56 protein-coding genes, 1 tRNA gene and 9 pseudogenes are annotated in these 54,915 nt (G+C 69.1%); 30 read left to right on the top strand and 36 right to left on the bottom strand.

The features are described from left to right. Positions 1–128 precede the first annotated feature (128 nt). Positions 129–434, bottom strand: coding sequence for a hypothetical protein (locus tag ACF08M_RS13380; RefSeq protein ID WP_392185367.1), 306 nt, complete (start codon positions 432–434; stop codon positions 129–131). A gap of 837 nt (positions 435–1,271) precedes the next feature. Here ACF08M_RS13380 and ACF08M_RS13375 point away from each other — a divergent pair. The 5 genes from ACF08M_RS13375 (at position 1,272) to ACF08M_RS13355 (ending at position 5,441) form a co-directional block, all read left to right on the top strand. Beyond that, positions 1,272–3,221, top strand: a complete 1,950-nt coding sequence (locus ACF08M_RS13375; RefSeq protein ID WP_392185366.1) for an ATP-binding protein — start codon at positions 1,272–1,274, stop codon at positions 3,219–3,221. 7 nt (positions 3,222–3,228) lie between these two features. Continuing rightward, a complete protein-coding gene (locus tag ACF08M_RS13370; RefSeq protein ID WP_392185365.1) occupies positions 3,229–3,663 on the top strand; it encodes a roadblock/LC7 domain-containing protein in 435 nt (144 codons plus the stop codon). 2 nt (positions 3,664–3,665) lie between these two features. After that, entirely contained in the window at positions 3,666–4,037 is a 372-nt protein-coding gene (locus ACF08M_RS13365) for a DUF742 domain-containing protein (RefSeq protein ID WP_392185364.1), read from the top strand. Positions 4,038–4,296: 259 nt separating this feature from the next. Further along, on the top strand, positions 4,297–4,857 hold the full coding sequence (locus tag ACF08M_RS13360) for an ATP/GTP-binding protein (RefSeq protein ID WP_392185526.1): 561 nt from the start codon (positions 4,297–4,299) through the stop codon (positions 4,855–4,857). Next, complete coding sequence (locus ACF08M_RS13355; RefSeq protein ID WP_392185363.1) at positions 4,854–5,441, top strand: GAF domain-containing protein; 588 nt, start codon at positions 4,854–4,856, stop codon at positions 5,439–5,441. Before ACF08M_RS13360 ends, ACF08M_RS13355 begins: the two co-directional genes overlap by 4 nt. A 6-nt stretch (positions 5,442–5,447) precedes the next feature. Here the strand turns inward: ACF08M_RS13355 and ACF08M_RS13350 are convergent, their stop codons facing one another. Continuing rightward, the gene (locus ACF08M_RS13350; RefSeq protein ID WP_392185362.1) at positions 5,448–5,666 is read right to left on the bottom strand and encodes a hypothetical protein; all 219 of its coding nucleotides are present in this window, start codon (positions 5,664–5,666) and stop codon (positions 5,448–5,450) included. Between the two features lie 167 nt (positions 5,667–5,833). On the opposite strand from ACF08M_RS13350, the pseudogene ACF08M_RS13345 reads away from it, so the two are divergent. Further along, positions 5,834–6,034: pseudogene (locus ACF08M_RS13345) on the top strand (M1 family aminopeptidase); the annotation flags it as partial. A gap of 244 nt (positions 6,035–6,278) precedes the next feature. Here the strand turns inward: ACF08M_RS13345 and ACF08M_RS13340 are convergent. Continuing rightward, positions 6,279–7,181: a transketolase family protein gene (locus ACF08M_RS13340; protein ID WP_392185361.1), complete on the bottom strand. Its 903-nt coding sequence runs from the start codon at positions 7,179–7,181 to the stop codon at positions 6,279–6,281. Between the two features lie 56 nt (positions 7,182–7,237). Beyond that, complete coding sequence (locus tag ACF08M_RS13335; protein ID WP_392185360.1) at positions 7,238–7,939, bottom strand: transketolase; 702 nt, start codon at positions 7,937–7,939, stop codon at positions 7,238–7,240. A gap of 127 nt (positions 7,940–8,066) precedes the next feature. On the opposite strand from ACF08M_RS13335, the gene ACF08M_RS13330 reads away from it, so the two are divergent. Next, positions 8,067–8,140: transfer RNA gene (locus ACF08M_RS13330), tRNA-Pro, on the top strand. A gap of 111 nt (positions 8,141–8,251) precedes the next feature. Here ACF08M_RS13330 and ACF08M_RS13325 read toward each other — a convergent pair. From ACF08M_RS13325 to istA, 10 genes and pseudogenes are all read right to left on the bottom strand, one after another. Beyond that, positions 8,252–9,469 carry a tyrosine-type recombinase/integrase gene (locus tag ACF08M_RS13325; protein ID WP_392185525.1) on the bottom strand — a complete coding sequence of 406 codons (1,218 nt, stop codon included), beginning with the start codon at positions 9,467–9,469 and terminating at the stop codon, positions 8,252–8,254. After that, positions 9,469–9,876: a helix-turn-helix domain-containing protein gene (locus ACF08M_RS13320; protein ID WP_392185359.1), complete on the bottom strand. Its 408-nt coding sequence runs from the start codon at positions 9,874–9,876 to the stop codon at positions 9,469–9,471. Before ACF08M_RS13320 ends, ACF08M_RS13325 begins: the two co-directional genes overlap by 1 nt. Positions 9,877–10,600: 724 nt before the next feature. After that, positions 10,601–11,191 carry an HIRAN domain-containing protein gene (locus ACF08M_RS13315; RefSeq protein ID WP_392185358.1) on the bottom strand — a complete coding sequence of 197 codons (591 nt, stop codon included), beginning with the start codon at positions 11,189–11,191 and terminating at the stop codon, positions 10,601–10,603. Continuing rightward, positions 11,188–11,574: a hypothetical protein gene (locus ACF08M_RS13310; RefSeq protein WP_392185357.1), complete on the bottom strand. Its 387-nt coding sequence runs from the start codon at positions 11,572–11,574 to the stop codon at positions 11,188–11,190. The genes ACF08M_RS13315 and ACF08M_RS13310 overlap by 4 nt, the downstream gene beginning before the upstream one ends. Before the next feature lie 756 nt (positions 11,575–12,330). Beyond that, positions 12,331–12,768: pseudogene (locus ACF08M_RS13305) on the bottom strand (ATP-binding protein); the annotation flags it as partial. Between the two features lie 77 nt (positions 12,769–12,845). Then, a complete protein-coding gene (locus tag ACF08M_RS13300; RefSeq protein ID WP_392185356.1) occupies positions 12,846–13,295 on the bottom strand; it encodes a DUF6262 family protein in 450 nt (149 codons plus the stop codon). After that, the gene (locus ACF08M_RS13295; RefSeq protein WP_392185355.1) at positions 13,292–15,448 is read right to left on the bottom strand and encodes a tyrosine-type recombinase/integrase; all 2,157 of its coding nucleotides are present in this window, start codon (positions 15,446–15,448) and stop codon (positions 13,292–13,294) included. Before ACF08M_RS13295 ends, ACF08M_RS13300 begins: the two co-directional genes overlap by 4 nt. Further along, positions 15,438–16,625, bottom strand: coding sequence for a tyrosine-type recombinase/integrase (locus tag ACF08M_RS13290; protein WP_392185354.1), 1,188 nt, complete (start codon positions 16,623–16,625; stop codon positions 15,438–15,440). The genes ACF08M_RS13295 and ACF08M_RS13290 overlap by 11 nt, the downstream gene beginning before the upstream one ends. Positions 16,626–16,744: 119 nt before the next feature. Beyond that, positions 16,745–17,077 (bottom strand): annotated as a pseudogene (locus ACF08M_RS13285) (ATP-binding protein); the annotation flags it as partial. Beyond that, positions 17,074–18,492, bottom strand: a complete 1,419-nt coding sequence (istA, locus tag ACF08M_RS13280) for an IS21 family transposase (RefSeq protein ID WP_392185353.1) — start codon at positions 18,490–18,492, stop codon at positions 17,074–17,076. The pseudogene ACF08M_RS13285 and the gene istA, both read right to left, overlap by 4 nt. Positions 18,493–18,602: 110 nt before the next feature. On the opposite strand from istA, the gene ACF08M_RS13275 reads away from it, so the two are divergent. Both ACF08M_RS13275 and ACF08M_RS13270 read left to right on the top strand, forming a co-directional pair. After that, positions 18,603–19,454: a PP2C family protein-serine/threonine phosphatase gene (locus ACF08M_RS13275; RefSeq protein WP_392185352.1), complete on the top strand. Its 852-nt coding sequence runs from the start codon at positions 18,603–18,605 to the stop codon at positions 19,452–19,454. A 228-nt stretch (positions 19,455–19,682) separates the two neighbouring features. After that, on the top strand, positions 19,683–19,874 hold the full coding sequence (locus ACF08M_RS13270) for an ANTAR domain-containing protein (protein WP_392185351.1): 192 nt from the start codon (positions 19,683–19,685) through the stop codon (positions 19,872–19,874). Between the two features lie 347 nt (positions 19,875–20,221). Here the strand turns inward: ACF08M_RS13270 and ACF08M_RS13265 are convergent. Further along, positions 20,222–20,411 (bottom strand): annotated as a pseudogene (locus ACF08M_RS13265) (transposase); the annotation flags it as partial. Positions 20,412–20,500: 89 nt separating this feature from the next. On the opposite strand from ACF08M_RS13265, the gene ACF08M_RS13260 reads away from it, so the two are divergent. Further along, entirely contained in the window at positions 20,501–21,697 is a 1,197-nt protein-coding gene (locus ACF08M_RS13260; RefSeq protein ID WP_392185350.1) for an IS110 family transposase, read from the top strand. An 81-nt stretch (positions 21,698–21,778) separates the two neighbouring features. Here the strand turns inward: ACF08M_RS13260 and ACF08M_RS13255 are convergent, their stop codons facing one another. After that, entirely contained in the window at positions 21,779–23,398 is a 1,620-nt protein-coding gene (locus tag ACF08M_RS13255; protein WP_392185349.1) for an FAD-dependent oxidoreductase, read from the bottom strand. A gap of 66 nt (positions 23,399–23,464) precedes the next feature. Between ACF08M_RS13255 and ACF08M_RS13250 the strand changes: the two genes are divergently transcribed. The 3 genes and pseudogenes from ACF08M_RS13250 to ACF08M_RS13240 all read left to right on the top strand — a co-directional run bounded on the left by ACF08M_RS13250 (position 23,465) and on the right by ACF08M_RS13240 (position 24,709). Next, the gene (locus ACF08M_RS13250) at positions 23,465–24,031 is read left to right on the top strand and encodes a helix-turn-helix domain-containing protein (protein ID WP_392185348.1); all 567 of its coding nucleotides are present in this window, start codon (positions 23,465–23,467) and stop codon (positions 24,029–24,031) included. A gap of 77 nt (positions 24,032–24,108) precedes the next feature. Continuing rightward, positions 24,109–24,261: pseudogene (locus tag ACF08M_RS13245) on the top strand (Tn3 family transposase); the annotation flags it as partial. 22 nt (positions 24,262–24,283) lie between these two features. Continuing rightward, entirely contained in the window at positions 24,284–24,709 is a 426-nt protein-coding gene (locus tag ACF08M_RS13240) for a Tn3 family transposase (protein WP_392185524.1), read from the top strand. 198 nt (positions 24,710–24,907) lie between these two features. Here ACF08M_RS13240 and ACF08M_RS13235 read toward each other — a convergent pair. After that, a pseudogene (locus ACF08M_RS13235) lies at positions 24,908–25,351 on the bottom strand (helix-turn-helix domain-containing protein); the annotation flags it as partial. Between the two features lie 239 nt (positions 25,352–25,590). On the opposite strand from ACF08M_RS13235, the gene ACF08M_RS13230 reads away from it, so the two are divergent. Further along, positions 25,591–25,971: a helix-turn-helix transcriptional regulator gene (locus ACF08M_RS13230; protein WP_392185347.1), complete on the top strand. Its 381-nt coding sequence runs from the start codon at positions 25,591–25,593 to the stop codon at positions 25,969–25,971. After that, complete coding sequence (locus ACF08M_RS13225) at positions 25,968–26,243, top strand: hypothetical protein (RefSeq protein ID WP_392185346.1); 276 nt, start codon at positions 25,968–25,970, stop codon at positions 26,241–26,243. Before ACF08M_RS13230 ends, ACF08M_RS13225 begins: the two co-directional genes overlap by 4 nt. Positions 26,244–26,322: 79 nt before the next feature. Here the strand turns inward: ACF08M_RS13225 and ACF08M_RS13220 are convergent, their stop codons facing one another. Then, the gene (locus ACF08M_RS13220) at positions 26,323–27,186 is read right to left on the bottom strand and encodes a LysR family transcriptional regulator (protein ID WP_392185345.1); all 864 of its coding nucleotides are present in this window, start codon (positions 27,184–27,186) and stop codon (positions 26,323–26,325) included. A gap of 222 nt (positions 27,187–27,408) precedes the next feature. Here ACF08M_RS13220 and ACF08M_RS13215 point away from each other — a divergent pair, with 222 nt between their 5' ends. Further along, the gene (locus ACF08M_RS13215; protein ID WP_392185523.1) at positions 27,409–28,299 is read left to right on the top strand and encodes an aldo/keto reductase family oxidoreductase; all 891 of its coding nucleotides are present in this window, start codon (positions 27,409–27,411) and stop codon (positions 28,297–28,299) included. On the opposite strand, the gene ACF08M_RS13210 is transcribed toward ACF08M_RS13215, so the two are convergent. Further along, entirely contained in the window at positions 28,296–28,715 is a 420-nt protein-coding gene (locus ACF08M_RS13210; protein WP_392185344.1) for an ATP-binding protein, read from the bottom strand. The two genes, ACF08M_RS13215 and ACF08M_RS13210, sit on opposite strands and share 4 nt — an antisense overlap. 315 nt (positions 28,716–29,030) lie before the next feature. Here ACF08M_RS13210 and ACF08M_RS13205 point away from each other — a divergent pair. Then, positions 29,031–29,826: pseudogene (locus ACF08M_RS13205) on the top strand (transposase); the annotation flags it as partial. Positions 29,827–29,883: 57 nt separating this feature from the next. On the opposite strand, the gene ACF08M_RS13200 reads toward ACF08M_RS13205, so the two are convergent. Then, positions 29,884–30,390, bottom strand: coding sequence for a hypothetical protein (locus ACF08M_RS13200; RefSeq protein WP_392185343.1), 507 nt, complete (start codon positions 30,388–30,390; stop codon positions 29,884–29,886). Between the two features lie 168 nt (positions 30,391–30,558). Next, positions 30,559–30,687, bottom strand: a complete 129-nt coding sequence (locus tag ACF08M_RS13195; RefSeq protein WP_392185342.1) for a hypothetical protein — start codon at positions 30,685–30,687, stop codon at positions 30,559–30,561. 137 nt (positions 30,688–30,824) lie between these two features. On the opposite strand from ACF08M_RS13195, the gene ACF08M_RS13190 reads away from it, so the two are divergent. Further along, positions 30,825–32,939 (top strand): hypothetical protein, encoded by a 2,115-nt coding sequence (locus tag ACF08M_RS13190; protein ID WP_392185341.1) that lies wholly within the window; start codon positions 30,825–30,827, stop codon positions 32,937–32,939. Positions 32,940–33,394: 455 nt separating this feature from the next. Here ACF08M_RS13190 and ACF08M_RS13185 read toward each other — a convergent pair whose 3' ends face one another. Next, complete coding sequence (locus ACF08M_RS13185) at positions 33,395–33,850, bottom strand: transposase (RefSeq protein ID WP_392185340.1); 456 nt, start codon at positions 33,848–33,850, stop codon at positions 33,395–33,397. 107 nt (positions 33,851–33,957) lie between these two features. Here ACF08M_RS13185 and ACF08M_RS13180 point away from each other — a divergent pair. Continuing rightward, positions 33,958–34,527, top strand: a pseudogene (locus ACF08M_RS13180) (transposase); the annotation flags it as partial. Positions 34,528–34,676: 149 nt separating this feature from the next. Here the strand turns inward: ACF08M_RS13180 and ACF08M_RS13175 are convergent. Together ACF08M_RS13175 and ACF08M_RS13170 are read right to left on the bottom strand one after the other, a co-directional pair. Continuing rightward, positions 34,677–35,948, bottom strand: a complete 1,272-nt coding sequence (locus ACF08M_RS13175; RefSeq protein ID WP_392185339.1) for a sensor histidine kinase — start codon at positions 35,946–35,948, stop codon at positions 34,677–34,679. Beyond that, positions 35,939–36,601, bottom strand: coding sequence for a response regulator transcription factor (locus ACF08M_RS13170; protein ID WP_392185338.1), 663 nt, complete (start codon positions 36,599–36,601; stop codon positions 35,939–35,941). The genes ACF08M_RS13175 and ACF08M_RS13170 overlap by 10 nt, the downstream gene beginning before the upstream one ends. Before the next feature lie 137 nt (positions 36,602–36,738). Between ACF08M_RS13170 and ACF08M_RS13165 the strand changes: the two genes are divergently transcribed. The 4 genes from ACF08M_RS13165 to ACF08M_RS13150 are packed head-to-tail and all read left to right on the top strand — an operon-like array spanning position 36,739 to position 40,473. After that, positions 36,739–37,998, top strand: coding sequence for an ABC transporter permease (locus ACF08M_RS13165; protein ID WP_392185337.1), 1,260 nt, complete (start codon positions 36,739–36,741; stop codon positions 37,996–37,998). Positions 37,999–38,040: 42 nt separating this feature from the next. Next, positions 38,041–39,450, top strand: coding sequence for an ABC transporter permease (locus ACF08M_RS13160; protein WP_392185336.1), 1,410 nt, complete (start codon positions 38,041–38,043; stop codon positions 39,448–39,450). A 2-nt stretch (positions 39,451–39,452) separates the two neighbouring features. After that, a complete protein-coding gene (locus tag ACF08M_RS13155) occupies positions 39,453–40,160 on the top strand; it encodes an ABC transporter ATP-binding protein (protein WP_392185335.1) in 708 nt (235 codons plus the stop codon). Between the two features lies 1 nt (position 40,161). Then, a complete protein-coding gene (locus ACF08M_RS13150; RefSeq protein ID WP_392185334.1) occupies positions 40,162–40,473 on the top strand; it encodes a hypothetical protein in 312 nt (103 codons plus the stop codon). A gap of 161 nt (positions 40,474–40,634) precedes the next feature. On the opposite strand, the gene ACF08M_RS13145 is transcribed toward ACF08M_RS13150, so the two are convergent. From ACF08M_RS13145 to ACF08M_RS13135, 3 genes are all read right to left on the bottom strand, one after another. Next, on the bottom strand, positions 40,635–40,787 hold the full coding sequence (locus tag ACF08M_RS13145; protein ID WP_392185333.1) for a hypothetical protein: 153 nt from the start codon (positions 40,785–40,787) through the stop codon (positions 40,635–40,637). Positions 40,788–40,816: 29 nt separating this feature from the next. After that, on the bottom strand, positions 40,817–41,071 hold the full coding sequence (locus ACF08M_RS13140) for an XRE family transcriptional regulator (protein ID WP_392185522.1): 255 nt from the start codon (positions 41,069–41,071) through the stop codon (positions 40,817–40,819). Between the two features lie 165 nt (positions 41,072–41,236). Continuing rightward, complete coding sequence (locus ACF08M_RS13135; RefSeq protein ID WP_392185332.1) at positions 41,237–41,809, bottom strand: TetR/AcrR family transcriptional regulator; 573 nt, start codon at positions 41,807–41,809, stop codon at positions 41,237–41,239. A gap of 83 nt (positions 41,810–41,892) precedes the next feature. Here ACF08M_RS13135 and ACF08M_RS13130 point away from each other — a divergent pair, with 83 nt between their 5' ends. From ACF08M_RS13130 to ACF08M_RS13120, 3 genes and pseudogenes are all read left to right on the top strand, one after another. Further along, positions 41,893–42,843 carry an NADP-dependent oxidoreductase gene (locus ACF08M_RS13130; protein WP_392185331.1) on the top strand — a complete coding sequence of 317 codons (951 nt, stop codon included), beginning with the start codon at positions 41,893–41,895 and terminating at the stop codon, positions 42,841–42,843. Between the two features lie 139 nt (positions 42,844–42,982). Beyond that, the gene (locus ACF08M_RS13125; protein WP_392185330.1) at positions 42,983–43,156 is read left to right on the top strand and encodes a hypothetical protein; all 174 of its coding nucleotides are present in this window, start codon (positions 42,983–42,985) and stop codon (positions 43,154–43,156) included. Between the two features lie 57 nt (positions 43,157–43,213). Beyond that, positions 43,214–43,654: pseudogene (locus tag ACF08M_RS13120) on the top strand (hypothetical protein); the annotation flags it as partial. Here ACF08M_RS13120 and ACF08M_RS13115 read toward each other — a convergent pair. Further along, positions 43,639–43,812, bottom strand: a complete 174-nt coding sequence (locus ACF08M_RS13115; protein ID WP_392185329.1) for a hypothetical protein — start codon at positions 43,810–43,812, stop codon at positions 43,639–43,641. The pseudogene ACF08M_RS13120 and the gene ACF08M_RS13115 overlap by 16 nt on opposite strands. On the opposite strand from ACF08M_RS13115, the gene ACF08M_RS13110 reads away from it, so the two are divergent. Continuing rightward, positions 43,793–44,014: a hypothetical protein gene (locus ACF08M_RS13110; RefSeq protein ID WP_392185328.1), complete on the top strand. Its 222-nt coding sequence runs from the start codon at positions 43,793–43,795 to the stop codon at positions 44,012–44,014. The two genes, ACF08M_RS13115 and ACF08M_RS13110, sit on opposite strands and share 20 nt — an antisense overlap. A gap of 427 nt (positions 44,015–44,441) precedes the next feature. On the opposite strand, the gene ACF08M_RS13105 is transcribed toward ACF08M_RS13110, so the two are convergent. Then, the gene (locus tag ACF08M_RS13105) at positions 44,442–45,863 is read right to left on the bottom strand and encodes a hypothetical protein (protein ID WP_392185327.1); all 1,422 of its coding nucleotides are present in this window, start codon (positions 45,861–45,863) and stop codon (positions 44,442–44,444) included. A 275-nt stretch (positions 45,864–46,138) separates the two neighbouring features. Here ACF08M_RS13105 and ACF08M_RS13100 point away from each other — a divergent pair, with 275 nt between their 5' ends. Beyond that, the gene (locus tag ACF08M_RS13100) at positions 46,139–46,819 is read left to right on the top strand and encodes a response regulator transcription factor (RefSeq protein WP_392185326.1); all 681 of its coding nucleotides are present in this window, start codon (positions 46,139–46,141) and stop codon (positions 46,817–46,819) included. After that, on the top strand, positions 46,806–48,281 hold the full coding sequence (locus ACF08M_RS13095) for a sensor histidine kinase (RefSeq protein WP_392185325.1): 1,476 nt from the start codon (positions 46,806–46,808) through the stop codon (positions 48,279–48,281). Before ACF08M_RS13100 ends, ACF08M_RS13095 begins: the two co-directional genes overlap by 14 nt. Before the next feature lie 215 nt (positions 48,282–48,496). Here ACF08M_RS13095 and ACF08M_RS13090 read toward each other — a convergent pair whose 3' ends face one another. Next, a complete protein-coding gene (locus tag ACF08M_RS13090) occupies positions 48,497–49,039 on the bottom strand; it encodes a winged helix-turn-helix domain-containing protein (RefSeq protein WP_392185324.1) in 543 nt (180 codons plus the stop codon). Here ACF08M_RS13090 and ACF08M_RS13085 point away from each other — a divergent pair. Next, positions 49,038–49,406, top strand: a complete 369-nt coding sequence (locus ACF08M_RS13085) for a transposase (RefSeq protein ID WP_392185323.1) — start codon at positions 49,038–49,040, stop codon at positions 49,404–49,406. The two genes, ACF08M_RS13090 and ACF08M_RS13085, sit on opposite strands and share 2 nt — an antisense overlap. 83 nt (positions 49,407–49,489) lie before the next feature. On the opposite strand, the gene ACF08M_RS13080 is transcribed toward ACF08M_RS13085, so the two are convergent. The 6 genes from ACF08M_RS13080 to ACF08M_RS13055 all read right to left on the bottom strand — a co-directional run bounded on the left by ACF08M_RS13080 (position 49,490) and on the right by ACF08M_RS13055 (position 54,566). Next, entirely contained in the window at positions 49,490–49,828 is a 339-nt protein-coding gene (locus ACF08M_RS13080) for a hypothetical protein (protein WP_392185322.1), read from the bottom strand. Positions 49,829–50,143: 315 nt separating this feature from the next. Further along, positions 50,144–51,058 (bottom strand): alpha/beta fold hydrolase, encoded by a 915-nt coding sequence (locus ACF08M_RS13075; RefSeq protein ID WP_392185321.1) that lies wholly within the window; start codon positions 51,056–51,058, stop codon positions 50,144–50,146. 141 nt (positions 51,059–51,199) lie between these two features. Then, positions 51,200–51,868 (bottom strand): response regulator, encoded by a 669-nt coding sequence (locus tag ACF08M_RS13070; RefSeq protein ID WP_392185320.1) that lies wholly within the window; start codon positions 51,866–51,868, stop codon positions 51,200–51,202. Further along, on the bottom strand, positions 51,865–53,031 hold the full coding sequence (locus ACF08M_RS13065) for a sensor histidine kinase (protein ID WP_392185319.1): 1,167 nt from the start codon (positions 53,029–53,031) through the stop codon (positions 51,865–51,867). The genes ACF08M_RS13070 and ACF08M_RS13065 overlap by 4 nt, the downstream gene beginning before the upstream one ends. Then, a complete protein-coding gene (locus tag ACF08M_RS13060; RefSeq protein ID WP_392185318.1) occupies positions 53,028–53,861 on the bottom strand; it encodes a CPBP family intramembrane glutamic endopeptidase in 834 nt (277 codons plus the stop codon). Before ACF08M_RS13060 ends, ACF08M_RS13065 begins: the two co-directional genes overlap by 4 nt. A 270-nt stretch (positions 53,862–54,131) precedes the next feature. After that, entirely contained in the window at positions 54,132–54,566 is a 435-nt protein-coding gene (locus tag ACF08M_RS13055; protein ID WP_392185317.1) for a hypothetical protein, read from the bottom strand. Between the last annotated feature and the right edge of the window lie 349 nt (positions 54,567–54,915).

Genomic DNA, 54,915 nt, shown 5'->3' with positions numbered 1-54,915 from the left:
TTTGTCGAGGCCGTAGCAGACGCCGACACTGTCGGCGTGGTACCCGCGCACCTCGCACCGGTCCGCCTCCAGTTCATCGGCGACGTCAGGGTCCCCAGGTCTCGGGGCGTTCCGGCAGGCGGCTCGGGTCACACGGGCCCGTGCCCCGGGGCGGAGTCGATGGCCGCCTGTACCGCTTCCAGCAGCGCGGCCAGGCCACGGGCCTGCTCCCATTCCGCGGCCGTGTACCTCCAGATGTGGCACCCGCCAGAGTATTCCGGCCGGCCGTGCCCGATCTCCACAACCCGCTTCCCCCTCCGGTCGGGGCCGGTGACGCGTACGTACATGTGCCGTATGTGGAAGCGGATCGTGTGGTCACGGCCGAAGATCTCCAGTATCCGACCGTCGAACGAGTAGCACTCTCTGCCGACCGTGGTCATGATCTCGTCGTCCATGGCGGAACCCTATGCACGGTGATCAGCCGGTGCCAGGCCCCTGTCGCACACCACTTCCCTCACCGCCCCCGCCACCGCGCCCATGCGGCGTCTGCGAAGGTCCGCGTCACGCGTCCAACGGGGGCCTGCCGTCCGCCGGCCGGATGCGGAGCACCGTGTCGAGCACCGGACCGTGGTCCTGGAAGACGGTTCTGCCACGCATCTCCAGAAACCGGGCGCGCACCAGGCGGCCGCAACGACGCGACCACCGTCGGCCGCTAGCGCCGAACACCGCCCGATCGAACGGGAGTTGGTCCACCAGAAGGCGGGGCTTCTCGCCCGGCTCGGTCACCGGTGCCCGGTGTTCGGGTCCTGGAACTCGACCGTCACCGGGGTCACCGGCATCACCGACTTCCTGGAGCCGCCGTTGCCTCCCGAGCCGGTGCGAACGGTGCCATGACCGACACGAGTTGCCGCGCCTGTATCCAGCGGGGCCCAGTGCCGCGACAGGCCATATTCGTCCCGTCGCGACGCCCGGCATGCATGCTCGCCACGGGGGTGTCGAACATGTCTTCATGCGCCCAGGGGCTCGCCGCCGTAGGCCGTTCGAGTGTCGGCCGATCAGGTGTCAATGTGGCGTAATCGGTCTCTCGTACGAAACCTCATACCAGAGCGGGACGGATGGCGGGCAAGTTCGACAACTGCCCGTCGCACACAGGTGAGGGACGACTACCGTGTGTGTCCGGCGATCAACGGTGGGCTCATGTCTTTCGAGCCCGCCCGACCGAGCCTGACCGACCACCGTAGGTGCCACCGCATGAACGCCGATTCCCGGTGCGCCGCGTCCCGAGGACACTGATGTCTCAACTTCGCGCACCCGAAGTGCGACCGGAACGCCGAGAGGGCGGGCGGCACGGCCGACCGGGTGCCCGTTCCCACTCGGCCACGGCCAGACCGCGTGCCGCCCAGCCGTCCCCCGAGGCGCGTATACGCCCTCAGATCCTGCGCACCGCGGTGCTGCCGGTCGTCGTCGCGGTGCTGAGCGGAGCCGCAGCGGTCATCTTCACCGTCCGCTCCACCGGAACCCGGCCGTCCACCGATCTGTGGATCGCGCTGGGCGGGGCCGCCGTACCGGCGCTGGCCGCTGTGCTGGCCGCATATCTCGCAGCCAACCGCGTCGCCACCACCGTCTTCGGCCGCTGCCTGGCACTCCGCCGCGCCAGCGCTCACGGCCAGGCCGAACTGCAGCGGGTGCTGGCGCAGCTCCGCAACGGCGAACCCGTGCCCGCACGGCGGCCCGCGCAGCCCGCCGCTCCCGGCAGCGACGTCTTCGAACTGCTCGCGCAGGAGCTCGGCCGACAGCAGGAAGCCGCCGTGGCCGCGGTGGTGCAGGCGTCCCAGCTCTCCGACCGCACCGGCGAGGACCAGAAGATGGAGGTCTTCGTCAACCTCGCCCGCCGCCTGCAGTCGCTCGTCCACCGCGAGATCCAGCTGCTCGACGAGCTGGAGCACGAGGTCGAGGATCCCGATCTGCTCAAGGGCCTCTTCCACGTCGACCACCTCGCCACCCGCATCCGCAGGCACGCGGAGAACCTCGCCGTCCTCGGCGGAGCCGTCTCCCGGCGGCAGTGGAGCAGCCCGGTCACCATGACCGAGGTCCTGCGCTCGGCGATCGCCGAGGTCGAGCAGTACCCGCGGGTCAAGCTGGTACCGCCGATCGACGGCACACTGCGCGGACACGCCGTCGCCGACGTGATCCACCTGCTGGCCGAACTGGTGGAGAACGCCACGGTGTTCTCGGCCCCGCACACCCAGGTGCTGCTGCGTGCCCAGCAGGTCACCGCGGGACTGGCCCTGGAGGTCGAGGACCGGGGGCTCGGTATGCCGGGCAACGAGCAGAAGCGGATGAACGCCCTGCTCGCCGACCCCGATCAGGTCAATGTGGCTCATCTCCTGCAGGACGGCCGGATCGGTCTGTTCGTCGTCGCGTCACTCGCCCGACGGCATGGCATCGCGGTCCGTCTGCAGAGCAACATCTACGGAGGCACGCAGGCCGTACTCGTCCTCCCGCAGTCCCTGCTGGGCGTGGACGGGGACGCTAGGGCCGGGGGCGGCGCGGTCCCGGCCCCGCCCCCCGGGCCCGTGCACCGTCCACTTCCCGAGGACGCCACCGGCGGGCACCGCAGGCCGGACCCGGGCCCGGACCCCGACCCGGGCCCGGTGTCCCTCCCGCAGACCCGCACCAACCGGCAGCCGTACGTCCCCAGCCAGCCGCTGCGCCTGCACCAGCCACCCCAGCAGTCGCAACGTCAGGGCGAAGCCCCACCGCTCCCACTGCGCGCCGAGCGCCTCGACCGCCCCACGTCCGCCGGGACCGGCTCCGAGATCAGGGACGCGGGCGGCGCCCCCGCCCCACTCGGCGACAGGCCCGGCGTCGTACGCGGCACCATGGGCCGGCCCCAACTCCCGAGGCGGGCCCACCAGGAACACCTGGCCCCGCAGCTCAGGGAGGCACCGGCCCCGCGCGCCCAGGACGAACAGGCTCTCCACGACCCGGGACTCATGGCGGCCTTCCGGCGGGGCATCGAAGTCGCGGAGGCCCGTACCGAATCCGAGGCGGACACGGGCAGCTCCGGCACCGTCCCGGAAGCGGCGCCCCCGCGGAGCCGGCAGCCCCGGCAGCCGCCCGCGCCGCTGCCGGTCCGCGGGCACACGGCGACCGTTGCCCCGCACCACCCGGAAGGGGTGTCGCACGCGGACGCGGCCCCGGCCAACGACCCTCTCGACCCGAACACCTTCAAGGAGTAGATGCACCATGGCGACCGATATGCCGTCCGGTCAGGTCTCGGACCTCGACTGGCTGCTGAGCGGACTGGTCCAGCGCGTGCCGTACACACGCAGCGCAGTCCTCCTCTCCGCCGACGGGCTGGTGAAGTCCCTCCACGGCATGGACGCCGACAGCGCCGACCACATGGCGGCGCTGGCCGCCGGGCTGTACTCGCTCGGCCGCAGCGCCGGCGCGCGCTTCGGCGACAACGGCGACGTACGTCAGGTCGTGGTCGAGCTCGACTCGACGCTGCTGTTCGTCTCCACCGCGGGCTCGGGCACCTGCCTCGCCGTCCTCGCCGGCCGGGAGGCGGACGCAGCGGTGCTGGGCTACGAGATGACCATGCTGGTCAAGAGTGTCCGGCCCTACCTGATGACCCCGGCGAGACAGCCGGCCGTGACCCCGAGTGCCACGGGGCTGTGAGGGTGTCGGTTCCGCAGGACGCGCCGTTGCTCGACGACGCGGCCGGTCGGCTCATCCGGCCGTACACCGTGAGCAACGGCCGGACCCGTCCGACAGCCGTGCTCGATCTGCTCTCCCTGGTGATGGCCACGGGAACCGAGCCGCAGATCCCTCTCGGTCCCGAACACTCCGTCGCGCTGGGGCTGTGCGGCGGCCCCACCTCGGTGGCCGAAATCGCCGCCCATCTGCGGCTGCCCGCAGTCGTCACCAAGGTGCTCGTCTCCGACCTGGTGGACTGCGGAGCGGTCACCGCGCACCCGCCCGCCTTCCATGACATGCCCACCGACCGATCCCTGCTGGAGGCAGTGCTCGATGGCTTACGACGACAGCTCTGACGGCTTCGGCAGCCCCGCCGCGTACGAGAACAGCGCACGCCCCGAAGGTTTCGGAGGTCTCGGCGGCCATGGCGACCGGGGAAGCCGCGAAGGTTACGGAAGCCACCACCCGGGAGGCCATGGCGGCCTCCAGGGTTCCTGCGGCCCCGGAGGTGCCCACGACACCGGCGACTCCTGGGGCTCCGGCGGTTCCTGGGACACAGGTGGCCATGACGCCGCCGGACCCGATGGCTCCGAAGGGTTTCCCGTCGCGCTCAAGGTGCTGGTGGCAGGCGGGTTCGGCGTCGGCAAGACGACCTTCGTCGGCGCGGTCAGCGAAATCGCGCCGCTGAGCACGGAAGAGCTGCTGACCCAGGTCAGCGCCGGGACCGACAGCCTCGACGGTATCGAGTCCAAGACCTCCACCACCGTGGCGATGGATTTCGGCCGTATCACGCTCGACGAGCAGCATGTGCTCTACCTGTTCGGCACGCCCGGCCAGGAACGCTTCTGGTTCATGTGGGACGAGCTCTCCCAGGGCGCGCTGGGCGCGGTCGTCATCGCGGACACCCGCAGGCTGGCCGAGTGCTTCGCCGCCGTCGACTTCTTCGAACGGCGCGGCATCGGATTCATCATCGCGGTGAACGAGTTCGACGGCGCCTACCGCTACGCCCCCGAGGAGGTGAGGTCCGCACTCGACCTGGAAGCGGACGTGCCGGTCGTGCTCTGCGACGCCAGGATCGCCAGCTCCGGCACCGGGGCGCTGGTCACACTGGTCCAGCACCTGATCGACGTCACCGCCGCCCCGGCGGCGCTGTCCGGCTTCGGAGCCCACGCGTGAACCGGCACGCCGCCGGCCGGCTGCTGCTCACACCCGTCGACCGTGACGCCCACGTCCGTACCCAGCGACTGCGGATCCTGGGCCTGGGCGAACGCGCCGATGCCTCGTTCGACAACTTCGACGCCTTCGCCGACCGGGTGGCCGAAGTGGCCGACGTGCCCTTCTCGATGGTCAACTTCATCGACGGGAACCGGCAGTTCTTCGCCGGACTGCACACCCCGGCCGGGCTGCGCAGTGGCTCCGACCTGGGCGTCACGGCAGCGGGCAGCGGCCGCGCCGGCCGCTATGTGGCCCTCGACCGCGGATACTGCCCGCATGTCGTCGTGCGGCGCAAGGCACTCGTCCTGGAGGACGTCTGCGACTACCCGCGGTTCGCCGGGAATCCGGTGGTCGACGACATGGGCATCCGCTCCTACCTCGGCGCGCCCCTCATCGACCGCACGGGCATCGCCCTGGGTGCCGTCTGCGCGGTCGACACCGTGCCCCGCCCGTGGGGCAGGGCGGGGCTCGACACGATCAAGTCCCTGGCACAGGAGCTGGTCGGGCACATCGACCGGCGGGAGGGGAACGGCTTCGGCATCTGACCGCGATCAGACCTCGACCGTCGTACCGTCCAGGAACGTCAGCACCACCGAGTCCGCACCCGCCCGCACCCGCACCGAGTCGCGCAGCGCCTCCGGGTGCACGGTGTCCCGGGAGAGGGCGATCAGCGAGACATGGGTGCTCCGCCCGTCCGGGTGCGGTCGGCTGCGCAGATACGGGATGGCGGAACGCGGACCGTACGCGTTGGACTGGACGTCACGCGCCACCGCGGCCCCTTCACCGCCGAGGCGCGCCACCGGGGCAACGGCAAGGCGCCCCGACTCGGCCTGAGCGGCTGGAAGTTCGGCACCGACGGCGGCTTCGCCTCCGCCGCCCAGTCCTCCCGCGCCGACACCTTCCTGCCCTGCAACGACACCCCGTCGGACAAGGCGACGTGGACGGCCGATACCCGTTCTCCGTCTGCGGAGTCCACATCTACGAGGGCTGCACCGACGCCCTGGAGAACCAGACCCTTTCCCTGTTCTCCACCAACTGGTTCAAGCTCAACGCCGACGGGCAGCCCGGCTACGAGACCACCATGGTCCACGAGCTCGTCCACCAGTGGTTCGGCGACTCCGTCACACCGAACGACTGGCAGCAGGCCTGGCTCAACGAGGGCCCCGCCGTGTACTACGCCGGTCTGTACGGCGAGGAGCGGGGCTGGTCGGTCCTCGAGGACAAGATGAGGGCCACGTACGCGAAGCTCGACGCCGTCCGCGCCACCGACGGTCCGCCCGGACTCCCGAAGGCGCTCGGCGGTACCCCGGCGCTCCTCGCCGCCCCGGCCGCCCAGGCCGCACCCGGCCCCCGCACCCCGTATGCGGGGGTTCGCGCTCCGCTCATCGACGGAGGAAGGTGCCGATCCGCTCGCGCAGCCCCCGCGGATCCAGCCCGTGGGCGGCGAGGTGCTCGTCCATCTGTCCGTACCTGCGCAGCTCCGCCCGCCCCACCCCGAGCCCCAGCACCCGGTGCGGCTGCTCGGCGAGCGCGTCATTGGCGACGGCCGTGGACGTGCCTGCCAGATAGGGCTCGACGATCACCACATCGGCGGACCCCTGGCGGCCGACCGCCTTCCGCAGTCCGGCCCAGTCGAACGGGCGCACCGTCGTCGCGTACAGCACGGTCACATCGAGGCCCTCGGTCGCCGCGAGGACGTTGTCAAGCATCGGTCCGACCGCGATCACCACTCCGCCCGTCCCCTCCCGCACGGAGGTGAATCCGGTCCCTGCGCCGACCGGCCTCGCCCGGCCGTTCGACTGGAGCGACAGCCGTACGTACACCCGGTCCTCTCCGGCCGCGGCCTGCCGCAGCAGTTCCTCCGCCTCGTCGGGATGACCCGGTACATGGATCGTCCAGCCGTCGAGGGTGTCCATGAGGGCGACATCGCCCGGCGACATATGAGTGAAGCCGCCGGCCGGCCAGTCGTACGAGCTGCCGGCGCTCACCAGCACCCCGCCCACCCCTTGATGGCCGAAGTCCAGCTTGACCTGTTCGAACGGCCGCTCCACCAGAAAGCTTGCGAAGGTGTGCACGATCGGCCGCAGTCCGGCGAGTGCCATCCCGGCGCCCGCCCCGATCAGCAATTGTTCCCTGATGCCCACATTGATGACCCGGTCCGGATGGGCCCGCTCGGCCCGTTCGAATCCGTCCCGGCTGATCTCGGCCAGCACCAGTGCGAGGCGGGGGTCCTCGTCCAGCAGTTGCGCGGTGGTCGAAATGAATCGGTCACGCATCGTGTCCATGTGAAGTGTCCCTCTCCGTTTCGCTGTCTTCGCGTCCTGGTCCGTGTCCGATGGCTTCAGCGCTTGGGCTCGACGCGTGCGACCACGGCTCGTGGGCGCCCGGGGTGCGGCGCGGTGAAGGCCGCGTACAACGCCTCGTGGTCCCGCCCGTCGACGGCGTCGACCGACCAGCCGGCGGCCTCGAACCGGGCCGTGATCCCGCCGGGCCGGCCGTGGGACGCCGACGCGTTGTCGATCACGACCGTGTGCAACTGCTCCAGTCCGGCCGGGCCCGCGTAGGCGATCGCCTCGTGATTGCTGCCCTCGTCCAGTTCGGCGTCCCCGATCAGTACCCACACCCGCGGGTCGGTCAGCCCCTGCGCCCGCAGTCCGAGCGCGCTCCCCACGGCCAACGGCAGCCCGTGCCCCAGCGAGCCGCTGCCGATCTCGACCCCCGGCACCAGCGTCCGGTCCGGATGATGTCCGAGCGGGGAGTCGTACGCCCCGAACCCCGACAGCAACTCCTCGGCGAAGAAGCCGTGCGCGGCCAGGACCGCGTAGTACGCCATCGGCCCGTGCCCCTTGGAAAGCAGGAACCGGTCGCGGCCGGGTGCGTCGACGGTGCCGGGTGTCACCCGGAGCACCCGGTCGTACAGCACCCAGAGGGCGTCCAGTGTGGAGGTGGCGGCGGGACCGTGCTTCTCGTCCCCCGTCATCAGGCTCATCAGCCGGTTCATGTCGCGGTAATCGCGCGTCGGCCCGGCAGTCGTGTTCGTCATGAACCCAGCGTTGAACATCAAGCCTGGTTGAGGTCAAGGCGTGGAAAGGCGTTCGTGACCACCCGTCCAAGTGCGGTATTGTTCTCATGCGCGTTCGGCCAGGGGAAACCCCAGGTCAGGCGGGCATCGGGACGTGGCGCAGCTTGGTAGCGCACTTGACTGGGGGTCAAGGGGTCGCAGGTTCAAATCCTGTCGTCCCGACTGGAGACAGTCGCAGATCAGGGCCGGTTTCGGAGCAATCCGAAACCGGCCCTTGATCATTTTTTGGGGACCAGTTGGGGACCAGCTGGAGGTCCGGCGTCCTTGACCGGGTCAGCGGGTCATGACGATGGGGCTCGGCAGCGAGCGCGGTGCGCGCAGCACGTTGAAGTGGGCCGAGAGCGCCGCCCCGGCGGCCGTGATCTTGTGGACGTCCGGGTGAAGGTAGCGCTGGGTGGTGGTCAGTGAACCGTGGCCGGCGATTCTGCGGAGCACGTGTACTTGGACCCCGGCGTCGGCGAACCAGGTCAGTCCGGTGTGTCGGAGGTCGTGGCGGCGCAGATGCTCGTAGCCTAGCTTGGTGACCACGTCGTCCCAGTGTGTGGCGTCGCGCAGGACGGCGGTGGAGATACGTCCGCCTCGCGGGCCCGTGAACAGGCGGGCGTCCGGATTGGGGCCGGCGGACAGGATGCGCTGGGCGACGAGGGGGCGGATCTCCTCGACGATGGGAACCTTGCGGGCCCGCTTGCCCTTGGTGCCCTTGTCGGTCAGCCCGCCGGGCGCGGGTGTGGTCTGACGCCGCACGGTCCAGATCCACTGGGTGGTGTCGATGTCTCCGACGCGGCAGCCTGAGATCTCTCCGATCCGTGCGGCGGTGCACGCGGCGAAGATGACCACGTCTCCCCAGCCGCGGTACTCGTCGTGGGAGGCGGCCACGAGTGCGTCGGCCAGTGCGACGAGTGTTTCCCAGTCGGGCAGGGCGAGTGCGCGTGGGTCGAGGAGTTCGTCCTCGGCCTGCTTGTAGAGCTTCTGCCAGCCGGTCACCCGGGCGGGGTTCACCTTGATGATGCCGTCGCGGACTGCCTGCTCCATGACGCGGACCAGGACGGCGATGGTGTTCTTGACCGTTGAGCGGCTGAGCTCGTCGGCGATCCAGTTCTGCACGGTGCGGTCGACAGCGCCGTTGGTGATCATCCGGACCGCGACGTGGCCCAGGGCGGGCACGACACGCATCCGCCAGCCTGACAGGTAAGGGTCGAGTGTTTTCAGCTCCAGGCCGCGCAGGGCGAGGTCCATGTTCGCGTTGCCGTATTCGGCGAGCTTCATGGTGGCGAGCGACGGGGACAGCCCTGCCTCAGCCGCTTCGATGATGGACTGGAGCCACTCCTGCGCTTCATCCTCGTCCGCCTTCCCCTCCGACAGGGACAGACGCCGCTTCGTAGCCGGATCGAACCAGCGGACTCGCGCGCGGTACGGGTTGGGGCGATCAGGCCGGTACTCGATGTCGGTGGTGAGTCGGACACCGACCGGCACAATGGCCTTGTCGGTCATCATGCGACTCGGCGCGGGACGGTCCGGTGGCGACGCAGCCATTCTTCAACGTCGACCGCGCTGTACATGATGACGCGTTCCGAAACTGAGACGAACGGCGGGCCCTGGGGTGGCCGAGCGGTGCGCCAACGGCGCAGAGTCGAGGTGTTTACACGCAGGCAGGCGGCGAGGTCGCGCGTCGAATACCAGGCATTGGCCAGGAGAGACGACCCGCTGTCATCTCGGACGAAAGGGGCACCGCCCTCATTCTTCGTGTGCGTCTGACGGTCTGTGTAGTCTGCTATCGGTTCGGTGGGCAAGGGCGGTGGATCTCCGGGGGGTAGGGAGCACCAAAGGGGTACCGAAGAAGGCGGTCGTCGACAAGCGACGCGGCCCGCAGGTGGAGAACCATGGGGTTCTGCATGCACAGAAGCGGTGAGTCCCTTCTGATGGAACTGATCCGCAGTGGTGCTCTGGGCAAACGGTGGACAACAATCTTCTGCAGAAGCGCCGGTTTGGCTAACCGGCGATGTTCGGCTATGTTGCCCTCATTTGCGACGCGGTGAGCATCACGTACTGTGCCGATTAGTGTTTCTCGATGACCCACCACGTGGAGTGTGTCGCCATCCTCGAACCGGCCGAGAAGGGCTCCTGACCTGCGGTTTTACCCGTGCGCTTTATGTGCGGTGTGGGCGTTGCGGGCGATATCTTGACGCTTATTCTGATGGGGTGTCAGGCGCATGTTTGGGCAGGTCAGGCGGCGTCAAGGCTGCGAGTGACGATGCAACGCCGAGGGCTGATTGTCGCTCAAGAGAGTCGCCGGGTCCTGCAGATCAGATGTCCCGGAAGAGACCAGATAGCTATGTGACCTGCGGAGATGGGTGGTCAGGGGGCGTTGACCTGCGGGAATGACCTTTCGGTTGTTTCACGCTCTTGCCTGTTGATGCAGCCGAAAGTCCCAGAAAAGTCCCAGGAGCCTCCCAGCACCAGCGGATAATCTTTCCGCCTTGAATGGGCCGTGCAGACGCGTGCACTCTGGTCTTGCGACGGTTACGCGGGACGGAGGCCAAGCGCCGGGGGTTTCGTGCATGCAGTCAAGTGCTGCCGCACTCGTCTTCACTCAGACTCGAACTTACGCGGGTGGTCGGACGGTCATCTTGGGGCGAGCATGATGGTCAGGGTGACTGCGTTGTGGACGTGTAGCTGGTCGGCTCCGCTCTGTTGTGCGATCGAGCGCGCATCGGTGGCGAGCTGCGTGTAGATACGGGGGGCGGGGTCCTGGTCGAGAGCGAGGGCGAGCGGGCGGGCGATCTCCCGGGCGATCCATCCGAGGAAGACACCCTGGTGGTGGACCTGGATGGCGTTCGGGTCGACCTCGTTGCCGGGGTCGCGAACGAGGTCGAGGGGAGTGCCAGCCGGCAGATGCGCGAGGGTTGCGTCGTTGCCGCTGTGGCGGACACCGCGCAGGGGGCAGGTGAAGGTCCCGGCGCCGCTCAGAATCGCGGCCTGGGAGGCGCGCGGGCTTCGGCGTTCGGTGCTGCGGATGAGGAGGCGGGCGGTGTCCGGGTCGGTGAGCGTGGTGATCTCGTCGGTGTTGAGCTGGCTGAGCCAGTCGAGGAACTGTCGGAAGGTTGGCTCCGGGTAGGGGCAGTTCGTGGCGAGGTTGGTCGCGGTGGCGCGGTCGCGGATGCCGATGCTGGAGGCGTAGCAGGCGGCGGGGCTGCCGACCCCGTATTTGATCACGCGGGGAGTGCGGCCATGTGGCCCTCGGCGGGAATGCCGCGCCGGAGTTCGAGGAGTTGAAGGAGCGTGGAGACGACCCAGGCGAGGTCCTGGACGATGATCTTGTCGATCGCGCTAGTCGTCGCGGTGATGTCGGGAGTGAGTAGGTCGCCGTGGTGCCTCTGGCGGAGGCCCTGCCGGGCGGCCCGGTCCTCCTCGCGCCACCGCTTGTCCTGCTCCCACTGCTCCAGTTCGATCTGCCGCTTGACGGCCTGGTTGGCCCGGTACTCCTCGCGCCAGGTCTTGAATATGCGTCCCGCTTTCCGGTCATTGCTGAAAGCGATCCAAGTGTGTCGCTCCGTATCCGGTCCTCGATAGTCCGCTTTCGGTTTTCCGTGGCTCATCACGCGTGGTCCGGAGCTCCGCTCGACCGGATCGCGTCTTGAGGCCCCAGGGTGACTGCTCCAATGAACCTCGGGGGTGGAAACGGTCGTCTGCGCCCGGGGGGCTGAGTTGTCTAACAACCGATCGTTGCCGACACCGAGGCTGGCCTGTGACGCCACAGTGAGGCAGGCTGGGGGCAAGCAGGAGGATGCCGTCACCCGCCCGCGTGATCAGCGTTCCGGATTCGACGGCGAGGCCGGGGAGAAGGCGCGGTCGTGGCCGGGGTAACGGACTGCAGCAAGATGGTGCGAGGTGTCCTCGCCGCCAGCCACATCAGCACCATTGAACAGTTGCCGGGCGACGTGGCCCGGCATGCCGAGGGTGCCGGGCTGCGGGATGTGTTGATCTATGTGGCCGACCTGCAACAGGTTTTGCTGTCGCTGTTGACCGGCCGCGGCCTGGACGCGGGGCAGGATGCCGGTGCGCGGCCGGCGGAGCTGCGCATCGAGGGCAGCGTGGCCGGGCGGGCCTACCAGCTCGGACTGCCCCAGGGGGAGACGCTGCGAGAGCAACCGACAGGGGAGCGGTGGTGGCTGCCGCTACGGCACGGCGCAGAACGGCTCGGCGTGCTGGGCGTGATCGCTGCGGACGGCGACGAGCAGACGCTGGCGGACCTGCAGGTCCTGGCGGACCTGGTGGCGCTGATCGTGGTGAGCAAACGGTGTCGGCGTACGGACTTAAGTCCCCAGTCCCGTACCTTTCTTCGTCCCCAGCTGTCAGGCCACGTCCGTCTCGCGTTCGATGGCCTGGAGGCGATTCTTCAGCCGGTAGCTGGGGCCGTTGATCGGGACGACTTCGCAATGGTGCAGGAGGCGGTCGAGGATCGCGGTCGCAAGGACCTCGTCGCCGAAGACCTGGCCCCATTCGCTGAAGGTTTTGTTCGAGGTCAGGATGATCGAGCCCTTCTCGTAGCGCTTGGAGATCACCTGGAAGACCAGGTTCGCCTCGGCGCGTTCGAGCGGCTGGTAACCGACCTCGTCCACCACGAGAACGCTCGGCCGCAGGTAGGAACGAAGTTTGTTGGTCAGCCGACCTGCCGCTTCAGCAGCTTTGAGGTTGCGGACCATGTCGTCGAGGCTGGTGAAGTAGATCGAGTATCCGGCCCGGCAGGCCGCGACGGCCAGCGCGATCGCGATGTGGGTCTTGCCGACTCCGCCCGTTATCGCCGGTTCGTTCGCGATCTGAGCATGTTATTGCAGCTCAGGACGGTTCTTCGATCGATGGGACATCGTTAGCAGGGCCCGATGGCTCGAGCCTGTGGAAGAGGGGCGTCTCCGCCGCGGCGGGCGAGTTCGCGCCGGAGGTCGAGGTTCTCGCCGTGGGCTTGCTCGAGCGCGTCTCGCAGGGCTTGTACTTCTTCTCGGTGCTGCTTCTTCAGGCGGGTGATCTGGCCGGTCAGCGCGAGCACGAGGGTGCTCTGCTCGTCGGTCGGAGGCGTGGGGGCGGGAACCGGCCTGGCCTGGGACCGGAGTCGTTCGATGCGTCCTCGCAGGTCGGGGTGGTTATAGAGGAAGGCGTGGGAGACGCTGGCCTCGCGCTGGACGGCCTGGAAGGTGATCGGCTCACCGCGCTTGACCAGGGTGCGGATCGCCTTCTCTGCCGCGGCCGTCTTGGCCTGGGACTTGGCCTTGGCGGCGGTGGCGAGCGTCTGGGTGCGCTTGGCGCGAGCGTCGTCGGTCATGGCCGGGTCCTTCGGTGACGGTCGAGGTCGAGGGTGAGCGGGACGGGGCCGGTGGGGGCGGCGCCGCAGCCGGCGCCCTGGACCGCGCGTCCGGGCTTGGAGCGGAGGGTGTCCAGCAGCTTCGTGAGGGCCGCGTGCTCGGCCCGCCTTTGCAGCAGCCAGACGTTGTCCTCGGGCATCGGACGTCCGTGCCGTGCCTGGAAGGCGGTGGTGCTGCGGTTGATCAGGGCCTCGGTCTCGGCCAACTGCCGTTCCAGCGAGTCCTGGTGGGAGGCGTCGGTGACGAAGACCGAGCAGGTCAGGCAGGCATTCCCCTTGTCACAGGTCTGCAGCGGCGGCAGAAGGCACCAGCCGTGAGGCAGGAACCGGTCGGCCCGGTTGAACAGGTGGAGGCTGTCGTGGTCGTCATGGGAGAAGGTGACGTGGGTGCCGTCCGCTCTCAGTTTCGCGGTGGCCAGGAATGCCTGCTCGGCGTGTTCCTGGCGGGCGGCGACGTAGTGCATCGCCATCGACGGGGTTGCGTGCCCGGCATATCGCATCAACACGTGGACGGGCAGACCGAGTTCGGCGAGCCGTGTCAGCTTGGTGTGACGGAAGCGGTGGGTGTGGCTCAGCCCGACGGGCCTGCCCTTGCTGTCCGTGATCTTCACGAGCTTGCTGAACTCGCGAAGCATCCAGTTGTAGGTCCTGGATGGGTAGGGCTTGTCGCCTTGGCGATTGCCGGTCCGCTGCAGGAACAGGTGGCGCGGGACGATGCCGGGAAAGCTGTCACGGACCCATTGCCGTTGTTCCTCGATGACCGCGACGACTTCGGCGTCGACGAGGATGTTGTCCGGCGCGATATCGATCTTGCTCTGCGCGTAGTGGAAGCGGGCGATCTGTTCGCCCTCGGCGGCGTCGATGGCCCGGTCAGGGACCGGGGAGAGGCAGTCGATGAGGCAGGTGCGGATCTCGCTGGCTCGTCGTCCGGTCAGGACCTGCAGCAGAATCATGCGCATGGCCTGCGGGTCGTCAAAGCCGCGGGAGGTGACCTGCTGTCCGTCGCCACGGGTGAGAAGCATCTGCTCGTCGCGGGCGAGCCCGAGCAGCGGCAGGGCGGCGGGGATCTGTGCGAGGGCGTGGTCGTCGACGTAGTGCTCGTCGTTGAGTTCCCGCTGGTGAGGGATGCGGGAGACCTGGCGGAACCAGCCGGCCGCATGCGCGTCCGTGACCCGGGACCACGGGTGCGGTCCGAGGACCTGGCGAGCCTCGGCGGGGTTGGCGGCGACGAACGCGAACAGCTCGGCGACGGCCCGTAGGTCGTCGTTGACCTGGCGCGGGTGGACGGGCTTATGAGCGAACCGCTGGTCGCTTTCGCGCTGAATCCGATTGGCAGGATCGGAGGCCCAGCGCCGGAAGGCGGAGGCGAGTTGGACCGCGTGAGCGGGATCTCCCAGGACATCCACGGGGTCAGGGAAGGTGTTCAGCCAGCGGTCGAAGCGCAAGATGTCCTGCATCCTGTCCTGACTCACAGTCGTCCAGCGCAGGACGCCCGCTTCCATCTGGGTGCCGAGCCACCACTTGACCGCCTCTCGCAGCCATGGGTGCGTGATCTTCGAAGGTGAACAGCCGTAGTGAGCCTGGGGCTCGTGCTCGGCCAGCGGGATGCGCGGGTCGCATCGCGGATGCCACTCGTCCAGAGTCCACCAGGGCCCGTCCGAACAGCGGGCGAGCAGGGCGAGGCGACTGAAGCGGAAGATCACCCGTAGCCGGGCGACGCTGCCGCGGGGAATGAGCCGGCCCCAGCGGGTGGCATAGAACCACCGCTGTAAGCCGGCCGCCGTTTCCCAGTCCATGGCCCGGATCGATGTCGGAAAGGGATGGTCGTCGCGGATCGCGCGGCGCAGGATGTTCGCGAACTGGTTGGTGCCCAGCACCGACGAGCGGGTCCCGTCCATCGCCTGCCAGTGCGCCATCCAGGCCAGTTCGGCGGCGATCAGATCGGGCAGGCCGGTCAGGTCGATGCGCCGGTCGCCGTTCTCGGTGATCTTCTCCCAGTCGTCGATGCCGTCGCCGATCACCGGTCCCTTCCACGGCTCGGGCAGCTCTCGCCAGAGACGCCAGAACGGATCCTCGCCGCTGGCCGCGTGCAGGTGACGCTGTTCACCGGCCATCGTCGACCTGCCAGACAGAGATGTACGACTTCCAGTTCACCGCGGCCCGCAGGGCCTCGTCCTCGCGGACCCAGCCGTAGAGGTCGAGCGTGGTCTGCACGTGTGCGTGGCCGAGTCTCCGGGAGACCACCCACTCCGGTGTCCCGGCCAGCAGCAGCGCGGTCGCGTGGCTGTGACGGAACCAGTGCGGCGTCCAGGAGGTCGGTCCGATGTGCTTCTTGCGCAGGGCGGATACCTTGTCCCGCACCGTGCCCTCGCGCAGGGAGGCCAGCAGCGGCGGCCTCTCCAGGTTCACCAGCAACGGTGATCCGGCATCGATTTCGATGCCGAGCTCTGCGGCCCGGCAGGCGAGGTGGGTGAGGTAGTCGGCGAAGAGTCGCTCCAGGTCGCAGCCGACATAGACCCGTCGGGGGCGCATCATCTTCACTCTGGCCCCGTTCGTGTTGTTTTCGCGCGGCACGATCTCGACATAGGGAGTGGAGCCGCGACCCATGACGAAGTCGCTGATCCGCAGGCCGAGGGCCTCGCCCAGACGCATTCCGGTCTCCGCGAGCAGGGCGAACAGCAGCCGGTCGCGCAGGTTGCCCGCCCACTCGCCGACCGTGGCGTCCGGCATCGCGCAGCCGTCCAGGATGCCCTGAATCTCGCTCGGCAGAAGCAGCGGCGGGCGCCCACGATGCCGCTGTCGCCGGACTCTGACCAGAGAGGACGGAGCCGGAGCGGTGCGGGCGTCCAGGTGCGCGAGCAGGCCCCGGGCCGGGGCCCGGCGCGGTGTCCCGCGCATGAGCCGGCCCGCGACCGGCACCGAGAAGGCCGCCTCCTGCCATCGGTAGAAGGAGATGAGCGCGGCCAGTCGCGCCTCCAACGTCCCATCCTCCGGGGCCTGTTCCGGCTCGACCAGGGTGTGCTCGACGGTGCGGCCGTTGCGTAACCAGGACAGGAACCCCGCGACCGCCGGGACCCCGAGATCGCCCCACCTCCCGGTCTCGTTACGTTGTTCGAGGAACGTCCACCACTGGGCCAGCGAGGTCGCATAGCCGCGGACTGTGTTCGGTGACCACAGTTGCCGATGGGCCTCCAGCCAGTCCTCGACCGGCGCAACGGTCCGGTGCTTCTCGTCGATCACGGTCCACGTCCGCCGCCCGTTCGCGGGCCGGACCGCCAAGCTGTGTGCCACTGATGTCGTTCCGTCTCGTTGAAGAACTCCCGTTGATAGCAATGCATCAACGACGCAGAACGCTCACGGTGACGCTCGTTGCAGACAGAGAAGAGAGAGGCTCAGGCCCCGTTGATAACGGGCGGCCCGAGCAGGGCCGCGTTTGCCTTGGCGTCGACGAAGGAGAGGGTGGCGAGGTCTTTGACCTTGCGTGGGTCGAGGTCGGGCTGGAAGGAAAAGTCGTACTCATCGAGCGTTTTGTGGTGCGGCAGCCGAGAGAGCCGCAGGCCCTGGCGGAAGCGGCGGTCGTCCCGGACGGCGAGTTCCTCGGAGAGGACCAGGTCGAGGAAATCGAGGTAGCCGAGCTTGCCCTCGTCCGCGCGTCGGTTGAACTCGTTGATAGTTTCCGCCAGATGGGGCAGGCCGAGCTTCGCGGCCGTGGTGCGGATGCGGTTGCCGGTCAGCTCGCTCACGACGATTCCTTCGGGGTGGGGTGGGTGGTGAAGGGGCGGGTGCCGGTCAGTTCGTCATAGACCGACAACGGCCGGCGGCCGACCTCGACCTGGGTGGCGGCGGCCCGGTTCAGCAGGGCCTGCAAGGGTCCGGCTTCTTCGCCCAGCGGGCGGTGGTGACGCGGCTGGACGGGAATTTCGCCGGTAGTCGTCCGGCGTCCCTTGCCGGTGGGCAGCCCGTCCCAATGTGTTTCCTCGACCACGCGGACCCCGCGGCCGACCGCCCTCGGGTGCATGGCCAGCAGTGTTTCGCCGCCCGAGTCGGGGACCGTGGAATGCAGGCTGACCTGTGATTTCGTGGCCCGGATCTCGACGAGCTGGCGGGGGCGGACCTTGCGTGCGGGCACCGAGTAGAGGTTGCCGCCGAACGCGATCAGACAGTCCTTGCCGACCGGACGCAGGTGCCGTTCGGCCAGCAGATACGGGGCCGGCGGCAGCGTCTTGAGGGCTGTGTGGTCCCGTGCAGCCCGGTGTCCGATCACCTCACGGTGGGTCTTGTGGATCTGTGCCCGCCGCCTGGGCACCCAGGCCGTGAACGCGGCGTCCATCTCCTCGATCGAGGAGAAGGCTCGTCCGGAGAGAACGTGGTCGCGGACGATCAGCACCTGGCGTTCGACCCGGCCCTTGCCGGTGGGCCGGTAGGCGGCCAGCACGTCGATATCGAAGTCGTAGTGCCCGGCGAAGCCCACCGCTTCCGGATGCAGAGGCACCGCCTCACCAGGGGCGACATGCCGGCGCACGACGGTCTTGGTGCGGTCGTAGACGATCGTCATCGGCACCCCGCCGAAGTGCGCAAACGCCCGCCGATGGCAGTCGAAGAAGGTCTCCAGATCCTGGCTCGTGGTGAAGCAGCAGAACGGATCACGGGAGTACGACAAGGTCATGTGGAAGGAATAGACCTTCCCAACGCCCATATGCGTGAGGATCTTGCCCTCGTCACCCCAGTCCACCTGAGCTTGGGCGCCGGGGATCACTTCGAACCGGCGGTGCATACCCGCCAGTTCCTTCGGCGTGATCCCGAGGTCCTCGGCGATCCTGGGGCGGGCCTCCTGAACGTAGAGCTTGACCCGCTGGTAATTCCCGGTGAACCCGTACTCCGCCACCAGCCGTTCGTGGATCACCGCGGCCTTCATCAGGACCTCGGCCCGCAGCATCGCATCGACCAGCGGCGCGAACTCGTCAATCACCCTCGCCCGGGACCGCCCGTTCGGCGACCGCCGCGGCGGCGTCGCCGGGCCCGGCGACGAGAGGTACTTCCGGACCGTCTTGCGATCCAGCCCCGTCTCCCGGGCGATCTCCGACAAGCTCAGCGCCCCGGACTCCAACATCCCCCGGAATCGCCGCAGTTCCAACCAACGCTCCGAGTCCAAGAGCATCGCCAGACCCCTCTCCGCTGCCTCACCAACAAGCAGCAGAGTGCCGAACAACACGCCTCACCGCAGCAACAACTGTCCCTATTCATCCGTACGAAGCTGGGGACGTAACTGTGTACGCCGACAAACGGGCGCACAGTGACTCCTACGCCCGCCTGGTGCGCACCCAGGCGATGAATGTGGCCGCCGAGATGCAGTGGAACCTGATGCCGCCGCTGACCTTCGCGGGCGACCGGGTGGTCTTCAGCGCCGCCATGGAACCCGCCTACCAGGTCAGCGGGGACGCCTTCGATTACGCCGTCGCCGAAGATGTCATCCACCTGGGCCTCTTCGATGCCATGGGCCACGACACGGCCGCCGGGATCACCGCCAACGTCGCCGTGGCCGCCTGCCGCAACAGCCGCCGCCAGGGCGCGAGCCTGACCGACGCCGCCGACCACATCGAACAGGTCCTGATCGAGCAGTTCGGCGGCGACCGCTACACCACCGCGATCCTCGCCGACCTCGATATGACCACCGGGGTGCTCTCCTGGGTCAATTGCGGCCACCACCCGCTCGTGATCTTTCACCCCGACCGCCGTCACACCCACCTGCACGGTGACCACGGCACCCCGCTGGGCACCAACCTAGGGATTCGCACCCCGATGTGCCGCGCTCACCTCGGCCCCGGCGACCGGCTCGTGGCCTACACCGACGGCATCACCGAAGCCCGACGCCCCGGCCGAGGGGAATTCGGACTCGACCGCTTCCTGGACTTCATCACCGCCCACCTCGCCGACGGCATGTCCATCCCCGAAACCCTACGACGCTTGATCCACAGCATCCTCGACTACCACCGCGGCCAGCTCAACGACGACGCCACCGTCCTCCTCCTGCACTGGCACGGACCCACCCCCTTCGACCCCGGCGAGGCCGAAGCACTTGTTGGGCTATCCCACCCCACACCCGCGCCCGCACCGCCCTGACCCTGCCCACACCTGTCTTCCACGCTGGTGGAGCAACCCGCTCGCCGGGATTTGGGGCTCATAACACGTGCGTTACCGGCCCCCGGTGCTGGCAGAGGCAAAGGGCAGGCGGCTGGTATGTGGCCTCCCCAGGAAATACAAGATCAGCACGCGGGTGCAGAGCGATTGCCCGCCGATCCCCTGCAGCGCGCGGTTGAGGGATCGGCGGAGTCTGACGCTGAGCAGATCATGCGGCTTCAGGAGGAGAACGAGCAGCTCAAGCGCGCTACGGAGAGTCGGCCCCGGATCGACATGGCCCGCGGGATCCTGCTGGCTCAGCTCGGCTGCTCGGCTGAGGAGTCGTGGGAGATCTTGGTGGAGGTGTCCCAGCGCAGCAATATCCGGGTGCGTGTCGTGGCCGAGATGATGACGCGGCCGTGATGGGCAAGGACTCTTTTCCGCAGGGCCTGCGGGATCGTCTGAACACCGCGATGGCGCGAAGGTCAGTTAGCGCGCATGGGTCGGAATTGGCGGGGTAGGCGGGTGGCGCTGGCCGGGGAAGGGCTGTGACCTGGGGAGGTTGAACGGTCCTTCCCCGCTCTCGGTTCTCGTTGCGGGCGGATGGGCCAGCCGGGCGATGTCACGGTCGAGGCTTCGCCAGTGGTGGGGGAGAGTGGTGCCCAGAGCCCGATGCGGGCTGCGGCAAGGGGGGATGGTCCCGGCCTTGAGAACGATCAGTCCCCTTCGGCCTCGAGGGAGGCCGACTGTCCGCGCCTGCGGGAACTTCGGCGTGTGATTCGCCTGGTCATGAGGGTGATGGCCGCCCAGGTGATCAGCGATTCGGAGTGCTGGATGAGCCGTTCGTAGTCCCGGGCGTGCCGACGCGCGTGCCTGATCCATGCCGAAGCGATCGTTCGACCACCCAGCGGCGGGGCAGGATGACGAACCCAGGCGTGTTCGGGGGCGGCTGACGGTCTTGGTCAGGTAGCGAACAAGTCGCTGCGTAGAGCAATGCCGGCGAGGTCGTCCGTGGCACGAGCTGAACGAACACTGACGTCAGGAGCGCGATGAGCCGGATATGGGCGGGGATCGACAGCGGCAAGGGCCACCATCACGGCTTGGCGCGGGACGCCGACGGCAAGACCCTGCTGTTGCGGCGGGTGGCCAACGACGAGCCCGAGTTGCTGAAGCTGATCGGCGACGTCCTGGACCTGGCCGACGGCCGCGAGGTCACCTGGGCCATCGACATGACCGGCGGAGAACCCGCGCTGCTGCTGGCCCTGCTGGTCAGCCACGGCCAGGAGGTCCTCTACATGCCCGGCCGCCTGGTGAACCGGGCCTCCGACGGCTACCGCGGCGAGGGCAAGACCGACGCCCGCGACGCCTACGTCATCGCCGACCAGGCCAGGATGCGCCGCGACCTGCGGCCCATCCGCCCCGGCGACGAGGCCGCCATCGAACTCAAGCTGCTGACCGGACGCCGGGCCGATCTGGTCGAGGACCGCACCCGCTCGGTCAACCGCCTGCGCGGCACCCTGCTGAGCATGTTCCCGGCCCTGGAACGGGCCCTGGACGTGACCAACACCGGCCCGCTCAAGCTGCTGACGGGGTACCAGACACCGGCCGCCATCCGACGGACCGGCGTCACACGGCTGACGAAGTGGCTGGCCAACCGCAAGGTCCGCAACGCGAGAACCCTCGCCGAAACAGCCGTTGAGGCCGCCGAGCACCAGCGCACCGCCATCCCGGGGGAGAAGACCATCGCCAAGCTGGTCCACACCCTGGCCGAGGAGGTGATGGCCCTCAACGAGCAGGTCGCCGAAATAGACAAGCTCATCGAGGGCCGGTTTCGCGAGCACGAGCTCGCCGACATAGTCCAGAGTGTCCCAGGCATCGGCGCGACCCTCGGTGCCGAGTTTCTCGCCGCCGTCGGTGGCAGCCTGGACGAGTTCGACTCCCCGGACGCTCTGGCAGCCTTCGCCGGCGTCGCTCCCGCACCGCGCGACTCGGGCAAGGTCAGCGGCAACCTCCACCGGCCGGTCGTCTATCACCGAAGGCTCCAACGGGTCTTCTACACCTCCGCGCTCGTGAGCGTTCGCTGCGACCCGAACTCCCGGAAGTTCTACGACCGCAAACGCGCCGAGGGGAAGAAGCACGTCCAAGCCGTGCTCGCCCTCGCCCGCCGACGCGTCAACGTCATCTGGGCCCTGATCCGTGACCGACGGTGCTACGAGGTCGCACCCCCGGTGACTACAGCCGCTTGACAACAGCATTAGGAAGCGGATTCGCGTAGCACCCGCGGTCGGCGCGGACGCGGGCCGCTGCCATTTGCTGGTGGCGTTGGCTCAGCTCGCTCGGCGGGCGCGCAGCACCCGGTCGTCGGCGTGGTGGGCTGCGCTGGCCGAGCCCGGGGGACGGGGACGCTTGTCGTCGACCTCGATGGTCCAGCCGGCCGCGGCCTTGATCGCCGTCACGAAGTCGTCGATGTGCAGGTAGGCGTCGGGGTCGAACGGGCGATGCCCGTGCTGTGGGTCGCGCATCGCCTCGAGGTCGTGGCTGAGGATGACCAGGGAACCGCCGGGGGCGACGGCGTCGAGCACATTGTGGACGCCGCGCAGGTCGGGCGTACGCGGGATCGACGCGTACGCCGCCGAGACGAGGTCGAACCCGCCCTGTGCCGACCCCTGGGCGAACGGCTCCCAGGCGTTGGCATCGGCCAGCTCGCACGTGACAGTCAGGTCGCGCCGCTCGGCCTCGACCCGGATCCGGTCGAGCGCGCGCGAGGAGATGTCACTCGCGGTCACCTCCCAGCCCTGCTCGGCTAGCCAGATCGCGTCACCGCCCTCGCCGGCGCCGACGTCGAGCGCACGACCGACGGGCAGGTCGGTCACTTCCGCGACCAGCGAGCCGTTCGGGTTGCCGCTCCAGACCGGGTCGTCGGAGTAGCGGTGATCCCAGTCGGCGACGGAGCCGGACGGGCGGGCCGCGGTGCGCACGTCCTCGGCGGCGAGACTCATCGCGACGGTGCCACCGACGCGGCTGCCGTGGGCGGCGGCCGGGAGCACCTGCTGGCTGGGGTCGGTGATGCTGCCGACCGCGTAGACCCCGTCGATGGCGGTGGCGCCCATCGCATCGACCTCGATCACCTCGCCCATGCCGGTCGGGTGCGTGGTGGGGCGCAGCCCGAGCTCGGCGAACGGCTCGGCCCGCGGGTGGAGGCGCGGTACCACGAGCATCGCGTCGGCGTCGACCCGTGATCCGTCGGCCAGCTCGACCCCGGTCAGCCAGCTGTCAGCGTCAGCGAGGACACGTCGTGCCGTGGTGGCAACGCGGACGTCGACACCCGCCGACGTGAGCGTGTGGAGCTCGGACTCGTCGACCTCGACGCCGTCCGCGATCAGCACGGTCAGGTGCGCGGTCAGCTGGCGCAGCAGCGGCGCGACGTGCAGCCCCATCGGATGGGTGACGAGCTGGACCAGCCGCTGGTCGCGCACCTCGTAGCCGTGGCAGAACGGGCAATGGATCACCGCCCGGCCCCAGTGGTCCGCCAGTCCCTCGACCTCGGGAAGCTCGTCGACCAGGCCGGTCGCGACGACGATCCGGCGGGCGACGACGGAGGTGCCCTCGGCGAGCTCGACGACGAAGAGCTCGCCGTCCCGGGCCACCCGCACGGCGCGGCCGGACAGCACCTCGCCCCCATAGCGGCGCACGTCCACGCGACCAGCGGCGAGCAGCTCCGCCGGGTCTGTGCCATCGCGTCCCAGGAAGCTGTGCATGTGCGCCGCAGGCGCGTTGCGCGGCTCGCCGGAGTCGACCACGATCACCGACCGGCGCTGCCGGCCGAGCTGCAGGGCGGCGGCGAGGCCGGCAGCCGATCCGCCGATGACGGCGACGTCGCAGTGGCGGACGACGGTCGGAGCGGCAGGTGCGCCGGAGGTAGCGGGGTCGGTGTGGTGATGGCTCATGTCCTCCACGGTAGAAACCCCTGGCGTTATATGCCAGACTCCTTGCAGAATTCGCAAGGAGTCAACGTGAGTCAACTCGCCGACATCGAGCACGTCGTCCGGACCCGGCTGCGCAGCCTGCGCACCACGCTCGGGCTCTCCCTCGACGAGCTCGCAGCGCGCACCAACCTGAGCCCGTCAGCGATCAGTCGCGTCGAGACCGGGAAGCGCACGATCAGCCTCGACGTACTGCTTCCGCTTGCCACCGGCCTCCAGGTCGGCCTGGACGCACTGCTCGACGTGAGCGGCGACGACGACGTGGTCATCCGCCCCACGCCGAGCCGGATCGAGGGGCGCACGACGTGGGCGCTGAGCAGGCCGGACAGCAGCACGGTCGCGGTGAAGATGCTGGTTGAGCCGACCGCGGCCCGGCCACAGCAGCGCGTTCACCCCGGCCACGACTGGCTGTTCGTGCTCAGCGGGCGGCTCCTACTCCTGCTCGGCGATCGCGAGATCACCGTCGAGGCCGGCGAGGCGGCCGAGTTCGCCACCATGACCCCGCACGCGTTCGCCGCGGTCGACGGCCCGGCTGAGCTGTTGATGATCTTCGACCGCGACGGGCAGCACGCGCACGTGCATCGCGGGAAGGAGTGATGACCTTCTACCGGCCCTCCAAGCAGACGGAGTACGTGCACGTCGACGCCCTGTTCGGCTAGCCCGGCAAGAACACAATCGACTTCGACCTGATCAAGTCCCAGTTCCGCCACCTGATGCGCGTGGCCGTCTCCGTACGCGAGGGCGCCATCTCCTCTTTCACGCTGCTCAAGCGCCTGCGCTCCGGGTCGCGGAAGAACGCCACCTACGCCGCCTTCCGCGAGGTCGGCCGCGTGATCCGCCGCCCAGCTCCTGCGCTACCTCTCCGACGCGCCGCTGCGCCAGCGGGTGACCGCGGCGACCAACAAGGTGGAGTCGTTCAACCGGTTCTCCCAGTGGATCGGCTTCGGCAACCGCGGCGTCATCGCGGACAACGACCCCATCGAGCAGGAGAAGACGATGAAGTTCAACGCCCTGCTCACGAACGCGGTGAACTTCCACAACGCCCTGGACATCGCGGAGATTGTCCGGCAGCTGCTGGAGGAGGGATGGGAGATCGACCCGGAGGACCTGGCGCACATCTCGCCGTACCTGACCGAGCACATCAACCGGTTCGGCGAGTGCAGCACGCACGAACTCGGCATCCAGCCCGACGCGTACGACCCGAAACTCGATGTCGACTTCACCCCGCTGCGCGAGCAGGACCTGACCGCCACCGGCCTCGGTCAGGCCGCTTGACCGACCGCGAGCCTTCTTATGTGCGCACTGGCCGTAAAGTCGAAGCGACGTCCGAAGCCACCTCATATCGCTTCGGACGCCGCTTTTTGCAGTGGCCGGGCGGTCAGGCCCGGGTGCTCATGGTGTCGTACACGTTGCAAGCCCGGGTCCACAGCTCGTCAGTCTCGGGCTTGCCGAGGTGGGCGACAAGTTCGCCACAAAGGAGACGCCCTCCTCGCGGAGCAGGGCCCGAAGACCCTCGTGGCTGATGTCGTCGACCACCCCCTCGGCGACCAGGAAGTCGGCCAGCTTGACCAGGCTCCAGGCCGAGAACGGCAGGCCGTGCTCGGCCGGCCTGGACTTGGCGATCTTCTTGATGTCCCGGCGTTCCGGAAGGGTGAAGGTTCTCGGCCGGCCGCCCTTGTATTTGGGGTAGAGCGCCTCGAAGCCGTCGACGTTGAAGTTGTGGATTACGTCCCGGACCCGGTCCGGGCTCGTAAATGTCACCTCGGCGATCTTCACCACGGACATGCCCTGCGCGGACAGCAGCACCATCTGAGCCCGCCGCCAGGTCACCACCGAACCAGTGCCTCTGCGGATGATCCGCAGCAACCGCCTGCCCGCGTCGTCATCGATCTCCCGGACCCGCACACGTTCAGCCACGTGATCATTCTGACCGCCCTGCGCAGCAATCAAGCAATGCGCCACAACGGGGCGAACGTTGCCTGATGCGGCACTGGAAAGCGTTACCCCGGACTCATGCCGATCCTCGCGTCCATGAGGCGCGAGCTCTGCTCCGCGCGCGTGGGCTTCGCCGGCATCCTCGCCCGGCTCGCCGAGGTGGCGGCGCCCTGATCGTACGGGGCTGGATCGAATGCGGCTGCGACAGCAGTTCCGGGCTGGTGGCCGCACTGCGCGATCCCCGCCTGGCCCGCGCCATCCTGGCCCTGCACCGGCGGCCCGGCCATCACTGGACCGTGGCGGAGCTGGCAGCCGAATGCAATGTCTCCCGGTCCGTCTTCGCCGACCGATTCCAGGCCACAATCGGCATGCCGCCCCTCCGCTACGCCACGGAGCTGCGGATGCTCCTCGCTGGCCAGTGGCTGGCACAGGACACGTTGCCGATCCAGTCCGTGGCGCTGCGCCTCGGCTACACCTCTCAGGCCGCTTTCAGCCGCGCCTTCAAACGCGTCACCGGCCGGTCGCCCGGCGCCAGCAGGAATGCCGCATCCCTCGCCGGTTCCACTTCCCTTGCCGGGGCGGCGAGGCAGGGTGCTGGGTGACTCCGCCGGATCCGCCGCCGCGCTGTGCCGGGGGCGCTGAGGGGTGGCGCTCACCCCCGGGCGAGTGCGCGCTCGGGGGCTGGCCGAACCGTTTCTCGTACGCGACCTCGTACACGACCCTCGTCGCGGGCCAGGAGGCGGCCCGGCGGCGGAGCCAGTACGCGCTCGCCTGCCCGATGGCGCCGTTCGCTGGGCTGAGCGCGGTTCCGGTCCAGCTGAGTGCGTCAACGGTGGCACGTACGTACAACAGCGCGCTGTTCAGGGCCGGTTGACTCCTGTTCTCAGGGGCGGCAATAGGGCGACGGCGGCGCGTGGCGAGCGGCGGGGGGAGGCAGGCGAGGCAGGAGGGGGTCACAGCCGGGTGGCCTTGCGGATCAGTCCGGCCAGGGCTAGGGAGCGGCTGTGCGCCGGCCAGGCGATGTGGGTGACGACGGGTGGCGCGTCGGCCAGGGGGACGGCGGTGTGCTCCGCCCACAGCCAAGCGCGGGCGGAGTCGGGGAAGACGGCGACGGTACGGCCGAGGGCGATCAGCTGGGCGAGCTGCGTCTGGTCGTGGATCTCGGGGCCCGGACCGGGCGGGTACGTGCCGTTGTGGGCCCAGCGGGCGAGTGGGAGGCCGGGGATGTCGCCGACCTCGGCCAAGGACAGAGTCCTGCGCGCGGCGAGCGGGTGCGCGGCGGGCAAGATGGCGATCTGCCCCTCGGTCATCAACTCCTCGCTGTCGAACCCGGCGAGGGAGTTGAACGGCTTGTGCATGAGCGCCACGTCGGCGCGGCCGTCGCGCAGCATCTCTCCCTGCTCGCACGTACCGCTCGGCAGCACCTCGATCTCGGCGGCGTCGGGCTCGGCCGCGTAGGCGTCGAGGAGCTTGCGCAGCAGTTCGTGGGATGCGCCGGCCTTCACCGCCAGCACCAGGCGGTCGCGGGGGCCGCCCGTACCGTCGGCGCCTCCGGCGCGGCGGGTGCGGCGAGCGGCGGCGGTGGCCGCGTCGAGGGCGGCGCGGCCCTCGTGCAGCAGCACTTCTCCGGCGCCGGTCAGGGAGACGCCGCGGCGGTTGCGGTCCAGCAGGGAGACGCCGAGACGCCGCTCGAGCTGCTGGATCGCGCGGGACAGCGGGGGCTGGGCGATGCCGAGGCGTTCGGCGGCGCGGCCGAAGTGCAGTTCCTCGGCTACGGCCAGGAAGTACCTCAGTTCGCGGGTCTCCAAGGCGTCCATGGCCGCAACCGTACCTCGGTGATACCTGTCGGGTATGACAGGGCACTGCATCGGTGTTGGATGCACGCTCGTCCGCGAGCGAGCATCGGCGGTACGAGCGGAACGACGATCGCATCGGCCCCCGGCGTGAGCATCGCGAACAACGGCCCCGTGGCGAACAGCGCTCCGCGGCATCCGGCTCAGCATGAAAGAACCATGAAGAACATGGAAGGCACCACTGATATGAGCACACCCTCCGCCCCACTGCCCGGCGGTACCTGGTCGCTCGGCGACCTGACCGTCACCCGCTTCGGCTACGGCGCCATGCAGCTCGCCGGCCCCGGAGTCATGGGCCCGCCCGCCGATCACGACGGCGCGCTCGCCGTCCTGCGCGAGGCCGCCGACCTCGGGATCACCCATATCGACACCGCCGGCGCGTACGGGCCGCGCTTCACCAACCAGCTGATCCGTGAAGCGCTGAACCCTCACTCCGAACACCCTCAGCACTCCGCACCGCCGCACATCGTGACCAAGGTCGGCGCGGTCCGCGATCAGCAGGGCGGCTGGCCCCCGGCCCGGAAGCCCGATGAGCTGCGCCGCGCAGTCGACGAGAACCTCGAAGACCTCGGTCTCGCCTCCCTCGACGTCGTCAACCTCCGGCTCGGCGACGCTCAGGGGCCCCGGCCCGGCTCGCTCGCTGAGCCCTTCGAGACCCTTGTCGAACTACAGCAGCAGGGCCTGATCCGGCATCTCGGAGTGAGCAACGCGACGGCGGAGCAAGTCGCCGAGGCGCAGACGATCGCGCCGATCGTATGCGTGCAGAACATGTACAACCTCGCCTACCGCCAGGACGACGAACTGATCGACGATCTCGCGGACAAGGGCATCGCCTACGTGCCCTTCTTCCCGCTCGGCGGCTTCACCCCGCTGCAGTCCACGGCGCTCTCCGCCGTGGCCGCCCGGCTGGGCGCGGCGCCGATGTCGGTCGCCCTGGCCTGGCTGCTGAGGCGGTCGCCGAACATCCTGCTCATCCCCGGCACCTCGTCGGTGGCGCACCTGCGCGAGAACGTCGCCGGGGCGGGGCTCCCGCTCTCCGACGAGGAACTCGCCGAGCTGGACAAGATCGGCCGCTAGATCCGGGGCTGTCCCGCCGGTTGCTGTAACCGGTCGTAGCCCCATGGGGTGGTGAATGCGTCCACCATCAGCAGTCCTCGGCCCTGTGCGGCCTCGGCGTGCGGTGTCTGCTGCTGCGGCAGATCGTTCGGTGCGCGGTCGACGACACCGAGGTAGACCTGGTCGTCCGCGGGGCGTTCGACGATGACGCGCACCATGGGGCCTCGGGGGTGCCGGACGGCGTTGGCGACGAGTTCGGAGATCACGAGGTCGGCCGGGTCCGTGGCGTGGTCCAGTTCCCAGGCGGACAGGGACACGCGGACCAGGCACCGGGCCTCGGTCGCTGTCTTCGGCTCGCGGAAGTCTTCTCTGTGCCCGTGTCTGCGGGCGGGCGTCAGCGTGGGCCATGCCGTCAACTCCATCCAGTTGATGGCCACGCCCCGGCGCCGAACGCGAGCTTGGCCACTGCGGGCCGCTTCGAGTCCCTGACGAGAACGACTCCGGTGCTTGCTGCGACCCCTGCGCATTTCACCGCCGTTGCCTGTGATGTAGCTGCTCTTGATCCGAGCAGCCTCGGGCACAGCCGCCTTGCTGTGCTGCACAGTCGACAACGGCCCGCCACGCTCAGAGCCGTGCCCCGCCCCACGGCAGTTGTCGGATGCTGTTGGTCAATTCGGGGCCTTGCGTGACGTCGGCCTTCAAGTCCCGGATGTGGTCTTGAAGGCCGACGTTGTCGTATGGGGTGGGTGCGGATGTCGATGCAGCCGAAGGGATCTGGGGAGATCCCGGCGGTGACGGTGCGGGTGGCGCGGGCCGCGTTCCCGAAGGGGAGCCTGGCGATCCGGGTCCGTGACGAACTGGGGCCGCTGTTCACGGACGAGGAGTTCGTGGACCTTTTCCCGTCACGAGGGCGGCCTGCCTGGTCACCGGGATGCCTTGCGCTGGTGCTGGTGTTGCAGTTCGTCGAGGGATTGACCGACAGGCAGGCCGCGGAGGCGGTCCGGGCCCGGATCGACTTCAAGTACGCCCTCGGGCTCCGACTGGACGATCCTGGCTTCGACTTCTCCGTCCTCTCGGAGTTCAGGGACCGGCTGGTCCAGGCGGACGCCGGACAGCGGATGCTGGACGGCATCCTCGCCGCGGCCCGGGACAAGGGGCTGCTCACCGGCAGAGGCAAGGCCCGTACCGACTCCACGCATGTGCTGTCGGCAGCGCGGGAGCTGGGATGGCTGGAGATGCTCGCCGAAACCCTGCGCTCGGCCCTGAACACGCTCGCCGTCGTCGCTCCCGACTGGCTGTCCGAGGTCGCCGAGCCGGACTGGTTCCGGCCACTACGCCACCCGCGCCGAGGACTCACGGTTCCCCAAGGCCCCGGCCAAGCGGGAGGAGGTCGGCCGGCGGATCGGAACCGACGGGATGCGACTGCTCAAGGCCGTCACCTCGCCCGATGTGCCGACCGTGCTGCGGGCAGTGCCGGAGGCGGAGACCCTGCGGCAGCTGTGGGTGCAGCACTTCCACCTGATCGAGGGCGAGGTGCGACGGCGGGACCAAGCTCCGAGCCGGTGTCGAAGGCACCATCGGGCACGGCGCGGGCAGGGCCCGGGATCAGCCGGTCGGGGCGTTGGCGTAGCCCCACCACACACCGTGCTCCCTGGTCAGTTGGATGTGTACGTGCTTGCCGCCCGTCAGGGTGAGTTCTGCCTCGGACGTGCCGCCCTGAGGTGACCTAAGGCGCTGCAGGATCGGCCGGTTGTCGCGTACGGGTTCGGTACGGGCCGTGACCGGACCGTCTGCCGCCGCCGCGGCGAGGGGACTCAGGAAGTCTGAGGACTCCCGGGTCACCGCCGTCCCGTCGGGGTAGCCGTCGTGCAGTTCGTCGATGCCCTTCACATCCCCGTTCGCCAGGCGCTGGACGAACACCGTCAGGAATGTATGCACCTCTTCGGGCGGACGCTCGCCCTCGTAGACGACGCTCACCTTCGGCGAGGCGGCGAGTGCGTACGGGGTGTCGTCGGTGCGGTTGAACCACCAGACGGCAGCCACGCACAGCACGACGAGGACCGCGGCGGACCCGGCGAGGGCGGTGGTGCGCTTATCAGCGCGGAGTGACATGGGCGATCCAGACTGAGATAGGGGTGGTTACGGCTACGGGCAGCTGCCATGGTCGACATGCGGTAATTGCTGCTGTGCTGCGCGATGGTGACGCTGCCGCCAGACTTGGCGATGACCACAGCCGCGTGCTGGATGGGCTTGTTGCTCTTGAACTTCCAGAAGACCACATCACCCGGTGGCCTGACTGTCGCACTTGCGCCAGGTCACCTTCGCTTCCTTGTTGCGGGCCGCAGCCTCGGCGATCAACCCGTCCATCAGCGGCCGGAAGGTCCCGGCCGCCGCCCAACGCTGGAACACGCCGTAGACGGTCGACCAGGAACCATACCCCGCCAGCACGTCACGCCCGCTCGCACGGAAGATCGCCGGGGTGCTGAAGGTGCCGCAGCCGACCTGCGTGACGACGGGTTCCTACGGTCGTTGGACAGCGCGAACCCATGCCGGGCCCCAAGGCGTCATGCCTGATCGTCCAGGGCAAGGACGGGCAGTGGCACGACGCCAACGAAGCTGCCGACTACCCGGCCTTCAAGTACGGCGACACGGTCAAGTACCGGATCGTGGTCACCAACACCGGGCAGGGCACGCTCAAGAACGTGAAGGTCTCGGACGACAAGTTCCCCGAGCTCGGCGCGTTCACGATCGCTTCCCTGGAACCGGGCAAGAGCCAGTCGCACGAGTTCAGCACCGTGCTGGACAAGTCCGTGTCGGGCACGTTCGTCAACACCGCCTCCGCGACGGCGGACACCCCGCCCGACTCCGAGGTCCCGCCGACCATCCCGCCGGACCCGGCCGGGATCGAGGTGACCAACTACAAGGTCGAGAAGACCGCCGACCCGGCCTCCGGCCAGACCGTGGCCCCCGGTGACAAGGTCACCTACACGGTCAAGGTCACCCAGCAGGGTTCGGCTCCGGCCGACGCCTCGTTCTCGGACGACTTGTCGAAGGTGCTGGACGACGCCGACTACAACGACGACGTCAAGGCCTCGACCGGCACGGCTGAGATCAAGGACGGCGTACTGACGTGGAACGGCACCGTCCCGGTCGGCGGCGAAGCCACGATCACCTACTCCGTGACCGTCAAGGCCGGCGGGGACGCCCAACTCGTCAACACCGTGCTGTCACCCGGCTGCGAGGTCGACGAGGACGGCAGCACCCCCAGCTGCACCACCCACCACGAAATGGGCTCGTACACCTTCTCCAAGTCCTCCGACCCGAAGTCCGGCTCCATCGTCCAGGTCGGTGACAAGGTTACCTACACCGTCACCGTGAACCAGCACGGCAAGGCCGCCATCAAGGACGCCACCATCACCGATGACCTGTCCAAGGTCCTGGACGACGCCACCTACAACGGTGACGTGAAGGCCTCGGCCGGGTCGGCTGAGGTCAAGGACGGCAAGCTCGTCTGGAAGGGCGACCTGCCGGTCGGCGGCAAGGCCACGATCACGTACTCCGTGACCGTGACCGGCGGTGGCGACACCAAGCTGCACAACGTCGTTACCACCGACGACAAGCGCGGCACCTGCGAGACCGAGAAGGGCTGCGAGACCGACCACGCCTACGGCGCCTACACCTTCTCCAAGTCCTCCGACCCCAAGTCGGGTACGGCGGTGAAGAAGGGCGACAAGGTCACCTACACCGTCACCGTCACCCAGAAGGGCAACGGCGACGTCAAGGACGCCACCATCACTGACGACCTGTCCAAGGTCCTCGACGACGCCACCTACAACGACGATGCCAAGGCCTCGTCGGGCGACGTCTCGGCGACCGGCGGCAAACTCGTCTGGAAGGGCGACCTTCCGGTGGGCGGAAAGGCCACGATCACGTACTCCGTGACCGTCAACGCCAACGGCGACGGCCAGCTGCACAATGTCGTCACCACCCCCGACGACAAGCGCGGCACCTGCGAGACGGAGAAGGGCTGCGAGACCGATCACGTCTATGGCTCGTACGTCTTCTCCAAGTCCTCCGACCCGAAGTCGGGTACGGCGGTGAAGAAGGGCGACAAGGTCACCTACACCGTCACCGTCACCCAGAAGGGCAACGGCGACGTCAAGGACGCCACCATCACTGACGACCTGTCCAAGGTCCTCGACGACGCCACCTACAACGACGATGCCAAGGCCTCGTCGGGCGACGTCTCGGTGTCCGACGGCAAGCTCGTCTGGAAGGGCAACCTTCCCGTCGACGGCAAGGCCACCATCATCTACTCCGTGACCGCCACCGGTGGCGGCGACAGCAAGCTGCACAACGTCGTCACCACCCCCGACAACAAGCGCGGCACCTGCGACACCAAGAAGGGCTGCGAAACCGACCACACGGTGCCGCCGGGGAAGACTCCTCCGCCGTCCACCAACGTCCCCCCGCACGGCAACATCCCACCGTCCGGCAACGTCCCGCCCCCCAACAACCCCCAGCCCGCCCCGCAATCGTCCGGGATCCTCGCCCGCACCGGCACCACCGTGCTCATCGCGGCCGCGCTCGGCACGCTGCTCATCCTCGGCGGCCTCTCCCTCACCGTCGCCCTCAGGAGGCGCCAACGCCACAACAACTGAGGTAACCGCACCTGAAAGGGGTGTCCGTGACAGCCAGTCACGGACACCCCTTCAAGGTCTCCCCACGGCGCTACGTAGCACGGCCCGGTACACCCCAGAGCCGGGCCCGCCTTGTATACAGCCCGTACGCGCGCCTTGACCAGCATTACCAAGCGACGCGGCCATCCCCGCCCACCCCGAAGTCGACCGGGGGCAGCTACGCACGGCAAAGAAGGGCCGGCACTCCCCGCTCGCGTCGCCGCGCCCGGCGCTGACGTCCGCCTGAACCTGCAGAGACCCCATACAGCGCTAAGCCTCGATCCAACGACGCGGTCTGAATGTGATCTGCTGACGGGTTTCTGAGCCGGTTTCGGGTCGGTGAGTGTGGATGGGCAGGCGGTATTTGCTGGTCTGCCCAGCTTCTCCACGGGTTCGGTTCCGGTTGGGCCCTGGCGGGGTGGGCCGGGCAGAGGCGGTCAGGCTGGTTCGGGCGGGCGGTGGACGGTGTCGAACAGCCGTGTCCAGGCCTCTCGCCAGGGCCAGTTGTACGGTAGGTGCAGGGTGATACGCCGTGCGGAGCGGGCGATCCGGCCCGGAACCTGGATCAGGTGGGCGCGGAGGGTGGCGGTGGTTGCCTTGGCGTGGAAGGCGGAGGTCAGTGTGCCGGCGGCCCGCAGCAGGTTGTAGGCCATCGCCCACAGGGTGAGCCAGGCGGCGTTGGCGTGGAACTTCCCTGACGGCAGGTGGGCGAGGGCTCCGGCTTTGCTGTCCGCGATGACCTGCTCGACGACGGCGTGGTGACGGTGTTCCCGCTCGGCTTGGAGGGTTGCGGCAGGGGTGTCGGTGAAGAACGGGTGGTGGCGCCAGATCGGGAACAACTCGCCCTGCTTTCCGACGATCGCGGGTTTGGCCAGGTCACGGACCCGGCGCACGATCAGCCGGGCCGTGACTCGCTCCGATTTCGTCCGGCTGGCGAACGCCGTGTATGCGGGGGCCCGGCCCGTGCCGGAATGGGGCGCACGGGCAAGGCCCCGGCCCCGCCGATGCCACCGGCCTGACCGGCGCCTTCACGGATGCTCTGCGTCGGCTGCGACCGCGTGGCACCGGGCACGATCCCGGCCGGATCGCGGTCGATCTCGCGGTCATGCTCGCCGACGGCGGCGAGGCGATAGCGGACCTGGCCCTGCTGCGCGACCAGGCGGAGGTGTTCGGCCCCGTCGCCTCCGCTCCGACCGCCTGGCGCCTTCTGGCCGGCATCAACTCGGCTGCACTCGCCCGCCTGCGCTCGGCCAGGGCCACCGCCCGGGAGGTCGCCTGGCTGCAAGCCGCCGAGACCAGGGCAGGGATACCCGCAGCCCGTGCGCGCGGACGCGACCTGCCCGGCCTTGTCCTGGACCTCGACGCCACCCTGGTTACCTGCCACTCCGAGAAAGAGCAGGCAGCGGCGACCTACAAGCGCGGCTTCGGCTACCACCCGCTGCTGTGCTTCCTGGACAACACCGGCGAAGCCCTGGCCGCAGTCCTCAGGCCCGGCAACGCCGGCGCCAACACCGCCGCCGACCACATCACCGTCCTCGCCCAGGCGCTTGGCCAGCCTGATGGAGGACGCTGCGAAGGTCTCTGCCAACGGGCGGTGCCGCCGCCGCGGATGCCGCGAACTCTTCGCCCGGGCCCTGGCGTTGAGCTTCCTTGGCGGCTGCCGCGACCGCAGCGCGAAGTCGCGCGCTCGCGGCACGGCGGGCCGATTTCCGGGAGGCTTTACCGAGTGAGCGGGTCCGGTGCGTCCGGGAAGCTCACCTCGATACGCAGGCCGCCTTGCGGGCCTGGCGCCGCGGTCAGTGCTGCGCCGTGGGCGTTGGCGATGGAACGGACGATGGACAGGCCGAGGCCGTGGCCGGTGTTGTGGCCAACGCGGTCCCGGGCCAGTCGGCGGAAGGGCTCGAAGAGGTCGTCCAGCCGGTCGGCGGGTACCTCGGGGCCGGTGTTGGTGACGGTGAGGGTTCGGCGGTCCAGGGCAAGAGAGACCCGGCCGCCGGGGTGGTTGTAGCGGATGCCGTTGCCGAGCAGGTTGCCGATCAGATGACGGAGCAGCACGGGGTCGCCGTCGACGGCCGCGGGCGGCCCGTACACCGCCACGTCCACGGTCATCTCGCGTTCCTTGGCCTGGGCGGACTGCTCGGCGGCCGACTGCCGGGCCAGGTCCGCCAGGTCCACCTGCTCGGTCTCCGCCAGGCCCCGGTCACTGCGGGCCAGCAGCAGCAGCGCGGCGATCAGCTTCTCCGCGTCGCGGTTGGTGGCCAGCAGATCCTCGCGAACCTCGGCCAGGCCGTCGGGCAGGGGATCGGCCAGTCCCACCTCCAGGCTGGTGCGCTGGACGGCGAGCGGGGTACGCAGTTCGTGCGAGGCGTTGGCGACGAAGCGGCGCTGGCTGTCGAATGCCTTCTGCAGCCGGTCGAGCATGCCGTCGAAGGTGTCGGCAAGGCGGTGCAGCTCGTCGTCCGGGCCGGTAAGGGCGAGGCGTTCGTGGAGGTTCAAGTCGCCGATCCGGCGGGCGGTGTCGGCCATCACTGAGATCGGCCGCACCGCGCGCCCGGCCAGCCACCAGCCGGTGAGGGCTGCGAGCAGGGCCATGATGACCAGTCCGACCCCCGACCAGAGCAGCATCTGCTGCAAAGCGGTGTCCTGGACGGCCTGAATGGTCCAGTTCGCACGCTGGACCGCGATGCCCTCGCCGAAGTCGCGGCCCGCCGGGGCGTTTGGAACGCGTCCGGCTTCGAGCGCCGACCAGGCCTCCTCGTACGTACTCGAGCCAGGTGGCAGCGGAGTGATCTGCATGCCCTGCACCTCCTGCGCCGTCCCGTACCGGGCGAGCAACACGACAAAGGCCAGCAGACCCGCTCCGGTCAGTAGGAACAGCCCCCCGATGGCCGCCGCCAGCCGGGCGCGGAACGGCAGGCGGGCTAGTGCCCGGCGCGGGCTGAACCGGGCGAGGGCGATGCGCGGGCTCAGCCAGGGCGGGCTCAGTCGCACAGCCGGTAGCCCTGCCCTGTATCGGCGAGGATCGTGTCCGGGCCGCCGAGCTTGGCGCGCAGCCGGCTGACCGTAGCCCTGACGGCGCTGGTGCGCGGGTCAAGATTCTTGTCCCAGATGGTGCGGACCAGCTCGCGGTGCGGCACCGCCTGGCCGCGGGCCTCCATCAGCATCTGCAGCACGGCGAACTCCTTCGGCGTCAGTTCCACCAGGCGCCCGTCCACCCGGACCTCGCGCCTGGCCCGGTCCAGCGAGATCCCCTCATGGTGCAGGACGACCGGCGGCGGCTTGGGGGCGCGCCGGGCCAGGGAGCGGATCCGGGCTAGCAGCTCGGCGAAGTCGAACGGCTTGGCCAGATAGTCGTCGGCGCCCAGCCGTTCGAGGCCGTAGACCTTGTCCTCGATCGAGTCGGCTGCCGTCAGCATCAGGATGCGTGGGGGATCCCGGAGCTCGCGCAGCCGCCGGCAGACCTCGTCGCCGCTCATCACCGGCAGATCGCGGTCCAGGACCAGCACGTCGTAGTCGGTAAGCAGACAGCGCTGCTCTGCCTCGTCGCCGGAGCCTACGATGTCCACGGCCATCGAGGCGCGGCGCAGACCGGTGGCGATGGTGCGTGCCAACACGTGGTGGTCTTCAGCTACTAGAACCCTCATGAGCGCTATGGAATCAGGCACAGGATTGCGCGGAGATAAAGGCGAATCATCGCGCATGTCCTTATCTCGCCGTCACGTGCTTATGCCGCTGCAACACGCTTATCCAACTGTAAGCGGCCACCTGTTCTCCTCGGTGCATGAACTTCGTCAAGCGGGCCGGGCTCAGCCTGATCGCGCGAACTGGTAAATCGGCACTACTACTGGGGATCTTCCTGGTGGTGTGCACGCTGCTGCTGGGCGGCTTCATGCTGCAGGGCGCCGTGGCACGGCAGGAGGCCGGGGCGCAGCGCAAGATCGGTGTGGACGTTACCGTGCGGGGCGACAAGCTGACGGCGGACGCGGCCGCGAAGCTGGGCGCCTCGCCGCTGGTGGAGCGGTACAACCTGGTGCTGGGCGGGACCTCGCGGGCGCCGGGGCTGAAGCTGCTTCAGCCGGACGCGCCGCGACCGCCGGAGAGCAGGTCGCAGGACGACGGACCGGGGCTGACCGGGCTGTGCGAGTCAGAGATGCTGCTGGACTTCGCGACCGGCCATACCAAGCTGGTCGACGGCCGGCCGATCACCGCGAGGGACGCGGACCACAAGGTCGTGCTGATCGACAAGCAACTGGCCGAGAAGAACGGCCTCAAGGTCGGGGACAAGATCAAGCTGACCTCTCCGGACGGCAAAGGGCAGGCGTCGTACGACGTCGTCGGCATCTTCCAAGCGCCACGGGAAGGCGGCGGAGGCCTCTGGCGGAAGCCGGCCGAGCTGCCCGCGAACCAGATCTACGCCCCCCTCGCCGCCCTCGCTCCGCTGAGCATGGGAGACAAGCTCGGCGAAGCGGTCTTCAAGCTCTCCTCGCCGGAGAAGGCCCGGGTGCTGCACGCCGAGGCCAAGCGGCAGCTGGGCGGCGACGGCTTCCGCTTTGACGTCAACGACAAGGCGTTCCGCGAGCAGGTGCAGCCGCTGCGCAAGGTAGGCGCCTTCGCCGGTGTGTTTGTGTGGCTGATCGCCGGCGCGGGCACTGTGATCCTCGGCCTCATCGTCACCCTCACCATCCGCGAGCGCCGCGACGAGCTGGGCATGCTGCTCTCCCTCGGCGAGAAGAAGTGGAAGCTCATCGGCCAGCACACCGTGGAGGTCGCGGCCGTGGCAGTGCCGGCGGTCGCCGTGGCGGCCCTGGCCGGAGCGGCCTTCGGCCCGGATGCCGGCGCCAAGGTTCTCACCGCGCCGGACACCGCGGCCCAACCCGGCCCACCGACAGCGCAACTGCCGCCGCCCGAGATGCGGATGCAGAGCGGCGACCTCGGCAAGGTGGCCGGCCTCGGCCTCGGTATCTCGCTGGTGTCCACCGTGATCCCAGGTATCGGCATCCTGCGCCTCCACCCCCGATCGATCCTCACCGACAGTGAATAGGCGCGTCGGCGACATGACTGAGCGAGTTAGGCGAAATCCGACATGAACTTCCTCAAACGGGCCGGCCTGAGCCTGTGGTTCCGCAAGGGCAAGACCCTGATCATGCTGGCAACCTTCCTGGCCATCTCGGCGATGGTGCTCGGTGGCGTACTGATCCGGGACGCCACGGTCCGGGCCGGTGACGCCGCCAAGAACAAGATCGGCGCCGACGTCACCATGGGCATGGACATGAACAAGCTGACCCAGAGTGGGGGCATGCCCCAAGCGCCGCAGATCACCACCTCGACCGTGGACAAGATCGCCGACTCGCCGCTAGTCAAGCGGTACAACTACCAGTCCTACTACCCCACAGGCTTCACCGACGACGTGACGTACGAGGGCGCGTCCGAAGCGAAGGCGGATCCCAGCTCTGGCATGCCCCCCCTGGTCGTCGGGGCCTTGGAATCCGACGCGATGCCCGGATTCAGCAGCGGCTCGCAGAAACTGCTGGACGGCAAGCCGATCACCAGGGCGGACCGGGACCGAACAGTGGTCCTCATCGAGGAGCGGTTCGCCAAACGGAACAACCTCAAGACCGGGGACAAGCTCAAGCTCGGCCGGATCGAGGCGGACGCGTCCACCGGCCAGGAGAAGGTCGCCGAGTACATAGAGTTCACCGTGGCCGGCATCTACCGCGACTCCGCCGAGCAGGACCCGGACTACCTCACCCCCGCCGGGAATGGCCTCATCACCCCGATCGGCGCCGCGGCCAAGCACCTGGGAGGCGGCCAGAGCGAGGCAGTGACCGTCAGCAAAGCCACCTTCACCCTCGACAACCCGAATGATCTGAAGGCCTTCGAGAAGCAGGCCAAGGACAAGGCCGCTGCCGAGCTCGACGGCTTCGCCTTCATGATCAACGACAAGGCCGTGAAGCAGATGACCGGCCCGCTGTCGGCCGTCGCCTCCTCCGCCACCGCCGCGATGTGGCTGATCGGCATCGCGGGCGCCGCGGTGCTGGCACTGCTGACCACCCTGGCGGTCAAGCAGCGCCGCAAGGAGTTCGGCGTACTGCTGTCGATGGGTGAGCAGAAGTGGAAGCTCGTCGCCCAGCAGGTCACCGAGATCGTGGTGGTCGCCACACTGGCCATCGGGCTCAGCTCGCTGTTCGCCGAACAGCTCACCCAGAAGGCCGCCGGCTCCATGGTGAGCAGTGAGGCGAGCGCCGCCCAGAAGAAGCTCAACGCCTGGAAGCCCCCGCCGCCCGGCTCCACGGGCCTGAGCGAAGGCATCGACATGAACGACAAGCCGGTAGAGGGCGCCGACCCCATCGACAAGATCACCGTCCGGCTCGACAACGGCGCCCTGGCCACCGTGGCCGGCGTGGGCCTGGGGATCGGCCTACTGGCCACCACCATCCCCGCCGCATCCGTACTGCGCCTGTCCCCCCGCACCATCCTCTCGAAGGGCAAATGACCATGACCAGTGCCACCCTGCCCCCCGCGCCGGTGCTGCAGATCACCGGACTCAGCCATACCTACGCCGGGCAGCGTCGCAAGACCACCGTGCTCAAGCAGATCGACTACAGCTTCGAACGCGGCATCTTCTACACCGTCCTGGGCCCGTCGGGCAGCGGCAAGACCACCCTGCTGTCCCTGGCCTCGGGCCTGGACGCCCCCACCCAGGGCTCGATCCGCTTCGACGGCCAGGACTTGGAGAAGATCGGCCTGGGCCGGTACCGCAACAAGCACGTGGCCACCATCTTCCAGCAGTACAACCTGCTCACCTACATGACCGCAGCGCAGAACGTCACCACCGCCATGGAGATCACCGGCGTCAAGGTCCGCAACAAGAAGGCCCGCGCCCTGGCGCTGCTGGAGAAGGTGGGCCTGGACAAGCACCAGGCCACCCGCAGCGTCATGCAGCTCTCCGGCGGCCAGCAGCAGCGCGTCGCCATCGCCCGCGCCCTGGCCTGCGACGTCGATATCCTCTTCGCCGACGAACCCACCGGCAACCTGGACGAAGACACCGCCCAGGGCATCATCGGCATCTTCCAGGAACTGGCCCACGACCAGAACAAGTGCGTCGTGGTCGTCACCCACTCCCAGCAACTAGCCGCCCAGTCCGATACCACCCTGACCCTGCGCAAGGGCAGGATCACCTCCACCCCGCATCGGGGTCACTGAGATGCGCGGCACGTGGACTGCCGCGGTGGCCGCGGTGCTGCTGGCGGCCACCCTCACGGCTTGCGGTTCGGATAACGAGCCAGACGGCGAGCGGCCGCCGAGCTCCCAGGGCAGCGATCCAGGCCAGAGTAGCGGCGGTGACGCACCCGACGACTACCAGGACAGGTTCGTGCGCTACCAGCAGTGCCTACGGGACAACGGCTTCGGCACCGACATCGAGGGCGACCTGAACCCGGGCTCCGGGGACGCGAACACGCTCGAAGAGGCCGCCGAGAAGTGCAAGGTCCTCAACCCGTCGCAGCTCGGCGGTTAACAACCGTCGCCGGTGCGTCCCGGATCGGGTGGTGCCACCCCGGCCCGGGACCCACCCGCGCGGTGAGGGCGAGATACCCGGGCTGTACCGGACCAACGCTCCTACGCGGCTCAAGCGGGAGGTCCCGACGTGCGTCTCGCCGAAGGCCGGTTCACGATGGTTTAGCGGTGGCGGATCTTCAGCGTGATCAGGAGGTTGCGGGCTCGGCGGCGGATCTCGTGCCGCAGGAGCTCGCCGCGGGTTGGTTGCCTGTCGGGGATCTCTCCGAGGGAGAACGCCAGGAGTGGCTCGCTCTCCAGTGGTCTGCGTCTCACCTGTGTCTCCTGTTCCTCGGTTGTCGCGGTCAGCAGGCCTCGATCTGGTGATCGCCAAAGTCGAGGACGATGCGTAGCTCGCCGTCCAGGGCCGCGACGTAATCGCGGAGGGTGGGCAGGTCGACGTCGTCGAGGCCGCCGCGCTCGATGCGGGAGACGTTCGGCGGCGCGATGCCCATGGCGGTGGCGACTTCCGCCTGTGTCCGTCGCTGGCGGCGACGGATCTCTGCCAGGCGGCGCGCTCGCAGCCGATACTTCAGGTTGGCGCGTGCCTTGCTTTGTATTTCCTCCCCACGAGAGTGCTGTTCGTGATGTCCGCTAGGTGTGCCATCTCAAGAGATTGGCGCCACGCAGATGACCATCACTCTCGTCCCGATGGTCTTCCGGGACGCGTGCGCGTGTGTCGATCGTGTCCACCGCCGCGGCCCATCACGCTACTCCGCGCGGGCTCAGCGGACTGTCGGAGCCGGCGGTGTGAACGCCTCGCGCAGTTCGGCGGCGGCCTGGGTCATGAGCTGAGCGAGGGTGGTGTCCGGCTCGGCCAGCCAGCGGGGCATGGCGCGCCGGTGGATCGCCAGCACCACGTCGATGATGAAGCGTGCTTTGCCGGGCTCGACGCCGCGGCGCTCGAGCGCCGGTGCCAGTGCGTCCGCGATGTCGGCGAGCTTGATCAGATCGCGCTCGGCCAGTGCCGGGTTGGCGGCGATCACTCTTGCCCGGCGCAGCAGGAACTCGCGTGGGCGGAAGATCTCCTCGGCGGTTCCCAGCGCCGTCAGCAGCGCCTCGATCGGGGTGAGGCCCGGGTCGACCGCCTCGAGCTGGGCGACGAGGTGGGCCTCGAGTTCCTTGCCGGCGAAGAGGACTTCCCGCTTGTCGGGGAAGTAGCGGTAGAAGGAGCGCTCCTTCAGACCGGCGGCGTCTGCGATCTGCGCGACAGAGGTGCGCTCGAAGCCCTGCGTCTCGAACAGCTCGAGCGCCGCGCGTTCGAGGCGGCCCTGTGCGTCGGATTCCCATCGCGGCATAGCCACCAGCGTACAACAACAGGAGCTGTCATCAGCTGGTATGGTCGATGACAACAGATGCTGTCATTAGCCAGGAGATCGCCATGAAGGCTCTGCAATTCGACCGGTTCGGTTCCCCGGACGTGATCGTGCTCCGCGACGTCCCACAGCCGGAGCCAGGGCCCGGCCAGATCCGGATCGCCGTGCGGGCGTGCGGCCTGACACCGGCCGACTGGCACGTCGTCGATGGCCTCCTCGCCGACCAGCTGCCGCCGCTGCCGCGCGGGCTCGGCCTGGAGGTCGCGGGCACCGTCGACGCGCTCGGCGACGGCGTCACCGGCGTCCAGATCGGCGACCGCGTGTTCGGCCCGGCCACCTTCGACGGCCCGACGGCCGGCGCCGCCGAGTACGCGCTGATGCCGGCCTGGGCACGCATTCCCGAGGGCGTCACCGCCGAGCAGGCCGCCGCGCTGCCGATGGCGGCCGAGACGGCGTGGCGCGCGCTCGACGACCTCGGCGTCCAGCCGGGTGAGCTACTGCTCGTCCACGGCGCGGGCACCACCGTGGGTGAGGCGGCGGTGCGCTTCGCGCTGCACCGGGGTATTCGGGTGATCGCCACAGCCGGGCCGGCCCGGGCCGCCGCCCTGGAAGAGATCGGCGCCCAGGTGACCGCCTACGGCGAGGGCATGGCCGAACGCGTCAGCGCACTGACCTCAGGCCCCGTGGACCGCGCCCTGGACACCGCGCCGACCGGGGGCCGGATCGACCGCGCCGACCAGCCCAGCCCGGCCGGCGGCTCGCTACCGACCTTGATCGAGCTGACCGGGGATCCCGACCGTGTCCTCACCGTCTCGGACTTCGCCGCCGCAGCCGAACTGGGCGTCCGGATCACCACCGAGATCCGCTACGACCAGATGAATGAGTTCGCCAGGCTCGCCGGCGAAGGCATCCTGGTCGTACCGGTCGCCCGCACCTATACCCTCGACGAGATCCAGGAAGCGGCCAAGCTCAGCCAATCCCGCCGCCCCGGCGGCAAGCTCATGCTCGTCCTGTGATCGCCCCGCCAGTCCTCGTCCTGCCCGCTATTGCTCTCCTGCGTGTCGATAACGGGCCTGCCGCAAGCGCCTCACCAAGACACCAACGTCCCGTTTGCGATCCTCCGTAGTGATCGCGGGTCGGGGGTAGGGCTCGTGCATGAGGCCGGACGAGGTCGAACCGTCGCCGGATATCTGCGCCCAGTGCGGTGTCGCGCTCGGGCCTGGCGAGGGCCGTGTCATCTGCGTGCTGGACTCCTCGTTCGTCAGCCCGCTGACCCCGCTGCTCGACGGGAAGAGATTGCTGTTGGTGTGCTCGCCTGAGATGACGTAACGGTGGAGGCGCTGGCGGAGGCGTCCGGGCTGACGTCCGAGCAGGTCGTACCACGTCTGGGCCCTGTACCAGAACCACACCGGGCCGGTGGCGCTGCCCACGACGGTCGAGGGCCCGGCCCGCAGCGAGGCCGTCCGCCAGGGGGACAACCCCGACGCCGGGGGCGAGTTCAGCACCCGGCCCGGGGTCGTGCCGCACCTGGACGCGAGCGCCTCGCTGTCGGCGGACGGGCGGCGGCTGTACGTGGCCGTGGTCAACCGGCACCGGGACGCGGCGCTGACAGCCCGTATCGTCCGGGACGGCGCGGGCGGCGGCGGGCTGCCGGCCGTGGCACAGGTCCGGGACCTGGGCGCGGAGGCGGACGACGTGCTCGCGGCCAACAGCCTGACCGAGCCCGACCGGGTCGCGGTGCGGGAGCGCGGGGCGGTGGAGACGCCGGACGGACGCTATGCCTTTCCGGCGCACTCGGTGACGGTGCTCGCCTACGACCTGGGCTGACGACGGGCGAGCAGCGTGGCGTCCTCGGCGTGCACCTGCTCGCCGCCGCGATCCAGCGTGCGCGGCCGCTGCCCGGCCACCACGACCTCGAAGTCCGCCGGGAGGGCCGGCAGCAGCTGTTCGGCGCGGAACATGGCCTTGCGGTGGTTCTCGGTCATCTCGCCGAAGCGCCCGGACGCACTCGCCGCCGTACTCGCCCTCACCGCGTGCGCCGTACTGGCCGGAGCGACCTCGCTGTTGGCGGTCGGCGAGTGGATCACCGATACCCCCGCGCATGTGCTCCACCGGCTCGGCGTCCGTCCCGAGTCCATCAGCACCACACCCTGGCGGCTCCCATCGCAACAGCGATGGGAGCCCTGACATCGGTCGTGACCGTCGTCCCCCTCGTCATCAGCTCCGGCAGGTAACCAGGCCGTGTGCCTGCCGGCCCGGCCAAAGCCGGCGCTGCTGCGCGTGCTGTGCAGCCGGCGCGGCAGGGTGGAACAGGTCCGGCGCGCTCGGGATCACCCACAGGTTCTCTCCGCGTGCCGGCGCATCAGGGACCGGGCCTGCGTACAGGTCTCCGGTATCCCCCCGGGCCGGTTTGGAGCATGCCTTCCAGAGCGGCTGGTGTGCGGGTGTGCGAGCGGTGGCGAGCGATCTGCTGCTTATCGCCGGCACCACCGCCGCCCAACGCGGGCGAGCCACGTCCAACGCCCAGCTGAGTCAGGGTCCGTGGCTTCCGGGTCGGGACAGCGTGACGGCGACTGGTGCCGACACGGGGCCGGCACCAGTCGCGGTCACCTCATCACCCCACCGCTCGTTCCCGGGCTGTTGGATCAGGACCGGCTTTCGGAGACGGGTCGTGGTCTCGGACATAGACGGTGACTCGCGCCCCGTTGACATGGGTTGTTCCGTACTCCCGGAAGTGGCGCCGCAGGGTGCTTGTTTTCGCTTCCTCCTGCGGGTTGGTCGGCGAGTGCGCATCCGCCGCGCGGACCGCGACGATCCGGTCGAATTCCAGCATGCGTGCCGCAATGTCCTGGGCGGGAAGCTCGACACCTGCAAGTGTGTTCGATGAAACGGGGTCCTGTGCCAGGGCCAGATCCGTGAGGAAACGGGTGTCCTCGGGGTTGGCCGCGGTCAAGATCCGGTGCCGGCCAAAGAGATAGAGCAGCCCGTCGCCGGGACGGCCTTCCTTGCGTACGGTGGCCCCGATGGCGGTGACGTCATTGCTCCGGCTCTGGGGCGTCCGCAGCCACAGGCTCGGCGGCACGAGCGCGGCCAGTACGGCAACTACGGCAACCGCCGCGATCCACGCGTTGCGGGAAGACTGCCGCAGCCGGTGGAAGTAATCCATCCAGGCGCCCAGCAGCAAGGCGATTCCGATGTTGCTGTAGAGCACATACCGGTCGACGAAGAGGGGCTTGACCAGTGAGGCGATCAGCAGCAGAAGGCCCGGGAGCACAAGAATCGGCACAGCCAGCGCAGAAAGCCGTACGGGCCCCCTCACCCCCAGGGGCGCTCGGGCACACACCACGCCCACGACCGCCACAACCAGCAAATAGGGAAGCCGCACCGGCCCGCCGATCCAGGACACCTGCTCCGACTGCCCCACACTGCGGATCGCCAGTGGCAACAGCCCGGCCACAACGCCCGCGGCAGTCACACTCCACGACCTGATCACCGGTCGTGGAACACGGGAGACGACCAGTGTGACGCCGTGTGCGACCAGGGCGAGGACCGCGAACTCATGGAGCAGACAGGCCAGCAGCATGGTGGAGCCATAGACCGCCCACCGCCACCGGGCGCGATGCGGGACGCTGACCACGAGCGCATAGGTGGCCCAGGTGACCAGGGCACAGACCATGGCATACGAGCGGCCTTCCTGCGCGTACTTCTGAACCTGGGGAAGGAGCGGAAACACCAGCCCGGCCAGCAGCCCGGCACGGGGTCCCGCCAGGCGTAGCGCCACAAGCCCGACTCCGCTCGCCGCCACGGACATTGCCAGCACCGACGGCAGCCGCAACGTCAGCAGCCCCCCGCCGAAGAGACCGAAGATCTCATGCATCACGGCGTAGTAAAGGGCATGGACCAGATCAACATGCTGGGCGGTGTGCCATATCTGCGAAAGATCGCGGTGCGCGAGCTGATAGGTGACGGACTCGTCCCCCCACATCGTGTTCTTCCTGCGGATACCCCAGAGCCCCAGAGCGATGGTCAGCGACAAGGGCGCGATGACGATGACGGCTTTGGCCGGGCCCGGTGATGGTCTACGGGCGGGTACGGGAGGGGACACCGTCCTGACCACGGCGGGCGCACGTTCATCAGGGGAAACCGTCCTGGCCTCGGCGGGGGCACGTTTATCAAGGGACATCGGCGACAGGGCCTTTCAGCAGTGGCGAAGACACTCCGCCAGCGTGCCCGGACCTCGTTGACCGCTTGCTGACCCAACCTGACCGGCCGATCAGGAAGGCGGGTCGGCAGTGTGCGAGGCTGCACCCCATGCGCATCCTGGTGGTCGAAGACGAAGTGGACCTTGCCCACACCCTGCACACCGGTCTGACCGCCGAGGGCTACAGCGTCGACCTCGCCCATGACGGCCGGCAGGGACTGTGGATGGCCCGGACCGGTCAATACGCCCTTGTCGTACTGGACTTGATGCTGCCCTCACTCAACGGCTACAAGGTCTGCGCCCAGCTGCGCCGGGAGGGCAACGCGACCCCCATCCTGGTACTCACCGCCAAGGACGGGGAGTGGGATCAGGCAGAGGCCCTGGACACGGGGGCCGATGACTACCTGGCCAAACCCTTCTCCTACATGGTGCTCGTCGCACGGCTGCGGGCCCTGGTCAGACGAGCCGCGACGGCCGCCCCGCCCGTCCTTGCCGTGGGCGACCTCTCGTTGGATGTCGCCGGCCGGGTCTGCCGCCGGGCCGGGGTCCGGGTGGAACTCACACCCCGGGAGTTCGCCGTGCTGGAGTTGCTGGCCCGCCGGGCGGGCCAGGCGGTCTCCAAAACGGATCTGCTCTATCACGCGTGGCCCGACGAAGCCGAGGATCCCAACCTGGTGGAGGCGCGCGTCAGCGCCCTGCGCAAGAAGGTGGACGCCGCGTTCCACCGGCAGTCCCTGCAGACCGTACGGGGTACCGGCTACCGGCTGGTGGACGACCGTGAACGCGACTGAGCCGCGACGCCGCTGGTGGCCGCGTTCGGTACGAGCCGGAGCGGCCCTGGCCGCCGCCTCGACCGCCGCCGTCATTCTGGCCGGCATCGGCTGGTGGGTATACCACGACGTCCACCGCCAGGGAACGCAGATCGCCGAAGAACAAGCCCGGACACAACTCGGGTCTCTCTGCGAACAGTTGAGGCAGGGTGTCATTCCCGTGTCCACAAGCGCCGTGCCGTACGAGGTCGTCGCGACCGGCCGACGCACCGCTGTCGCCTACGGCGGAAGCATGGCGGACTTCGATCCCGGCACCCGCCATGTGATGCCCACCCCGCCGACGGCCGGGACGGCCGCGCTGATACCGCTCACCACCGTCCGCATACCTGTGAACCGCCACTACAACCCCAGGGACAAATTCAGTATGGCCGGCGGGACCCAGCGGGTCATGACCGCCGATATCTGGGCCGATGAACTCAGCAGCGACAAAGTCGCCGCTCTGGGTGTCGCCGCCGCCGCCAAGCTGCGGGTCTATGTGGTGGTGCTGCCGTACACGGCCGAGGCGATCACCGAGATCACCGACCGTCTGCTGCTCCTGGCCGGGATCGTCAGCCTCGTACTGATCGCCGCCGTCACCTATTTCGCCGTCCGCATCGCGCTGCGGCCGGTCGAAGCCATCCGTGTCCTCACCGCCTCGGTCACCGCGAGCGACCCCCGTGAACGGGTCACCGTCCCCGCCACGGGACACGAGATCACCGCCCTGGCCACCACCATCAACACCACCCTCCAGCGCCTCGACAACGCCGCCGCCCAGCAACGCCGCTTCGTCGCGGACGCCGCCCACGAACTGCGCAGCCCCCTCACCACACTGCTGGCCAGCCTGGAAGTCGCGCTCGCCTACCCGGAACGCACCGACTGGCCCGCCACGGCCACCACCGCCGCACGACAGACCCGCCGCCTCCAGGCCCTCGCCGAAGACCTGCTGCTCCTCGCCCGCCTGGACACCCGCACCCCCACAGCCGCCCCCGAAACCGTCGACCTGGCAGCCCTCGCCTCCCGGCTGACCGAGCAATACCCACTCGCCGAACGGTCGTTGACCCTCAGCTGCGACAGCACCGCCTCCGTGTACGTACATGGAAACCCCGACGAACTCGAACGGCTGCTGCGCAACCTCATCGACAACGCCATCCGCCACGCCGCGCACCGCATCCAGATCACCGTCCGGAACCAGGATGACCGGGTCGTCCTCACGGTGCACGACGACGGACCGGGGGTGCCCACCGAGGACGCCGAGCGCATCTTCGAACGCTTCGTCCGGCTCGACGACGCCCGCTCCCGCGACCACGGCGGCACCGGCCTGGGCCTCGCCATCGCCCGCGACCTGGCCCACCGCCACCGAGGCACCCTCACCTTCACCCCCCGCACCCTCGGAGCATGCTTCGAGCTACGCCTTCCCCGAGCCCCCATCCCAGCCGAGAAATAACGCGCTTCACCGCGACCCGACGCGGATGGAAGAGGCTCCCTGGTGGACCGTCCCCGACGACGAGTGAGAGACTGGCATCCCGTGCTACCAGTGATCTTCCTTCACGGCCTCATCGGTCCGTTCTCTGACCCTCGTGCGGTAGATCAGCCTGGTTGTACGACCCGGCCTGAGGCAGATCATCCCGGCCATCAGGACACGACCTGAACCCTTGCCTGTCACCTTGCCCAGCGGCGTCCGGCCCCGCCGCGACCAGGTCCGGCCCTTCCCGGGCTTCGGGTCCTGTCCGGCCTCGTCCTCGAAAGCTGTCCACGCGCCCAGGAGCTGGGCCGTCCTCTTACCCGTGACCACTGCTCCGTTCGCCACAGCTCAACGCCTTGCTCGTCCCGCTCGACGGCCCTGTGTGCGGGGACCTGCGGTGACCAGCCCAGCCTGTGCAGCAGATATGACACCCCGCGCGGGGTGGACCGGTGCCCGAACAGCCGGTGAATCAGCTCCGCGACCCTCGCGAGGGTCCACCGCTGGTCCTCCACCCAGCCGTGCGCCGCCGGGCCGGCCTCCAGCTCGGTCTGCAACCGCTCCGTCTGGGCATCGCTGAGCCGGCACGGAAAGCCACCGGCTCCCCTGGGCTCCAGGGCAGCCCTGCCACCCTGACGCCAGTCTGCGTGCCAGGCATACGGCCATCCTGCCGGTGGCGTGGTGACGTCTGACCATCCCCTCGTAGCGTGGAGTCCGTGATTGCAGGGGAAGTTGGGATCCATGGGGTCCAAGAAGAAGCCGCCGTACGACGCCGAGTTCCGTGAGGGCGCGGTGCGCATCGTGATCGAGACCGGGAGGTCGGCCGGGGACGTCGCCGAGGAGCTCGGCATCAACCCGGGCACGCTGCACAGCTGGGTGTCGCGGTGGCGGCGCAACGGGACGACGTCCTCGGACCGGCCCGTACAACCGACAGCCGTGGGCTTCCCCACCCAGCGAGGACGCACATCGGCGATCCGCCATCTCGTGCTCCTGGCCCCCGCTCCCGTGGTCGCCCGCATGCTCGGCTACCACGACGACACCACCGCCCAGCTCGCCGCCGAGGCCGGAGGAACCTGGCGCCACTATGCCCCCAGTGACCACACACGGTGACCAAGAGAGATGGACAAGCGGGCTCGGCCTCGCCCTGCCGGTCCCCGTGCCCCGCCCCCACACCCCGCCGGACGGCGCCGGAGTCAGATCCCGGGTCCGTAACCGGGGTCCGGCTGCTGGCGGGGGGTCCACCACTCGGTGAGCCCCCACACCCCGAGCGCGAGCGCGGCCACGGCTGCGAGTGCCGCGACCCAGAGACGGTGCACCCATTGCGTGGTCAGCGTCCAGGCGAAGAGCGGAAGCAGAGCGCCGCCGAGCACGATGAGCGGCAGATCGACGAAGAGCACGCTCAGATCGCGAGCCTGGCCCTCGAACCCGCCGTCGACACTGGACGCGGCCCGCGGTGCCCAGACAAGCGGCGCGGTCGTCGAACCCAGGCCGGCGAGGAGGCATCCGGCGGCACCTCTGGTCGTTGGGTTCATGCCCGTGGTCCGTCCCGTGGTCTTTCTGCTCATGCCCGCGACAGACGCGATGGCACGGTGCACGGTTCCAGGGATCACACAAGGTCACCAACGGGCCCACTGAAGCTGAGAACTGGAGACAGTTGATTACGCGAGCTCACCAGTACACACCCCTACAAGTGGGTGCGCCGCTGGCGCGCCGAGGGGGACGTCGGCCAACGGTGCAGGTGGGAGGCGTGATCACGGCCTGGGCCCACTGTGGACCCTCAGCGCCCCGGATCCTGCGGCCGGAGCGCGCGACCGATGCGTTCCGGGCTCGGCCCCGGCTACCGGGCATCAGGTGCGCGGCCGGCCGTTCCGGCCGTGTTCCGCGACCCGGTCCGTCACCCGCTCGATCGCCGCTACCGCCACGTCCGGGCGGTCCACGTAGATGTAGTGGCCGCTGCCCTTGGCCGTGGTGAGGGAGGCGTTCCGGGACAGGGACAGCCACTCGTGCTGGCCCTTGGACCACATGGCCTCCAGGGCCGGGCCGTAGTCCGGGACCTCCGCGTACTGGGACTCGTGCTTGATGATCTGCACAGGCATGTCGCCCGCCGAGCGGACCTTGCCGTCCGCGATTAGGAACCGCTCCGGGTTCTCGCCCTGGTTCACCGCCAGGGTCTGGTCACGGAGTTCGGCCGGCATGCCCGTCGCCGAGTCGGGGATCGCCTTGGCGATGTCGGCGCTCAGGTTGGGGATCGTGGCGTCCATCAGGACCAGGCCCTTGACCTTGTCCCGGTGGTCGGGGGCGTAACGGGCGGCTATGTAGCCGCCCAGGGAGTGGCCGGCCAGAATCACCGGGTGGTCGCCCGTGACGCGGTTGAGCACGCCCGTCAGGATCCTGCCCGTGTCCAGCATCGTCTGGAGGCTTTGCGGCTGGTCGCTCTCGCCCTCGCCCAGGCGGTCGTAGGAGCAGACCCGCTGTTTCCTGCTCAGTGTCTTCTGGAGGTCGGCCGTCGCGTCCAGGCCGTCACCGCCGCCCGGAAGCAGCATCACGACCGGCTCGCTGTGCCGCGCCGTACCGGTGCAGGAGACGTTGATCGTGTGGCCGTTCACCGCGATCTTCTTCGTTCCCGTGCCCGTGAAGGCCTGCGGCCGCGTTACCCCCTCCGCCTGCGTTCCGCCGTAGGCGATCAGGCCCGCGCCTGCCACCGCGCACAGGGTGGCGGCCACCGAGGTTGCCTTGATCAGCTTGCGGGTGGTCGTGGTCATCAGTTGTTCCTCTCGTCAGGGCCTCGGGGCTCTGCCCCCCGGTCGGCGGCACAACTGAAATTTATTGATCTCCCACGACCGAATCGTCACCCCACGGTGCGCACTTGTCCGTAGCTCAGTCGGGGGACAAGCCCGCGACCGTCAGGTCGCCAGGCCGTGGCGGTAGGCGTACACCACCGCCTGGACGCGGTCGCGCAGGCCCAGCTTCGTCAGGATGCGGGAGACGAACGTCTTCACCGTCTCCTGGCTGATCTGAAGCGCCTTCGCTATCTCGCTGTTCGACAGGCCGTCCGCGATGAGGCGGAGCACCTCCAGCTCGCGCGGTGTCAGCGGGTGGCCGTCTGGGGCCGTGTCCGTGGGGCGGATGCGGGCCGCGTACTTGCCGACGAGCTGGCGGGTGACCTCCGGGTCCAGCAGCGCCGCGCCCGAGGCCACCGTGCGGATGCCGTGCAGGAGCTGGGCCGGGGGCGCGTCCTTCAGGAGGAAGCCGCTGGCGCCCGCGCGCAGGGCCTCGTAGACGTACTCGTCGAGGTTGAAGGTCGTCACGACCAGGACTTTCGCCGGGTTCGGGACCGCCGAGCCGGCCAGGAGGCGGGTGGCCTCTATGCCGTCCAGGACCGGCATCCGGACGTCCATCACCACCACGTCCGGATGCAGGCGGGCCGCCATGTCGACCGCGGCCCGGCCGTCCCCGCACTCGCCCGCCACCTCCATGTCCGGCTGCGCGTCGATGATGGTCACCAGGCCGGTGCGGATGAGGGCCTGGTCGTCGCAGACCACCACCCGGACCGGTGCGGCCGGTGCGGTCATGAGGACGCTCCCGCGGGTATGCGCGCGCGGACCACGAAGCCGCCCCCGGCCGTGCGGCCCGCCTCGAAGTCGCCGCCCAGGACGTTGACCCGTTCCCGCAGCCCCGTCAGGCCCCGCCCGCTGCCGCCCGGCGACGCCGCCGCCGAGCCGGAGTGGTCCGTACTGACCTTCACCGTGATCTCCTTCTCGCTGTGCCGTATCTCGACCGAGGTCCGGCCGCCATGGGCGTACTTGAGGGCATTGGTCAGCGCTTCCTGCACCACCCGGTAGGCCACCAGGTCGGCGCTGCCGGTCGACTCCGCCGGCGTGCCCTCCTCGGTGAACTCCACCGGCTGTCCCGCCCGGCGCGTGTCCTCGACGAGGGTGAGCAGGCGGCCGACGGGCGGCGTCCTGGGTTCGGCCGCGGAATGCGTGCCGTGGTCGGGGTTCAGCAGGTCCAGCAGATGACGCAGGTCGGTGATCGCCCGGCGGCCGGTGTCGGTGACGGCAGTCAGCGACTGGTCGAGGCGTTCGGGGGCCGCGTTCAGATAGCGGGCCGCCTCCGCCTGCACGACCATGGCCGTCACGTGGTGCGTGACCACGTCGTGCAACTCGCGGGCGATGCGCTGGCGTTCGGCGATCAACGTGTCCTCGGCGACTCGCCGGCGGCGTTCCTCCTCCGCGGCCTGCGTGGCGCGCAGCCAGTTCCCGATGGCCCACACCAGGGCCATCGCCAGGTAGAACAGCACGAACTCGGCGGGCGACTCGCCCCGGCCCAGCCGGTGCAGCGCGACACAGAACAGCACGTAGGCCGCGGTGAAGGCGAGGAGCTTGGGGCGGCGGTGGCTTTCCAGGCGGGAGCCGGCGCCCACCAGCGCCAGGGCCAGTCCGGTGCCGCCCAGGGAGTGGTAGCCGCGCAGTTGGTCGGCGGCGAAGCCGACGGACACCACGGTCAGGCAGACGGTCGGCCAGCGTCGGCACAGGGCGAGCGGCAGGGTCTCGCAGACGACGGCCACGACGGCCAGGGCGTCGAACGGGCGGTCCGGCACGGTGCCGACCACCGTGCCGTGGCCTCGGAGTCCGGGCAGGAGCGCGGCAACCAGGAGCACCGGTCCCAGCGGCCAGAACCAGGCCGTCACGTCGAACCGGTGCCACAGTTCCCGGGCCCGCCGAAGGCTGATCACCGGGCGAGTGTAGCGACGGCGCCGGACCGGTCGGCCCGACGGCGGGGGACCAGGTTGCCCCGGCGGTGCGCCAGCCACATGAACGCGGCCGTCGTCAGCACACCGAACAGCACCGAGTACACGCTCGCCTCCGGGCCGAACTCACCGCCGGTCAGCAGCCGCGGCCCCGAGGTCACCGAGCCGAGCAGGCCGTGCTCGGTGCCGTTGCCGGAGACCTCGGTGCCGAAGATGCCGGACTCCGCGAAGTTCCAGCCGAAGTGCAGGCCGATCGGCAGCCAGAGGGTGCGGGTGGCGATGTAGGCGCCGCCGAGCATGCCGCCCGCCTCGACAGCGATGGCGATGGCTCCCCAGAGGGTGGCGTGCTCGTTGAGCAGGTGGGACAGGCCGAACAGGAGGCTGGTCGCGACCAGCGCGAGCCAGGTGCCGATGCGCTGCTCGATGATGCGCAGCAGCACGCCGCGGTACAGCAGTTCCTCGGTCACCGCGGCGACGGCCATGAAGCCGACCAGCCCCAGCGCCCCGGTCACCGAGTCCAGGCCGTCCACCTTGTAGTAACCGGAGGCGGCGAGGTTGGTGATGACCATGCTGAACAGCACGGCGCCGAGCAGCGTGCCCCGGCCGAACGCCTTGCCGGCACCTTCCCGGCCCACCTCGGTGGACGGGCGGCGCTCGGTCCGCCGGACCACCCAGCCGTAGACCAACAGCGCGAGCGCGGCGGCCAGGAGACCCAGGACCAGCCGGAGGAGCCAGTTGCCCTCGGCGGCGATCACCGCCTGACCCCCTATGAACGAGACGGCCACGACGGCCAGCAGTTGCCAGACGAATCTCATGAGAACCCCTTCGTACCGCCCGAATCGGTGTCCGCGGCCGGTGCTCCGCGACTGATCGGAACGCTACGGATCCGGCGGCCGACAATCGTCCCCACGCAGAGCGCACCTGCGCGTCGCTCCCACGGGGGACAACCACCATTTCGGCGTCTGGCTGCGTAGGTGAAAACGTCACGTACAGAACCAGGCGGTCGACGATAGCGGCCCAGAGGCGGGTGTCTCGTAGACGGTCTCGCTCATGCGGCCCACGCTAGACGAATAAGTCCGATGTATTCAGTGATCGAATGCGACCAGCGACCGCATGCTCGGGGCGCCGGTCTTGTGGTTGCGCCAGATAGCGGCGGCCATGGCGAGGATGCGCTGGGCGACACGGACGGCGACGCCCTCGAAGGTCCGTCCGCCGTGCTGCTCCAGGTCCAACTGCCCCTTGAGGGTGTCGTTCACGGACTCGATCAGCTGCCGCACCGACTTGAGCAGGCCCTCGCCCTTGCGCTTCTTCTCCCGCTTGAACGAGGGCCGCAGCAGTTCGGCCCCACGCATGACCAGGTCATTCTCGAACTCCTTGGAGGCGAAGCCCTTGTCCGCGGTGATCAGCAGTCCGGGCCGGTCGGCGACCAGGTCTTCATCGACGTCGAGCATGGCCTGGAGCACTTCCCGTTCGTCGAGTTTCGGGTTCGCCAGCGCCCACAGGATCGCTCCCGAGCCCACGGAAGCTGACGTCGAGGTCGTCGACGTCCTGTCTGACGACGTCGACCCAGAGGAACGCCGCGCTCTGGTCGAGCGAGAGCAGCAGGACTACTCGGCACCTGGGTCGTGCTGGACATCAAGCCCGTCGACGACAGCGGCCAGGCCGCATACGTGTCGGGGCTGCACCAGCAGCTGTCAGACATTGTCAACGGCTTCCCGCCCGTACTCCCGGCTCGGGGTTAGCACCACCTCTTCCCCCAGGGACTTCCACCCCCAAGCAATCACCCATGCTGGGCGCATACACGGAAGGGGGGGGTGGTGGGGGGGGGGGTAGCCACAAAGGTGTGTTGGGGGGGGGGGGGGGCCGAGC

This window comes from Streptomyces sp. NPDC015032 (genome assembly GCF_043080425.1).
Lineage (GTDB): Bacteria > Actinomycetota > Actinomycetes > Streptomycetales > Streptomycetaceae > Streptomyces.
This window is presented reverse-complemented; position numbering and strand designations above follow the sequence as displayed.

Coding starts and splice junctions, on each gene's coding strand:
- ACF08M_RS13155 (WP_392185335.1), top strand. CDS start 39,453: ATGACCAGTGCCACCCTGCCCCCCGCGCCGGTGCTGCAGATCACCGGA.
- ACF08M_RS13075 (WP_392185321.1), bottom strand. CDS start 51,058: ATGACCACGACCACCCGCAAGCTGATCAAGGCAACCTCGGTGGCCGCC.
- ACF08M_RS13090 (WP_392185324.1), bottom strand. CDS start 49,039: ATGGATCCCAACTTCCCCTGCAATCACGGACTCCACGCTACGAGGGGA.
- ACF08M_RS13340 (WP_392185361.1), bottom strand. CDS start 7,181: ATGGACACGATGCGTGACCGATTCATTTCGACCACCGCGCAACTGCTG.
- ACF08M_RS13170 (WP_392185338.1), bottom strand. CDS start 36,601: ATGAGGGTTCTAGTAGCTGAAGACCACCACGTGTTGGCACGCACCATC.
- ACF08M_RS13115 (WP_392185329.1), bottom strand. CDS start 43,812: ATGACCGAGAACCACCGCAAGGCCATGTTCCGCGCCGAACAGCTGCTG.
- ACF08M_RS13270 (WP_392185351.1), top strand. CDS start 19,683: ATGCGGCTTCAGGAGGAGAACGAGCAGCTCAAGCGCGCTACGGAGAGT.
- ACF08M_RS13150 (WP_392185334.1), top strand. CDS start 40,162: ATGCGCGGCACGTGGACTGCCGCGGTGGCCGCGGTGCTGCTGGCGGCC.
- ACF08M_RS13295 (WP_392185355.1), bottom strand. CDS start 15,448: ATGGCCGGTGAACAGCGTCACCTGCACGCGGCCAGCGGCGAGGATCCG.
- ACF08M_RS13215 (WP_392185523.1), top strand. CDS start 27,409: ATGAGCACACCCTCCGCCCCACTGCCCGGCGGTACCTGGTCGCTCGGC.
- ACF08M_RS13130 (WP_392185331.1), top strand. CDS start 41,893: ATGAAGGCTCTGCAATTCGACCGGTTCGGTTCCCCGGACGTGATCGTG.
- ACF08M_RS13260 (WP_392185350.1), top strand. CDS start 20,501: ATGAGCCGGATATGGGCGGGGATCGACAGCGGCAAGGGCCACCATCAC.
- ACF08M_RS13310 (WP_392185357.1), bottom strand. CDS start 11,574: ATGAGCCACGGAAAACCGAAAGCGGACTATCGAGGACCGGATACGGAG.
- ACF08M_RS13300 (WP_392185356.1), bottom strand. CDS start 13,295: ATGACCGACGACGCTCGCGCCAAGCGCACCCAGACGCTCGCCACCGCC.
- ACF08M_RS13380 (WP_392185367.1), bottom strand. CDS start 434: ATGGACGACGAGATCATGACCACGGTCGGCAGAGAGTGCTACTCGTTC.
- ACF08M_RS13085 (WP_392185323.1), top strand. CDS start 49,038: ATGGGGTCCAAGAAGAAGCCGCCGTACGACGCCGAGTTCCGTGAGGGC.
- istA (WP_392185353.1), bottom strand. CDS start 18,492: ATGCTCTTGGACTCGGAGCGTTGGTTGGAACTGCGGCGATTCCGGGGG.
- ACF08M_RS13135 (WP_392185332.1), bottom strand. CDS start 41,809: ATGCCGCGATGGGAATCCGACGCACAGGGCCGCCTCGAACGCGCGGCG.
- ACF08M_RS13190 (WP_392185341.1), top strand. CDS start 30,825: ATGCCGGGCCCCAAGGCGTCATGCCTGATCGTCCAGGGCAAGGACGGG.
- ACF08M_RS13100 (WP_392185326.1), top strand. CDS start 46,139: ATGCGCATCCTGGTGGTCGAAGACGAAGTGGACCTTGCCCACACCCTG.
- ACF08M_RS13060 (WP_392185318.1), bottom strand. CDS start 53,861: ATGAGATTCGTCTGGCAACTGCTGGCCGTCGTGGCCGTCTCGTTCATA.
- ACF08M_RS13080 (WP_392185322.1), bottom strand. CDS start 49,828: ATGAACCCAACGACCAGAGGTGCCGCCGGATGCCTCCTCGCCGGCCTG.
- ACF08M_RS13125 (WP_392185330.1), top strand. CDS start 42,983: ATGAGGCCGGACGAGGTCGAACCGTCGCCGGATATCTGCGCCCAGTGC.
- ACF08M_RS13370 (WP_392185365.1), top strand. CDS start 3,229: ATGGCGACCGATATGCCGTCCGGTCAGGTCTCGGACCTCGACTGGCTG.
- ACF08M_RS13220 (WP_392185345.1), bottom strand. CDS start 27,186: ATGGACGCCTTGGAGACCCGCGAACTGAGGTACTTCCTGGCCGTAGCC.
- ACF08M_RS13165 (WP_392185337.1), top strand. CDS start 36,739: ATGAACTTCGTCAAGCGGGCCGGGCTCAGCCTGATCGCGCGAACTGGT.
- ACF08M_RS13375 (WP_392185366.1), top strand. CDS start 1,272: ATGTCTCAACTTCGCGCACCCGAAGTGCGACCGGAACGCCGAGAGGGC.
- ACF08M_RS13335 (WP_392185360.1), bottom strand. CDS start 7,939: ATGACGAACACGACTGCCGGGCCGACGCGCGATTACCGCGACATGAAC.
- ACF08M_RS13200 (WP_392185343.1), bottom strand. CDS start 30,390: ATGTCACTCCGCGCTGATAAGCGCACCACCGCCCTCGCCGGGTCCGCC.
- ACF08M_RS13325 (WP_392185525.1), bottom strand. CDS start 9,469: ATGACCGACAAGGCCATTGTGCCGGTCGGTGTCCGACTCACCACCGAC.
- ACF08M_RS13160 (WP_392185336.1), top strand. CDS start 38,041: ATGAACTTCCTCAAACGGGCCGGCCTGAGCCTGTGGTTCCGCAAGGGC.
- ACF08M_RS13255 (WP_392185349.1), bottom strand. CDS start 23,398: ATGAGCCATCACCACACCGACCCCGCTACCTCCGGCGCACCTGCCGCT.
- ACF08M_RS13070 (WP_392185320.1), bottom strand. CDS start 51,868: ATGACCGCACCGGCCGCACCGGTCCGGGTGGTGGTCTGCGACGACCAG.